Below are 57,671 nucleotides of genomic sequence, written 5' to 3' on the forward strand. Positions count from 1 at the left end.
GCTTGACTGTTAATCAAGATGTCGTCAGTTCGAGTCTGACAGCCGGAGCAAGTAAGAAAGAGGACTAATGATAGTCCTCTTTTTTTGTGCGGTTTTTGATTTACTTATGATTAAAAGATTAGTCTTATTATATTAGAAAATTGTTAGGTGGCGTGACTTGAACGCACTTTCAATGTACAATAATGAAGGATACGTTTTATCTAAAGGAGGAAATCTCATGGTAGGAATTGTATTAGCCAGCCATGGTGGTTTTGCCGATGGCATTGCGCAGTCAGCGCAAATGTTATTTGGTGAACAAAGCAATTTTGCTCATGTAATTTTGACACCCGAAGAGGGGCCAGATGATATTAAGGGCAAAATGGACCAGGCGATTGCTTCATTTGATGATCAAGCTGAAGTATTGCTACTAGTTGATCTATGGGGCGGTACACCGTTTAATCAGGCAAATGGCTTGCTTGAAAATCATCCCAACTGGGCTGTTGTAGCTGGTATGAATTTACCGATGGTTGTTGAAGCTTTAACGCAAAGAATGACTAATCCTGATGCTACAGCTCATGAAATTGCGACAGCAATTGTTGAACCAGCAAAAGATGGTATTAAAACAAAGCCAGCTGAATTAATGCCGAAGTCAGAGAGTAAGGTAGTTTCTGAAACTCAGGAAACTGTCAAAAAGAAGACTATTCCAGAAGGAACAGTTGTTGGTGATGGACACATTAAGTTTGTTTTAGCCCGAATTGATTCACGTCTATTACATGGTCAGGTTGCGACTGGTTGGATTCCAACGATGCACCCTGATCGGGTAATAGTTGTGTCTGACAGTGTTGCTAAAGACGAGATGCGTAAGAGCATGATTCGTGAAGCCGCACCTGCTGGTGTTAAGGCTCACACTGTACCAATTAAAAAGATGATTGAGATTGCTAAGGATCCACGCTTTGGCAATACTCATGCACTTCTTTTATTTGAAAACCCTGAGGATGTTTTAACTGTTATTAAAGCAGGGGTTGATATTAAGACGGTTAATGTCGGTTCTATGTCTTATTCAGTTGGTGATGTTAATGCCAACAATGTTTTATCAATGAACCAAGAAGATGTAGACACTTTCCACGAACTTGCTAAATTAGGAGTTAAGTTTGACGTACGGAAAGTGCCAACTGACAAAGAGGGCAATATGGACGCTATTTTAAATAAGGCCCAGAGTTTGCTTGACGAGCAAAAGAAATAAGGAAGTAGGAGCAAAAAATGAATGCTATTCAAATGATTTTAGTTGTTCTAGTTGCCTTTCTTGCAGGTATGGAAGGTATCTTAGATCAATGGGAATTCCACCAACCCCTTGTTGCATGTACGTTGATTGGTTTAGTTACTGGTCACTTGGACTTGGGTGTTATTTTAGGTGGTCAATTACAAATGATTGCCTTAGGTTGGGCTAATATCGGTGCTGCTGTGGCTCCAGATGCTGCTTTAGCATCAGTTGCTTCAGCAATTATCCTGGTTGAGAGTGGACAAGGAACTAAAGGAATTGGTATGGCTACAGGTATCGCGATGCCGTTAGCTGTTGCCGGACTATTTTTAACCATGATCGTTCGGACCATTTCAACTGCTATTGTGCACATCATGGATGCCGAAGCTAAAAAGGGCAACTGGCGCAAGATTAATATGTGGCAATGGATCGATGTCTGCTTACAGGGGCTGCGAATTGCTATTCCGGCAGCACTCTTGTTAGCAATCCCAGCTTCAACGGTTAAGTATTGGCTGGGCCTAATGCCAGCATGGCTGAGTGAAGGTATGTCTCTTGGTGGTGCCATGGTTGTAGCCGTTGGTTATGCAATGGTTATTAACATGATGGCTAGTCGTGAAGTATGGCCATTCTTCGCAATCGGTTTTGCGTTGGCAGCAATCAAGGACTTAACTTTAATTGCCTTAGGTGCAATCGGTCTTGCTATGGCTCTGATGTACCTTGCTCTTGAATCAAAGGGTGGCAATGGCAAATCTAGTTCAGATGATGAAGGTACCGGCGATCCGCTCGGCGATATCATTGATGACTATTAAAGTGATATTTAAGAGGAGGATTTTATTATGGCTGATCAAAAAATCAAATTAACTAAAGCCGACCGCTTCAATGTTATGTGGCACTCACAATTCTTGCAGGCTTCATGGAACTACGAAAGAATGCAAAACGGTGGGTTCGCATACTCACTTATTCCGGCATTAAGAAAATTATATCCAAATAAAGATGATATGGCTGCTGCGCTTCAGCGTCACTTAGTATTCTTCAACGTCCACCCATACCTTGTTTCACCTATTTTAGGTGTTACTTTGGCTTTGGAAGAGGACAAGGCAAATGGTGCTAAAGTTGAAGATGAAGCTATTCAAGGTGTTAAGGTCGGAATGATGGGACCACTAGCTGGTGTTGGTGACCCTGTTTTCTGGTATACTGTGCGGCCAATTTTAGGTGCCCTCGGTGCATCGATGGCTATCCAAGGTAACATCTTAGGGCCAATTCTATTCTTTGTTTTATGGAATGTAATTAGAATTGCCTTTATGTGGTACACCCAAGAATTTGGCTATAAAGCCGGTTCAGCAATTACTAATGATATGTCTGGTGGTCTTTTACAAAAGGTAACTCGTGGTGCATCCATGATGGGAATGTTTGTTTTAGGATCATTAATTGAGCGTTGGGTAAACATCAAGTTTACACCGATTGTTTCGAAAACACCGGTCCAAAAGGGTGGTTATATTGATTGGAACTCACTTCCTGCTGGCGCCAAGGGAATTCAACAAGCTCTGCTAGGACAAGCAAATGGTTTATCCTTGACTAAGTTTAAGGTAACTACCTTGCAAAATAACTTGGATATGTTAATTCCAGGTTTAGCTGGTTTACTGCTAACATTCCTTTGCATGTGGCTTTTGAAGAAGAAAGTTTCACCAATTGTAATTATTATTGCTATCTTTATTGTTGGTGTATTATTACACGTTTTACATGTTATTTAGGATAAAATGGTTGAATCACAAAATACTAAAGTCGATTTAACAGCTGAAGCCACTTGGTTTCGTGCAGTTGCTGTATATGGCAAAGCGATGGTGGGCGATAAGGCGTTTGAGTTTTACAATGAACGTAATTTATCTGATTACGTTCAGATACCGTGGAATGAAGTGACTTATGTTGTAGCTGATGTTCACTTTAAAGGGCGCTATATACCACGTTTTGAAATCAGAACGCGGACTAGCGGAACATTTATTTTTACAACTAAGAACAATAAAAAAACGCTGCGAGCAATTCGCGAATATGTTCCTGCTGACCATATGCGACAAGCGCTGAGTCTGTGGCAAAATCTCAAAAGAAGATTTTTAAGTAAATAAACAAAAAGAAGTTTTAAGTATGAAATTACTTAAAACTTCTTTTTTACTATTTCGTAAATTCTTGAATAGTACCTTTAACACCTAACTTAGTGGCAATTTTGTCTTGAAGTGCATTAATGGCAGTATTAGTTCTATCCTTTTGCTCCTCATTTACTGCTTCCATGATTAAGATTGCGCTAGTTGTGTCTTCAGTCAACATGGTCCTTTCACCATCACGCCAATTTAGTGAACGACACACCGCACCAGTTTGATCATAATAAATGATTTCATCAGTCCGAGGCGGTTCATTTTTAGTAGCACCGATAGGATAAAATTCTTCATTACCGCTGGCAAGACCTAAATGCATGGTTCCAGCAATTTTAGCAAGATCTTCGCCACCGCAAGGAACGCCATATTCCAGTGAAACGCTGTTGTAGAGATCAACCAGTGGATTAATTGGGGTAAATGTTCTGCCCTGGGCTACGCGTTTGAGTAATGCTTCAATAGATGCACGAGCGCCCTTTTTCTTTTTAAATTGACTAAAAGCTTCCCGCCATTGGGCAATTACAGGATTATCTTTAAAGTCAGGTTCAGTTAAATATACTTGTGCTTTTTCTTCGGCTTGATTAAATATTTGTTGGTAGCTTGAAACATCGCTAGGGATGTGATTATCAATACCATTGACAACTAGCGTGAAAATTTTAGCTTCAGGAAAGATTTCCCAAAACTTTTGATCAACGACGAATGTTTCCATAATAGTTCCTCTAAAAAAAGAGCACCTAGCAAACTCTACTAAGACCTAAAGAGTTCACTAAGTGCTATCGCCCGGTGGTGATTAAATATTTTAATTAACCTAAATTTTATTATAAAAATAATGGTAATTCAAGTTTCCCCTGAGGTTATTTTGCCCAGTTAGGCTGCTTCTTTGCGCCAGAATTTGGCAAGACTAAACAAAATAATGAATGTTAATAGGGCGGCAATCATTGAGATACGGTTGCTTGGGAGAATTAATAACAGAATAATCATGATAATGAAAAATGCTAAGGTTGCATAATCCCAGAATGGAAAGCCCGGCATTTTAAAGTCTGTTAATTCAGCGGAATTAGTCTTTTTGCGGTAAGAGATATGGGTTAAAAGCATCAAGCACCAAATAATAAGAAACATACTTGTAGAGGTTGATGAAATAAAATTAAAGGCCTCTTTACCGATAATAATAATAACAAAGGGGGCCAGTTCCATTAATCCTGCTGATAAAAGCAGCGCATTTTGGGGTAGTTGCCGTCTTAAATGGCCAAATGTCTGATTCCATTTTCCCTTGCCATTAAAAGTGACGGAAAACAGTAAACGTCCTGCGCTATACAAAATACTATTAGTTGAAGAGACGGCTGCGGAAATAACAACGAAGTTAATAATTGAACCAGCGTTGCGAATACCCGTAGCTGCGAGTGTTTGCACAAAAGGACTTGAATTGGTCGACACTTTATTCCATGGAATAACGATTAAAATAGCAATAATGGCCAAAACATAGAATAAAATAATTCGCATTGGCACCTCATTGATTGCCTTTTTAATCGTTACCTTGGGATTTTGTGCCTCAGCTGCAGTTAAACCAACAAGTTCAACACCGACAAAGCTGAAGATAACCATCTGGAAACCAGCGAAAAAGCCGTTGCTTCCCTGGGCAAAAAAGCCGCCATTGGTCGTTAAATTAGCTAGGGTGACAGGGCCAAAACTGGTTTTGCCCCCAGTTAACAATAAATAACCGACTAAAATGACGAAAGCAATCACAGTTACGATTTTAATAATGGCAAAACTAAACTCGAGGTTGCCGAAAAGGCGCGCTGACAGCAAATTGATGCAAAGCAAAACCGCGATCGTAACAAGTCCCGGCACCCATGTAGGCAGATGGGGGAACCAGTATTGAAAATAAATTCCAAGTGCCGTCATTTCGGCCATTCCTAAAGTGACCCAGCTAATCCAATAAAGATAGCCTGAGATGAAGCCGATATTTTTGCCAAGATATTTTTTAATAAAGTCAATATAAGTATGTTTGGATAAGTCTGAAACGATTAATTCACCCAAAGCACGCATTAATAAAAATAAGAAAATACCAACAATAATGTAAATCAAAATAACGCTTGGACCAGCTCGGCGGATACTGTTGCCAACTCCTAGGAAAAGCCCGGTCCCAATGGTTCCACCCAGCGCAATCAGCTGAATGTGGGCATTGGTTAGAGTTCGTTCATAACCCGAGCCTTTTTTTTCGTCTTCATCGTTCATCAAATCACTCCAAATTCTATTTCTTTTTTTATATTACAATATTCGATTATAGCATTAGTATGAGAAGTTTGACTGCTAAAAGCTGAAAAAATTCTAAAATTTAATTTGTTTATTGCTAGTAAAAATGGCCGAATGTCTTGTTATTGTAGTATGATAAACTATATTAAATTATAATTAAGGAGGAATGCTGGATGTTTACTTGCTGTGAATTTGAGATTAATGGTTACGAAGTTAAATTGGCATTACCCGAAGTAAAATATGCGGACAAACTCTATGACATAATTGCTCATGATCGCGCTGAGCTAGCTCATTTTTTACCTTGGGCGGCAAAAATGTCGGCGGTTGAAGATGAGATCGATTTTATTAAGGGTATGCGTAATGATTTCGCGCAATACCGTAAGTTGCCACTAGTCATCTTGGTCAATGGACAGCCAGCTGGGATGGTCGATTTACATACTATTAAATGGAAGAATGAAAGTGCCGAAATCGGTTACTGGTTGTCTCAAGCTTATCAAAAAAAGGGTATCATGACTGAAGCAGTTAAGCGACTAGTTGCTTTTTCTTTTAACGAACTCGGATTACATCAAGTCAAGCTTCTAGCGGACCACAACAACCTTGCCAGTAGAGCAATTGCTGAAAGACTAAATTTTACGCATGTTGCGCTTTTAAAGGATGAAGTTAAGTATCATGGTAAGTTTTGCAATATGGATTTATACACTATGATTAAACAATAAGATGGTAAATAAAAAATTCACGACCAAACTAAATTTAGTTGATCAGTGAATTTTTTTATTTATCTTCATAACCGTTTGGATGCTTTTGGTGCCATTGCCATGCGCTTGCAATCGTATCTTCAGCTGTTTCATGCTTAGGCTGCCAGTGTAAAACGGTTCTTGCCTTAGTTGAGTCAGCGACTAGGCTATCAGGATCGCCGGAACGCCTTGGTCCCATTGTGTAAGGAATATCGATACCAGTAACTTGGCGTGCAGCTTGTAAAATCTCTAAATTGGAGTACCCGTGAGCGGTTCCGATATTAAATACATCAGATTGCTTGTTTTTAATTAAGTACTTTAAGGCCAAGATATGCGCATCGATTAGGTCATTAACCTCAACGTAATCACGGATATTAGTGCCATCTTTAGTATTATAGTCATTGCCAAAGATAGTGAACTTCCCGTCACCAGAAATGGCGCTGCGCAGAATATTAGGTACCAGATGGGTTTCAGGGTGATGATCCTCGCCAATTTCGCCGTTATTACCAGCACCAGCAACATTAAAGTAACGTAAAGCAATTGATTTGATGCCATTAGCCTGATCAGCCCAATGAATGATTTTTTCCATCATTACTTTAGTGTCGCCATATGGATTGATTGGGTTAAGGGGTGATTCTTCAGTGATCGGCAACTTTTCCGGAATACCATAAGTGGCTGCACTTGAAGAGAAAATTAGATACTTAACCTCGGCATCTTTCATTGCCTCAAGCAGGGCAATCATTCCCGCAACATTATTATCATAGTATTTGAGGGGCTTTTTCACTGATTCAGGGACTAAAGAGTAAGCGGCAAAGTGCATTACTGCGTCAATTTTTTCATTACGTAAAATTTGGCTAACTAAGAACTTATCTTCAATATCGCCTTGATAAAATTTGGCTTGAGGGTTAACTGCTTTTCTGTGTCCGGTATATAAAGCATCAAGAACGACTACTTCATAGCCTTGCTTAACCAATTCACTGACTGCCACAGAGCCAATATAGCCAGCACCACCAATAACTAATATGCGCATAATTACCTCCATTGAATATATGTAGTTAACTTGATTTTAGCATAGAATAGGAGCGAATTTCAGTTTTTATCTAAATGAGTTAATTGACAGCAAAAAAAATTTGCAATAGACTCACTTTTAGTAAGATGAATAGAAAGAAGCAGGCAAATGATTCATAATTTAACAATTAATAAGCAAATTAATCATCGCTCTATCCGAAAATTTAAGAATGAAAGTTTAGATTCTGAGCAATTAACAACTTTGTACACAGTTTTTCAACACACGGCAACAAGTATGTTTATGCAAAACGCTAGTTTACTGCATATTACTGATCAAGCTAAGCGGGAAAAGATTAGGGAACTTTGTGGTCAAAAATATGTTGGCGCTGAAGGTGATTTGTTTATTTTTATTGTTGACCTTTACCGAAACCAGCAAATTCGTCAACAGCTGAATAAGGACGATGGCCGTGTTCATACGACGGATATTTTTTTCCAGGCAATGGAAGATACGCTGCTGGCTTGGCAAAATGTTGCTAATGCGGTCGAAAGCATGGAATTGGGTTATGTTCCGCTGGGGACAATTAATGATCATCCCCTTGAAATGCTTGCTGAACTTGACTTACCGCCGTTAACTTTTCCAGTTTTGGGGATGCAGGTCGGTATCCCAGATCAAGAACCGCAGTTAAAACCGCGTTTGCCTCTAGAATTTACTACTTTTGAGAACGAATATCCTCGGGACTTTAAAGTGGACAAATTGCACGACTATGATCAAGTTGTCACCACTTATTATGATTTGCGTGATTCCAACAAACGAATTGATTCGTTTACCAAACAAATCACCGGTGCCAAATTAGATAATAAAACGACTGACCGGGACCAACTGCCGGAACTGCTTCATCAACAGGGCTTATGCTTAGATTGGAAGTAGGCAATTAAACCTATTGCTTGTTTACAGCAATAGGTTTTTTGTCTGGCAATATTAAAGAAAGTCCGACATTTAATTGCACGTTTTTTTTAGTTTTGGTATAATTTGAATGTTGCAAAAATTGCTGATTTAGCTCAGTTGGTAGAGCGTTTCCCTCGTAAAGAAAAGGTCGCCAGTTCGATTCTGGCAATCAGCATTAAGAAGAATTACAAAGATGGGTATTATTATAGGGGTCGTTGGTAAATTTTTGAATAGTATAATTCATATTGTGACTAGTATGTTGAAATTTTACTAAAAAAGAACAACATCCATAACGATTATAAGAACTAAATATTTGAGTGAAAATGAACAAGATACGGATTAAATGCCTACAAATATTGCTTATAATATTGTGTCTGAATATTGAATTTTTTATAAAAGGTGTTACAATATTAATTGTAAGCGGTTAACATAGTTTGCCGACCGTTGTTAAGGTTTACGGTCGTAAAAGGCGTTCTAATTACTTTTAGGAGTGTATCTACGCAAATTGTAGTTTTTAATATTTCTGCAAGCCTATACAAAGTATACAGGTGTGGGTAACCGACCTAATGGTCTAGGTATAATTATTTGCTTAATTATTGACCATAATATTAGCGATTAGATTAAAGTCTAATCGCTTTTTTGATAATTAAGCAAATGGGTAAATATTAAGAGTTTGAGCTGTTTATTTTAAAATGATAATTGTACAACCATTTATACCGCTTTGAGACTATTAAAGATAATTACATAAAAATGTTAAACAAAATTTAGTTTGGTGAATGTAGATACGTTAGAGAAAATCGGGAATAGATAGCCAAATCACAACTAATATAAATTAAAAAAATCTGAGTTTGAGAAAATTAAAATACCGAGTGCCTGATAGTCTTCGCTTTTAAAAGAAAGTAAAGAACACAAACGGAACACGCAAAATAGCGTGTTCCATGAAAAAACTTTTGGATAGAATAAAATCTGGTATATCAAGGTTATTAGTCACTTTTACGTGTGCAGGAATGTGCACTTAACTATACTTTATTGGCAAAGTTGAAGAGCGACAAAGAAGTTTAGAATATAATGTAAGTGTTTACACAAATCAGGGAAAGTGTTACTGTAACTGCATAAAAGTTATTTCGTTAGAGTTAACAAGCTAGATAGGGGGCTTGAATGATGAAATGGCAAATAAAACCAGTTACAGTAGAGCAAAAATTACCGGCACTGTTTAATAAGAGGGGGCATTTTGCTAATTCAACATACTTGATTTCGTTGAAAAACGGTTTAACACTGGATGTAAGTAAATATCCTGAATTAAAAAAGTTGGGATATTGGATCGTACCTGGAGATTGCACCAATTTGCGTGTCTGGTCACCAAAGGCCCAGCCCGAATTAGCGAATAAGTTTTGTGAAATAACGGGACTAAAACAGTCGGATTTTGATATCGGATCAATCGCTGGTTTGTGGTATTTGTATTAAATAATTTGTAGATAATAAACCCCATAATTAGGACTTCTAATTATGGGATTTTTGTTTTAAGAGCAAACTTAGTATAAAAACACACAGCTTTAATCGCTGTGTGTCAGATAACTTCTTAATAGTTTAGTCTTTTTACTTTTTTCTCAATAACATTGACTAAGTGATAAAAATTTAAGCGTAATAGTCAATGATTGCTTTTAAAGTTTTGGCGGCGCCTTTTTTACCAGTACCTTCTTCGTAATATCGCTTGAATCGCGCATCCCCTACATACATATTTGCCAGCTCCTTATGGGCTTTAGATGAGTATTGTCCGGTTGGCCACATGGCTAACAAATATTTTTGATGAAGATTAAAAAGATGTTGAGCAGCTGCTTTCGTAACATCCAGGTTCCCAACTAAAGGCTTTAACTCTATTAGTATTTGCTTCTTAATATCTTCTACATGATTGAAATCTTTTTCTGAAAATGAACAGAATTTTTCTTTACTAGCATCGATTGTTTCATCACCATAATTAGAGCGAATTTCTTTGCCGTACTTCTTTTCATTGTCAACAATTGCTTGGGCCTTAAGCGCTGTGAATTTTTCTACATCGTTCATTTGAGTTTTTCCTTTCATTACTGCAAGTGTTTTGTCTAAGGAAATAATCAGATCGTTCAACCGCTTTTGTTCATTAACAAGCTTTTGCCGCTGACTTTGCAGAGTCACGAGTTGCTGTTTTTGTGAGCTTACCATTACTTGTTTAATTTGTGCTAACGGTAAATCAAACAATTTTAAGAACATTATCTTTTGTAGTTGATCAACTTCGGTTTCTTCATAATAACGATAATTGTTTTCTGGATCTCTTCGCGCTTTTAAAAGACCACACTTATCATAGTAACGTAATGTTCTGGTAGAAATACCTGCTAACTTGGCTAAGTCGTTTATTGAATATGACATGATTAAATCCCTCACTTGCAAAACAAAGTATAATCTTTGACGTTACGTCAAGGTCAAGAAAAAATAAAAGTGCTTAAACAATTAAGTAAGTTAAACCATACAAATTTAATAGTACACATTATAAACATTTACTTAGTAAGAAGATTAGGTCGTAGCCTGATAAAAAAGAGAAATATTTTTTACTTAAAATTTATCGAATTTCACTAGGTAGAGCATTGAACTTGCTTTTAAACTTCTTATAGAAAAATGTTTTATTAGAAATCCCAACTTTTTGGATAATTTCAGAAATTGATAATTTGGTTGAATTTAGTAGGTTATACGCATCCAATAATCGCTGTTCAGTTAAGGCGTCCGAGAATGACTTTCCGACTGTTTTTTTAAATAAACTTCCTAAATATGAACGACTGTAATTAGTTTCTTTAGCGATAGACGATAACGAAATATTGGCACTATTTAGAGAAATTTCTTTCAAAACATAAAGAATAATATCGGGTGTATTTTCTTTTAAAACATTGTTAGAGTGAATATCCGTGTTTCGTGATAATAAAATTAATAAAGATCTTAAGTAACTGTCGATTAACTTGTCGGAAAATTCGTGATTGAAGTAGTATTCTTCAATTATTAAATTGGCAATATATCGAATGGCTGATTCCGTATGCTTCTTTCTGTAAATCATAAAATCTTCTGAATTATTAGCTAAAATAAAGCCTGAAAGGACATTCGTGGCTTTTCCAATAGACCTTAAATTTTCTAAAGAAAAGCTAATATTATTTCTAAAAATAATATTTATTAAAATATCATTCTCACCAAGAGCTGCAATAGAGTGGGTAGTACCAACTCCAAGTAATAAGATATCGCCATTTTTTAAATAAATTGTGTGACCATTGACATTTTCTTTGGCTGCACCAGAAAGCATATAATTCATTTCCAAAAAAGTATGTGTATGCTTAGGATAAGCGGCAAATCTATTATGTTTGCTAACATAGATACTTTTTCCTCTAAAAAATTCTTCTGTGAATATTGGTACATATTTCTCATCAGGTGTTCGTAATAAAGTTTTTTCGTGAAAATCATTTATAAAAAGTTGTTTATTGTATTGTATCTTTTCGACAGAATTTAGTTCTTTTAGCTGATTTAATAATTCTTTATTCATACTGATACTACCTTACTATTACTTATCTAGCAAATTGTTATTAGACGAAAGTTTCAAGCTATAGAAATTAATAATTTAAAGCTGAATTATATAAGGCATCTTAGGCACTTTTAATTAAATATCCTAAATATATTTACCTGTCAATATGATACAATATGTCTCCTTAAATGTCATTGTAAACGCTATCAAATTAAAGTATAAATATAACTGTAAGATTTGAAAGCGTGGTGAATATGATTGAAGAAGACTTACGTAGCGGTTGACATAGGTGCCTCAAGTGGTCGACTCATGCTGAGTCAACTCAAAGATGGCAAAATGTCACTCAAAGAGATGCATCGCTTTAAAAATGGGTTCACTTTGAAAAAGAAACATGAGCGATGGGATATTGACTATATTATTAAAGAAATTTTAGTAGGATTGCAAAAAATCAAAAAAGCTGGGTATGACAATATTTCTTTAGGAATTGATACTTGGGCAGTTGATTATGTCCTTGTCGGAAAAGACGGGCAAAAACTCGAAGATCCAATAAGTTACCGCGATTCAAGAACTACCAATGCGATTAGGGACCTCACTGCAAAAGTATCCAAAGAACAGATTTATGAAAAAACCGGAATTCAGTTTTTAAGTTTCAATACGCTTTATCAGCTGTTTGAGGAAAATAAAGAGCTTCTGGCTAAAACTGAAAAGATTATGATGATACCTGATTATATCGGTTATGTATTAACAGGTAAAGCAGTTTTAGAAATTACAAATGCTTCAACCACACAAATGCTTAGCTTAAGAGAAGGATTGTTCGACAAGCACTTACTCAAAGAAGTGAATGTTAAACAGGAACAATTTCCCAAGTTGGTTGATGCTGGAACTCCTTTAGAAAAACTTGATAAGAGTAAATTTCCGGATTATGATTTGCCCAATACAGATGTAATTACTGTTGCTACTCATGATACAGCTTCAGCTGTTGTTGGTGCTCCAGGAATGGGACACCATTGGGCATATCTTTCATCCGGAACTTGGTCATTATTGGGAACGGAACTTAATGTTCCTGAGAATGGTTCAGAAGCCTTCAAAGAAAATTACACCAATGAATGGGGGGCTTATGGTACTTATCGATTTTTGAAAAACATTATGGGGCTTTGGATGATCCAATGCGTAAAGCGAGAACTTAATGATACGTATTCATTCAATGAATTAGCTGAAATGGCCAGTGAGGTTAAACCCTTTGAACAGTTTATTAATATTAATGATGAACGGTTTGTAAATCCTAAGAATATGATCAAGGAAATTCAAGCGTATTGTTGCGAAACTGGTCAAAAGGTTCCTCAAGCACCAGGCGAAGTTGTCATGGCGATTTATGCTAATTTAGCATTGTTTTATGCTCGTGAAATTGAAAAGCTGAATCAGATTCTTGGCTACAAGATTGATACTTTAAACATAGTTGGTGGCGGATCAAATGTTGCTTTGCTTAATCAATTAACAAGCACAATTTCGGGAATTGCTGTATACGCCGGTCCAAGCGAAGCTACGGCGATTGGCAACCTAGTTGTGCAAATGATTACGAGAAATGATATTTTAAATGTTTACTTAGCTCGGAGAATTATTAGTGATTCATTTGATATTAAAAAATATGAACCAGAAAAGGGCAAATACGAGGGGATACTTGCCGACTATGTTAACTTTTTGCATACAGCTAAAAGAGGTGATGTGTTGTGACGGTAAGATTAGGCCAAGTGATACATGTGAATCCAAATTATTTTGATGAATATGAAAGGCATCATTGAAGTCTGCAAAATAAGCTATTGCAAAGAAAGTTTTGAAGATGGTAGGTATTCCTAATTTATTTCGGCAAAAAAAGCAATAATCTTACTTGCTTATTATAGAAGATGAAATTGAAAAATATAAAGCAATTTTAAAACTAAAGAATGAAAAGAGCAGTACTTCATATAACTTATTTTATGGATCTGAATCTTAGTAAAAGTCCTGTTACTTTTGATTTGCATGAAGTTTTCTATATGGATTAATTAAAGGAGAAAAATAATGGTTAGTCAAAAAGAAGTAGAGGCAGCATATCAAGTTGCTAAAGAACGTTACGCAGAAGTTGGCGTTGATACAGAAGCGGTTTTAAATAAGCTGCAAAATATTAGAGTTTCCCTTCCTTGTTGGCAGGGTGATGATATTCATGGCTTTTTAACACCTGATGCTGCATTATCAGGCGGAATTGGTGTCTCAGGCAATTACCCAGGTATTGCAAGAACCCCTGAAGAATTAATCAAAGATTTAAATGAAGCATTTAAGTTAATTCCCGCTAAACAAAGACTGCAATTGCATCAAATTTATGCAGTAACAAACGGTGAGAAGAAGGATGTTTCAGAAGTTGGTCCAGAAGACTTTAAGTTTTGGGTTGATTGGGCAAGAGAAAATGATATTTACCTTGACTTTAACCCAACCTTCTTCTCAAGTCCCAAAGTTAAAGAAAATATGACCTTGGCTAGTCCTGAAAAGAGTGTGCGTGACTACTGGATTCAAGTTGGCAAAAACTCGCGCGCCATATCAAATTATTTTGGTCAAGAACAGAATTCACAATCAATCAATAACTTCTGGATTATGGATGGGATGAAAGATGATCCTATCAGCAGATTAGCTCCGCGTGAGCGCTTAATTGACTCATTAGATCAAATTAATGAAGAAGAATATGACGAAAAGAACACAATAGAGTCATACGAGGGTAAGCTGTTCGGTACAGGTGTTGAGAGCTACACTGTTGGTTCACACTACTTCTACAACAACTATGCTTTAACTAGAAACAAGGATTGGTGTATGGACATTGGTCATTTCCATGAATCTGAAGACCCTTCAGATTACTTATCAGCATTCTTAGCATTCGGCAAAGGCATGTTCTTACACATTACTCGTCCGGTTCACTGGGATAGTGATCACGTACCTACGCTAGCTGACAGGACGATTAGGATGATGAGTGCTCTGATAAGAGATAACTTGTTATCAAAGACTATAATTGGCCTGGACTTCTTCGATGCATCAATAAATCGCGTTGCTGCGTGGGTAATTGGTACCCGCGCAACTCAAAAAGCTTTGTTGCTTGGCTTGCTTGCTCCAATTGACGAATTAAAAGATGCTGAAGATCATTACGACTTTACTCTTCGTTTGGCTGAAACAGAGGAATTAAAGTCATTCCCATTTGGCGCAATATGGGATGAATTTTGTTTAAGAAATGATGTTCCGATTGGAATGGACTGGTACAAAGATCTTAAGGATTATGAAAAGAACGTTCAATTTAAGAGAAATTAATTAAGAAAGTATTCTACTGGAGACTAAATAATGGCTAAATTTATTGATTCAACTTTTGTTAGAGATATGTGTAATATTACTCGCCAAAGCTATGATAATGGCTGGGATGAGCGTAACGGAGGTAATATGAGTATTCGTATTACGCCTGAGGAAATGGAGGATTACGCTGATCTTAAAGAAGTTAAAAGAGTATTTGATCTTGGCTTTGATGCCAGCGCACTAGCTGGGCAATACTTTTTGGTTACTGGCGCAGGACGTTATTTTAGAAACGTATTTCAAAATACTGAACAAGATTTAGGATTAGTTCGCATTAGTAATGATGGCAAAAAAGGTGAAATTGTTTGGGGTTATACAGATGGAGCTTTGCCAACAAGTGAATTCCCTACGCATTTAATGAACCATATTGCACGGTTAAAGCTTGATTCAAAGCAAAGAGTTGTAATGCACTGTCACGTTACTAACTTAATTGCCATGTCATTCACACAGCCACTTAATGAAAAATACTTCAGTAAGACTATTTGGAAAATGCAGGCTGAATCAATGCCTGTTTTGCCGGAAGGTATCGGCATTATCCCTTATGAAACTCCGGGTACAAATGTGATTGGCAAGCACACTGCTGAAAAAGTTGCTAATGGTTTTAGAGTTGTTATGTGGCCCCATCATGGGATGTTTGCCGTAGGTGATACCCCAGATGAGTGTTTCGGCTTAATTGAAACGGTTGAAAAAGCAGCTACCATTTTTACAGCTATTCAAGCACAAGGAGGAAATAGACTAGATGAGATTACTGATAAACAATTAGTAGAAATTGCCGAATATTTCCATGTATCCCCGAGAAAAGGATTTTTAGATTAATTAATTTTGCATAATATCTACCTAATTAAGTAATACGAAAATTTAATTCTAGAAAAGGAGGCCGAGGCAAACGCTTCGGTCTCCTTTGATTAAGGGAAAAAATGAGTATGCCCGTATTGATTATCTTTTTGATTTTAGTGGGAATTATATCTGGCGTTGTTTCGACTGTAGCCAGTATGACGAATATTACGAATACAGCGTCATTGATTTTTACTGAGACCAGTGTGCTTTTAGCTTCAGTAAAAAAGATGAAGGGACATTGGAAGAAATTTAGCTTTTACTGTTTATTTTTGCTTACGAGTGCCGGTGCCGGAGGATGATTATTAATAGCCTTTCCGGGTAAGTATTTGAAAAAGTTGTACCCTCCTCAGTGCTGTTTTCTTCAATCGGATTAATGGTCGCCAATTGTAGAAAAAATAGTGATAACCAATCAAAGAAAAAAGAAAAGATAATTCTTGCCTATATTGGTTTGTTTTTAGAGGGGCGTATTCGGGTTATTTTGGCGCAGCAGCTGGTGTTCTTCATTTACTTTGCATCAATTATTTATCAGATGATGATTTTTATACAATTAATGCAATGAAGGATATTATAGGTAATTTAGTTGCACTAATTGTCTTTATACATGGGGCACAAGTTAATTGGCCGATGGTCATTTTGATGGCTATTGGGTTATTTATCGGTGGCTACATCGGGCAATACAGTATTAGATTTTTATCGTTGAAAATTGTATCTTGGATTACCTTGGGGTTTTCTATTATTTTAGCCAGCTGGCTATTTTATACGGCATATTAAGTGTTTAAAAATGCCTATGCCTTGTTTTCAGTAAAATATTAAGAAATACTGCTTATCTTTAATTGATATGATCCTACTTAAGTAGACAACACAAATATCTAAAAGTGCTACCTATGAAAGTAGGATCATTTTTTATGTCCAGAAAAACTATCAATCAATGAGTAGATTCCTTCAAGGTAAAGGGACCAGATGCCTTAGAGATACATAGACATAATTAGAGTTACACTAAAGAATTTAAGCTTAAATGCATTAAAGTGTACTTAAATGGTCAAGGCTGGCAAGGACTAATAAAAAAGATGCTTGATGTATTGTATCCAGAAGCCAAGATTTATAATGAAATGAAAGAAGCATTCGCCAAAATCATAGATTAATACATCAATCATGATCCTCAGGAAAGATTTAATGGTAAGACAACTGGACAAGTAAGAGCGGAAGCAAAAACAGATCTCAAACGTATAATTGCTTATAAAATTGTGCCGAATAAACGTTATGCAAAATGGTTTGACAAAATCCAAGTAAGGAAAAAACTAACTTGAATAAACAAGTTGGTTAATCAATTCATTTTATAGATTTCGACTGTCTACTTGACACGGTACGGACCAAATTAAGATAAGCAGTATTTTAGTTAAGAGTTTTTCGAAATTGGTCGGGAGTTACGTTATTTTGCAATTTAAAGGTTTTATAAAAGTAACTAATACTTTTATAACCAACCAATCTAGAGATTTCCTCAATGGAGTAGTTAGTTTCAGCTAAATACTTTTTAGCTTGTTTCATTTTCTCTTGCATGATTATTTCCTTAATGGTCAGTGAAGTATGTTGCTTAATGTAACGTGACAGATAAGCCGGACTGTAATTAAAGTGCTTGGCTAATTTCTGTACGGTGATAATTTGTACATTTTTTTTGATGGCCGACATTACTTTTAAGCACAGATTATCAATTCCAATGTAGGAATAATAATTTTCATGACTTAACTGATCAAAGAAGATTAATAACAAACCAAGCATTGCATAATTATAGTGATAATTATTGTTTACGTATTCAGATAACATTCCGTTAATAATTGGCAAATACCTAGACAAGTGAGTAGGAGAAAAGTAAAGATAGCTGTTATTTCCTTTGTTATTAATGAAGTCGCATAAATAATTGCTCTGCCCTAGAAAATCAGCAAAAACACCCGATGCAAAAATTTCAGGTTTAATGCAGATGTTAATGACCATCGCTTTAGGATCTTTTACTTTGAGTGAATGGGAACTATGTAAATTCATAAGTAACAATGAGTTAGGAAGCAAATAAACATCTTGATCATTGATATTGCTGATAGCAATGCCATTAGAAATAAAAACAAATTCATAAAAGTCATGTCTATGAAATGGTACCGGAATATTTAAATCATGGCTTACGACAAAAATTTTTTCTGAATTAGGAATGTTGTTCGAACAGACTAAATTAGGAATTTGAAAAAACTTATTTTCTGTAATCTTAGGTAGTTTTTTTGAGTCAATTAATTTCATTTATGATACACCTCAAATGTCATAAAAACACACATTCTTATCATATCACCATATTGTTAACGCTTACAGTAAACTGATAATATGATTTTGCAAAATAAATAGGCCTATTAGTGAATGCGTTTATATGATAAGAGGTATTTGTTATGAATAAACCAAAACTAAAAATAAGCATTTTAAGTATGAGCTTACTAACAATGAGCTTTTTAGTAATTACCAATGCATTTGGAGCGATGACAAAATCTTTTCCGAATGTTCCCGTAGCAAAAATTCAAATGATAGGAACAGTGCCATCTTTAGGAACCTTAATTGCCACAATAGTAGTTGGTATTCTAGGTGTTAAGTATTCCAAAAAATCTTTATCGTTAATTGGATTATTAATTACTACAGTTGGTGGGCTGCTGCCCTTAGTAATTCATGGTAGTGTCGACGTTTTAATAGGCTGTGCTTTTATCCTGGGCTTCGGCTTGGGCTTTGTTAACACCTTAATTCCTATGCTCATTTCGATCTTCTTTGAAGGAGAAGAAAGAAATGAAATGATGGGTAAAAATACTGCTATGAATAGTTTAGGATCTATTTTAATGATGTTTGGTGGCGGACTTTTGGGAGCTAAAAGTTGGGTCAACTCTTATTGGGTCTTTCTGCTAGGCATCTTCGTTTTTCTTTTAGTATTGTTCGTTTTGCCTACTGATAAAGTAGACTATAATGAAAAAAGCGTCAATAGCAATGTCTTTGGAATTTTAGGCAATTTAAATGGGTATATTTGGCTAATAGGTTTAATAACCCTTTTAATGGGTATTCTTTATACAATTTATCCAACTAACCTGTCAATCGTTATTGATCAAAAACAGTTAGGAAGTACAAGTATAACTGGTATTGTTAATGCCGTTGGTACAGCTGGCGGCTTTATTGCCGGCTTTAGTTTAAAATATTTAAACAGGATATTTAAGGATAAAATAATTGCTAGCGGCTTTATTACTTTAGGAATTACTTTCCTATTGGGTAGAACTGCAAATAGCCTAGTTTTAATTTGTATTGGCGGCATCTTATCCGGTTTTGCGATGTCAATGATCATGTCGACAATACCGTTTTATATGTCAGTTGTTTCACACAAATATGAACTTGCTGTCTCAATGATGGTCTTTCAGTTTATGAATTCAATCGGTGGCTTTATCAGTCCAGTTTTATTAAATTTACTACATATTAAAGCAGGTGAAGGTTCCTTTACATTTGGTTGCATTTGCTGCTTTGTAATTGGCTTAATTTGTATTTTGGCAAATCTAGGCAAAAGGATTATGTCAAATTCCGTAAAAGAAGGATAGGAGAAAAATGAACAAGAATAGTGAAAGTGAATGGATAGGGAAATGGATAAGCTCAGGTTTTGCTAAGGTCAGTGAAGAGCCAAAATTTTCACTGGCAGATATGTTTAGCGGTAAAAAAGCACCTATTCCTAAACCCGTTGAAGAAAGACTGCATGCTCCGATAGTTTTTAAAAAGACTTTTGATTTAAATAAGCCAGTCAAATCTGCAAAATTAGAAATTACAGCACAGGGTTTGTATCAGGCATATTTAAACGGTAAAAAAATTGGCGATGCCATTTTTACTCCTGATTATACACAGTACCAGGAGTACTTACAATATCAAACATATAGTGTAAAAGAGTTGTTAGTTAAAGGTCACAACGTATTCACTGCAGTCGTTGCTGATGGCTGGTATGCCGGTCGAGTTGCAGTTTCAGGAGCAAGTTGTCAGTATGGAAATCAGTTAGCATTACTTGCTGATTTAACTATTGAATATACTGATAATAGTAAGGTGAAAATTGGTACGGATGAAACCTTCTCGGTGGGCACGGGTAAATGGAAATATTCAGACATTGTCATTGGTGAAAAGCAAGATCTTCGCATTAAGAATAAGCTAACTGATGTGGATCCTTTTCCTGAAAAAGCCAGAGTAATCGATGCAGATTATCATCGCTTGTCTTCACAATATGGTCCCCAAGTGAAAAAAATGCAAACATTAACGGTTAAAAAAATTTGGCAGGAAGGCAATAAGCTGATTGCTGATTTTGGCCAGGTTATTGCTGGGAGAATTCGACTGACAGCTAATTTTAAAAAAGGTGCTGATATTAAAATAGAGCACTCTGAAGCTTTGGACCAAAACGGACATTTCTTTAAGAATATAATTGGTCGTAATAAAGATCAAGAAGACCATATAATTGGTAGTGGCGACTTGGCAACTTTTGAGCCTGACTTTACTTTTCACGGTTTTAGATATATAAGAATTACTAATCTTAACCAAGTAGATATTAAGGAACTGACAGCAATTATTATTTTTAGTGATATGAAAAGAACGGGTGAAGTCAGCACATCAAATAAACGAATTAATCGTTTACTCCAAAATATTAAATGGAGTGAACGGGGTAACATGTTGTCAATTCCAACTGACTGCCCACAACGTGAACGGGTCGGTTGGACTGGTGACATGCAAATCTTTGCTCCTGCCTCTACTTTTTATTACGATACAGAAAGTTTGATTCGTCGCTGGTTAAAGAATGTGCGGATTGATCAGCAAAAGGATGGAGAAATTATTGATTATTCTCCTGCCCCTGAAGATTTTTACCAAAGTACGCTAGATTTTAAGGGTACCTTGAGTTCAGCGGGTTGGGGCGATGCAATCGTAATGATACCGTGGACTTTGTATCAAAGATATGGACATAAGGAAGTTCTGAAAGAAAACTATCAGGCGATGAAAAGGTGGCACAATTATAGCGTAAGAAGTGCTGCTGCAGATAAAAAGGGCAATGACCGTTTTATTTGGGATACGACCTTTCATTATGGTGATTGGATGTTTCCCAGTATGATGATAAGGAATCCAAATCCAATGAAGTCAGCCGAAGTAACCAAAGATTTGGTTGCTACTGCATTTCTAGCACACACTTCTGAACTTCTTGCTAAAATAAGCAGTGTTTTGGGTGAAGAAGGTAACGACTACATTGAGTATGCTAATAAAGTTAAGAAAGCTTTTACAGAAAAATTTGTCAAAGAAGGCAAATTAACCTCTGATTATCAGGGATGTTATGTTCTTGCATTAGCATTTGAGATGGTTGCTGACAACAAAGTGAAAAAACAATTGTTAAAAAGGTTAGTACAACTAATTCATAATAACAACGATTGCCTTGATACTGGATTTTTATCTGTACCCTATTTGTTAGATGTATTAGTTGATAATGAACAAGTCGATTTAGCTAAGAAACTGTTTTTGCAGGATAAGTGTCCTTCGTGGCTATACGAAGTTGATCATGGAGCAACAACTATTTGGGAATCCTGGGCCGGAATTCAGCCTGATAATAAAGTGGGTACATTTTCATTTAACCATTATGCAATGGGCTGTATACTTGATTGGTTTATCAGACAGGTTGTCGGCTTAAATGTGGTCAAGCCAGGTTTTAAAGAAGTTAAGATTGCACCAAAATTTAAAAATCTGGTTAATGATTTTAAAATGAAGTTTTTAAGTGAGAATGGATTATTTTTGATCAAGCTTAAGGATGGCAAATACGAATTTACTATTCCTGAAGGATGTACCGCAACAGTCTATCCACCTAATTCTTCTCAGTTCTTAAAAGACTATCCTGAAGCCCAAGCCAAAAATTCAGGAATTTTCATAAATTCGGGTACATATCACTGGCATTATTAAGTTTATAAAGTTTGTTTATTGTAAACTGACAATGTCATGTAACAACGTAAAATGCATAAGGCGGTATATTAACAGTCTGGAAAAAACTGTTTTCTTAGTTCAATAAAAAGTGTGAGCTTATACGTTGATGTTATCATTAGGACAGTTTAAGGAGTTTAATTAAGGACTAACTTCCGATATTTAATCGGTGCTAGTCCTCTTTTTATATAAGATCAAGTAATATCACTGATTAATCTTACAATTTTGCTCAAATCAGTGTTGATTATCCATTGTTTTACTTTCCTTTTTCTTAACTAGCTCCTTTAGTGCAACACAAGTAGAGTCTAATTTTATTGCTATGCTGTTATTTAAAGAACTTGAGCAAATTAGTAAGGTAAAGTACAATTGTTAACTAATCGTATTGTAATTATAAGCTTGGTCAAACCTGTTTAGGTGGTAAGCAATCTTAAGCATTCATGGGTAGCTGAGATTGTGATCTTCTTAAAACATTGTGCTCGAGAAGATTGTTTTCTTCTGTCGTAATAATCGGCATACGGTAGAGTTGTTGTATGTGGCTGACTGCTTCAAGCTGGCTGATACCGTGATACAGTGGCTTGTGAAAAAAATGCCTCCCCCTTTTATACCGATATGATAGACAAAACCGGTTTAGCGGATTTATAGTAACGCGAGTTAACGCTGACAAAGGCATTATGGGCGTTTGAATTGCCAAAACTTCTATTTTAGTGAGGTAAATGGCTTGCTGAAGCAGACATTTTGATGCTTACTGACTTTCTTTGTGCATCAAGTTTTTTAGGAGATTAGCATAGTAAACTGCTTCTTCATTTTCAAAAGCTGTGTCTGTAACAGCCGGAGTTGCTGTCGTTGTTAATTTAGGCAAACGTTTAGCCTAGAATAGAATTTAGGATTAGGATGCTGGTACTGCCAGCTCTGATATGTACGAAAAGATAAGGCTATTTAAAGTCAGATACTTGCGTTAGGCTTGTAGTTAACTAAGACAAAGATTGTAAGGTATTAAGCTTCAATTTGTGCTCGTCTAAATACAATTGCACTCAGAATAATCCGGTGATAGCCATAACGAAGTTCTTTGAGATTCAGCCTTATGTTTTTTAATGTAAGCGCTTATTATGATCTTATGATGTTCATTGTTTTCTTTTGGCCAAGTAGTTGTTTGTTTTTCCTAGTAGATAAAGGAATATAATATTCATTTTTGCTGGTAACTGTGAATCCAAATCATTCATACGTAACTATTTTTAAATCTAGATTAAGAACTACCTAATAAACAGATTCATGCTGAACTAATATTAAAATAAAGGCTTATTTTTAAAAATACAGGCGAATATTCAGTATGAGAAAGATTCAAAAAACTAAGCTGCTGCGTTATTGAGATTAAGCAGATTATTAATACCATAACTTAAGGCCAATCTATAGTCAGAGCCAGGTCATTCGCCAAAGATTAAAGATATTGATTTTAGATAATTTAGTCATAATAAAAGCATTTAATTTGTCCTAGTTTAGGTATTTACATCATTTTTGATAATAGGTTATAAAAGTGAAAATGTATTATAAAGATATTTTTTATTTAACTATTTTTGTTGTTTCAATTAAAATTGTATAGAAAATATGCTATAATGAAACCGATTACAAAAATACAGAAAGCTATTAGTAAAGATTTTTAGGGTCACTTTGTTTTATAACAACCAGTTTATTTCTAAAATGGCTGTTTGTTTTATTAAATGTTACGGTTAAAAGCCAGAAAGGCCGAAAAATGTTATGGATCAGTTTAATTTTGCTTTCGTTGTTAGCCTTAATTGAGTGTCAAGAAAAAGATTATTTGAAACTAGTTAATAAATATTTATTGCCCACTGCTTTAGTGATTATTGCTGGTCCGTTAATTGTACTCTACTTTATTAAGGTACCAGCTCTTAGCTTGATATTTTATATTGTTGGTATTATTCAGGCCGGATTGTTGGTCGGACTTTATTTCTTAATTGATAAATTTGTTGTGTCGCGCAAAAAGGATAATAATACTATTTAAATTCGATAATTCATTTGGCTAATATGTATTAAAAGAGCTTACCAAACAAAACAAGCAGTTCACTGATTTTGCTAGTTATAAAATCGGCGTCTACGTGTTACTGAAAACTAACAAAGATAAAAATATGGCTGCTAACGCAGTGAAAACAAATTATGGTAAAACGCTGGTTTATTTGATTCCACCAAAGGCAGAACTGCCGAAATTACCAGAAAAAGTTTATTATAGTGAACAGGCTACTGCAGTTAACGGAAACTAAGAAGCATTATGATGACTTTAAGGGTTATCAAATTGGGGCAAATATTGATGTCAATCCAAGTAGCCCTACATATGGTGCATATAATATTTTGATTAAACCAGCTAACATGAAGATGGATATGAAACAAATTAGCTCGTTTAGTTTAACTGTTAAAAATCAAGATAAAAGACATAGTCCAAAATAGGACTATGCCTTTTTCATGTAGTAGTAATTAAGTACTTTACCAGTTTAATTAACTACATTAAGCTCTTTGCCTGCTAAAAAGGCCTTCAGGTTATCAATGGCGATTCCTAATAGCCGATCACGTGTTTCGCGCGGTGCCCAAGCAATATGGGGTGTGATGTAGCAGTTCTTTGCCGTTAATAACGGACTGTTAGTAGGAATTGGCTCCTTGGTGGCAACATCAACACCAGCTGCCCCAATTTTGCCATTATTCAAAGCGTCGGCAACATCTTGCTCGTTAATTAAGCCCCCGCGTGCTGTATTAAGTAATAGAACGCCATCCTTCATCTTGGTAATTGCTTCTCGGTCAATCATTTCGGTTGTTTCAGGTGCTTGTGGCACGTGAAGACTAATAATGTCGGCTTGTTGATATAATTTATCCAGACTAACTTGTTTTACGTAGTTTGGAAGATTTGTTTTTGGCCGATGATTATAAAAAATGACCTTCATTGAAAAGGCATGAGCAATTTCGGCGACTTTTTGTGCGATGCTACCAAAGCCAATTAGTCCCATTGTTTTACCTTGCAGTTCGATTAATGGTTTTGCCCAGAAAGTAAAATCAGGATTGCTGCTCCAGCGGCCCTCGTGAACCAGTTTATTGTGCAAACCAACTTGGCTAGTAATTTCAAGTAAAAGGGCGAAAGTGAACTGTGCTACTGCGTCCGTGCCGTAAGTTGGGATGTTAGTGACGGGGATGTTAGCTGCCCGTGCAGCTGCAGTATCAATCACATTGTACCCGGTAGCGGTTACACCAATGTATTTAAGATTAGGTGCTTTGGTGATAACACTTCGATTTAATGGCGTTTTATTAGTTAACACTATTTCAGCATCACCGATTCTGTGCAAAATCTCGGCATCATCATCGACTGGTGTTCGATCATAAATGGTACATTCACCCAACTGCTTAAGGGGTGTCCAATCAAGGTCACCGGGGTTTAAGGCATAACTATCCAAATTCACAATTTTCATTTTTAAACCTCATTTGTTCATTTTTAATCTCTAGTTTACTACAGTTTGAAAAAGTACCAACTATGAAACAGTTCATTATAGTCTAAAACTACAATTTGACAGTAAAAATAGATAATTTTACAATGAATTAGTGTTCTGCTTTTTTAGCTTTTTTTATATATAGTTTAGTTATTTGGGTAAAAGATAAAGTGGGAAGAATGTGTTTTACTATCCAGTACTGCTATTCCAGATTTTGGGAGCTGATGAAAGTAGTTAATAGACATATAATGTTGTTATAAATGTAAGGAGCAAGTAATGAAAAAGTGCCCTAATTGTGGTGCCCTAATGGAAAATGGGGTTAATTTTTGTACTAAATGCGGTAGTGATTTACGTTCAATTACGTTAGAAAAAGAGCCAGAGCAGGCTAATACTGCAACTGAAAAAACTGCACCAGTTGTGGCTGAAGTTAATCAACAGCATGTTAATTCTGGTAGTTATTTGCAAAATTATTGGGAATGGCTGGTTGAATCATGGAAACATCCCGCAGACAGTAATTTAACTGTTCAAAGCTGGTACGGCTGGTTAACAATTTTAATTGAAGATGTTTTATTTGTTACTGGATTATATTTCTTTGCCAAGTCAGTTATTACCGGTGCAATTGGCTTAGTCAATCATTTCGGGGTCGATACCAGAGGTTGGGGCAATTTTGATATTTCTTTCAGCATTGTCTTTCGGGTATTTTTAATCGTCCTGATTTTCCAAGTGATTGTGATTGCTAGTCACTTTGCGGCCTATAAATTTATTTATGATGAGCAAGTTCATCTACTAGATTTTGTCAACCGCGGGATTCATGCTAGTAACCTAAATTTGATTTTGACGGTCATTTTCTTTTTATTAATGGTTTTAGGACTTAACAGTATCAGATTTACTTTATTTTTAGTTTTACTATTATTTGTTTTATTCTTTATTGGTCAAGAAGTTGCCTTACTAGCAAATGATGGTGCTCGACGGGACAAAGCATATGGCGCTTTGCTTGCTTTTGGCATTATTTTTGTTTGTAGTTTGATAATGAACTCGCTTATTTATAATTCCGTTTTACGGTCAGTTTTTAATCAAATTATTTCAGGTTTTAATGGTTCAATGTAGATGGTGTAAAGATGAATAAAAATGAATTTTGTCCAAATTGTGGACGACGAGTTAACGAAAACGAGGAGTTTTGTTCCAACTGTGGTGCAAAGCTATCTAATAATAAGCAAAGCCGGCAAGAATACCGAACGGATCAGACTCACCGGCAAGCCGCTAACAATAATTCGCAAAATCAAGTACAGACTGTGAATAAACCGCGCCAGCCGATGAAAAAGAAAACTAAGGTAATCTTGAGCATTGTGGGCGTTTTAGTCGTTGCTTTCATTGCTTTTTATGCTTGGGGATCAAATCATTATCAACGGAAAAATCAAGTTGATCAGATTACTGCGTATTTAAAAAATCCGCGGGAAAACTTAGCAGATTATGTTACTTCGGATAATCCTAGTGTGCATGTCACTAATGCGGCTTTGAAGCCAACGCAAAATTATTATTTTGATCATAGTAGCGATGCCGATAAGATGGCAGAAGCTTTTAAATATGGTGATACTTATGAAGACGTTTCGTTAGTACAGTCAGGACGGTATTTACTGCTTTTCCCTAAATATACGTTAAAATTTAAGACTTTTACGCCGCATATTAAGACCAATCATGCCAATTCGACGATTTATGTTAATGATGAAAAAATTGGCGGGGTTAATGGTAGTGGTGAAAGTTATTATAAACAGGTACAGCCGCTTTTTCCTGGAAAATACCATATTGTAGTTAAGTCAACTGCTGCTGGTCATAAGTTAACTGCTGATAAAAGCGCCAATATTTTTTCAAATAGTGCAATTAATATGAATATCAAGACCGTCAATTTTACGGTTAAAAGCTCTCCTGGTGCGGATGTTTATATTAACGAGAAAAAGGTTGGTACGCTAGATAAGAGCGGTGAAAAAGTATTTAAAGAATATCCTGCTACGGATGACATGAAGATTTATGTCATGATGAAAGTTGATGGCAAGGCGATCAGATCAAAGGTAATTGATTATGATGATTTAGGCTTTGATGATGACGATGATAGTAGTAGCAATGTCGTTAAGCCTGAATGGCCTGGCTTAATCAGCGAGGATGATGCCGAAAGTATCTTGGAAGACAACTTTGAAGATCCAGATGAAGATGCATTTGTTGGTGGCGCGGAGAATAAGGGTTACCAAGAACTGCATGAGCAGATCGGTAACTTTAATGATAATGACGAGATAATTTCTTATGATATGGATTGTAGCATTGTTTCCATTTCGCCTGCGCCAGATAATAGTAGTAATGTTGTCTATAAGATAACTTATACTTTTGAGCATGATGATTATGAGCATAAACAAGTAATGCTTTATTCTGGTTGCGTCTTCCACCAAAATGGTGATGACGATGATTCTTCACAAAAAATCAGATCAATCGGTAATGGAAAAATCATTAGCGATAAGAAGTATAATAACTAAGCTAATAGGGCGCATCATGTGTGATGCGCCTTATTTAGTTTCAGATTACATTGATGATTAAATTAAGTAAAAAATGATATTTATTATTACTTAAACCTAGGACTAGCGTATATTTATTCAATAACAATCTGCCAAAATAGCTAGAGCTATCTAATTGACTCAAATGGTGCTATGATAGCAACATAAAGTAAACTGACCAAGATAAAAATATCATCAATCTGTTAAACTTCAAAAAGCTAGGAGGACTTAAAATGAATAAATTGCTTAAGAATTATCATGAAGAAAAGCAATCATCGTTCCATTCTTTTTTTAACGGAAATTTTCTTTTTTGGAATACTGCATATATATTTTCATTAAAAAATGGGCGAAAACTCGATCTTCAAGACTATCCTGAACTTAATAAATTGGGGTAGTGGATTAAGGTGAATGACCAAACCAATTTACGGGTATGGTCTCGTTTAAGTCTTCCGCGTTTAACTGAAAAATTTTGTCAAATAACCGGGCTTCAACCAGATGATTTTTACGTAAATTCAGTTTCCGGGTTAAATAACATTTGGCCAACCCAACAATAACCGCACTTTCATAGTCAGTAATAAATATTTATCACATAGTAGTAGATAACTTTGAACCAAAAGTTATCTACTTTTTTTATCCTTGTAATTCCTATTATGCTTAGATTTTGTCACTTTAATCTAAAATGATAATTTATTTCTTTTAAGAAACCGCTTGCAAAACATCTTTTAAATGGTATAGTTAAATTAACAAGTGGTATATATAAGAAACCAATTGGAGGTGCTTAGATGAAAATGCAAGACTATGTCCGATATTCAGCGACAAAGCTAAAGGAAAACTTTGACAATAGAAATGAATTAGTTGGTCCAATTACCCGGATTTTTAAAAATGAAAATTATCAAAGTTTTACTTTAATTGCTTCTGGCTCATCGTACAATTCTTTGTTGATGGTTAAAGATGCTTTACAAGAGTTATCCCGTCTTCCGGTTTATTTATACACTCCGGAGCATGTTGAAGAGTGTAATTGTGCTTTATGGTCAAATACATTTGTGATAATAGTTTCACAAAGTGGCTCGTCGACCAATATTATTAGTTGTCAGAAATATTTACTGCAAAGAAAAATTTCATTTGTTTCTCTCACAGGAAATATTCATAGCCCAATGGCTGATTATTCAACAAATATTTTTGATTACGGTGTAGGTAATGAGTATGTCGATTATGTCACTATGGGTGTCCAGACCTTGGTTGAATACTTTTTACTTTTTGCCAATAACATTAGTACTTTATCGGAGAGTCGAAAATCTGCTTTTGGTGAACAACTGCTAAAAGTAATTGAGGATCAGCCTGGATTATTGAAAACTACTGAAGAATTTTTGAAACAGAATCATTTTGCGTTAGCGATGAATAATCCAACTTTTTTCTGTGGTAACGGACCGAACTTAGGTGTAGCCAAAGAAGGAGCCTTGAAATTTCAAGAAACATTAAAGCGACCGGCTATGTACTATGAACTTGAAGAATTTCTTCATGGACCAGATATACAGCTGACGCCTAATTACACTGTTTTTTTAATTGATGATATGGTTCAAAAAAAGCACGTACGCTTTCATGAAGTATTCACTGCTTTAAAAGAGGTCACACCAAACGTATTTTTAATAACCAGTTCAAGTCAAATTGAACAAGATAGGCGTGTTGTCAAAACGGGCGCCGTTAATAATTGGATTCTAAGTTTGTATTATTCCTTACCAGTTATTCAGTTAGTTGCAGCTAAAATGGCTGATGAGTTAAATACTTGGCCGCCTCATTCATATTTCGACCGATTTGATAAGAAAATCGCTATCAAAACTGCCAATTATGACCAAGAATTGATTGAAATTAAGCAAAAATGGCAGCTTGAGAATCATAATAAAACAAATTAGGAGGTATCAAAATGATTAAGATGGTTCGTGTTGATTATCGGTTGTTACATGGACAAGTTGCATTTTCTTGGACACAAGCAATAGGAGCAGATGCATTATTGCTAGTAAGTGACACTGTCAAGAATGATCCTTTAAGAATGAAGGCATTGCGCCTGGCCAAACCACAGGGAACAAAAGTTGTTATTAAATCTACTGACGAAGCTATTGAGCAAATACAAAGTGGGATAACAGACAAATATCATTTGTTTATTATTTGTGAAACTTTACCAATTGCGGCAAAGCTTGTTAAGGCAATTGGCGTTAAAGCGTTAAATCTAGGTAATATGCCGTTCGCAGAAGATAAAAAGCAGGTCTCAAAAAGCATATTTTTAGATCAAAAGGATGTAGCAATCTTGCAAGATTTATCTAATCTTGGAATTGATTTGTTTGTCCAAATGGTACCTAATGAAACTAAGATTGATGCCAAAAAGTTTTTAAAGGAGGCATAATACCTTGCTCTTAAAAACAATATTAATCTTTTTGATTAATTTCTTAGGTTATTCAGAATGGCTTCTTGGAACTAGCTATCTTCAAAGACCTATTATTTTAGGTCCGCTTGTGGGATTAGTGCTAGGAGATTTGCAAGACGGAATTATTATGGGCGCAACACTGGAGTTAGCGATGATCGGTGCAGTTTCTGTTGGTGCCTATAATCCTCCTGATTTAATTGCGGGAACCGTTTTAGGAATTTCCCTTGCAATTGAGTCCCATGCAAATGCAGCAGCTGCTCTAACATTAGGAATTCCTATTGCAACAGTAATGCTAGCCTTAAATACTGCGGTTGGGCAACCGGTAATGCTAATGTTGATTCATCGAATTGATCATAACGCTGATGAAGGCAATACTCATGCAATCACTAGAAATATGCTTTTGGCTGGTTGGGCCCAGAATTGGCCTGGCATAATTTTTAACCCTTTAGCATTTTATTTTGGGGCAGCTACGGTAGCTAAATTATTAAATATTATTCCACCTTTTGTGCAAGAGGGAATGAATGTCGCTGCAGGATTATTACCATTGCTTGGCTTTGCGATGTTGGCACAAATGATGATGAATAAGAAGGTAGCAGCGTTTTTCTTTCTCGGATTTTTCTTAGTGGCATACAGTGGCATTTCTACTACTGGAGTAGCAATATTTGCAGTAGTTATGGCTGCCATTATGTATGTTTTCTTTGAACATGACACCCAAAATAAAGATGAAGAAAAAAAGACAACAGAACAGGAAGGTGACGGATTCGATGAATTTTAATTTAAAACCAACTTACAACAAAAAGATTAATAAGTCAGATTTAGTCAAGTTATTTTGGCGAAGCATACCGTATGAGCATTCATGGAATTACGAAAGAATGGGTAACGTTGGCTTTACTTGGGCATTAATGCCAATTTTACAAAAGCTTTATCCCGAGAAGAAAAGATTTACGCATGCTTTAAAACGTAATTTGGAATTGTATAACATGACGCCCTACATTGTTACATTGCCGTTAGGCATATCCGCTGCAATGGAAGAAGCTAATGCGACAAATGAAGATTTTGATGAAAGTTCAATTTCAGCGGTTAAGTTAGCATTGATGGGGCCACTGTCAGGGATAGGTGACTCATTTTTCTGGGGAACTCTTAGAGTGTTAGCAACTGGAATTGGTACTACTTTGGCACTAAAAGGCAGTATTTTAGGACCAATATTGTTTTTCCTAGTATTCAATATTCCCCATTATCTTATTCGGTACTACGGTACATTTTTAGGATATAGTTTGGGCTCTAACGTTATTAATAACGTGGAAAACTCGGGCGTAATGGACAAAATTACTAAATACGCGTCCATGATCGGCATGATGGTGGTGGGCGCAATGACTAAAGAAATGGTCAGTGTAAAGTTCATCACAAAAATCGGTATTGGTAAAAGTGCTTCAACCGTTCAATCGCTTCTTGATGGAATTTTCCCTGGCATAGCAACACTGGCATTATTTGGCATAACTTATTGGATGCTAAAAAAGAAGCTCAATCCGTTGCTGATTATGTTAATTATTCTAATTGTAAGCATTGCAGCAACATACTTTAAAGTTTTAGGAGCTTAAGTCAAAAATTAAGAGAGGTAAAAAATGACAATATTAAAGAATTTCGATGTTGAAAAGTATTTACAAAATGGTCGTGATGTATATTCTCAAAGAAAGAATATTGAAAATCTGGCAGATAAATTAGCTAAAAATGATTATCAAAACATTGTGTTAATAGGTATCGGCGGTACTTGGATGGAATGGTATCCAGTAGCTGAATATTTACGCCATTTATCGAATTTTCCCGTTTATTTAGAAAATGCGGGAGAACTACTGGTTAAGAAGGATCTTGATTATTTGACCGATAAGTCTCTAGTGCTAACTTCTTCAGATTCTGGGGATACAAAGGAAATCTTAGATGCTGTTAAATATTGCAATCAACGTGGTATTTCAGTCTATGGCTTCACTAAAAATCCTGAGTCTTCATTGGGACTACTTCTTGAAGAATCAATTAATGGCTCTCTTAGCGAATGCGAAAATGCTTACTTAATGTACTTTATGTTGACACTGAGACTCTACCAGGATTGGGGCTATTATCAGGATTATAACCGTTGGGCAGATCAAATGCAAAATTTGTATCCAAACTTACTAAGATTTAGAGAGGAATTTGAAGAAAGAGCAAAATCCATAGCACGTAAATATTATAATGCACCGTTAACAATGACGGTTGGCTCAGGGATGTTGTGGGGAGAAACCTGTATGTTCTCAATGTGTATCTTAGAAGAAATGCAGTGGGTCAGAACTAGGCCAGTAACTTCAGCCGACTTTTTCCATGGTGCCTTGGAACTAGTTGATGATACTTTGCCAGTTTACTTAATTAAAGGAGAAGACGAATACAGAGCTCTAGATGAGAGAGTTGAACGCTTTTTACCAAAGCATACCAATAGCTTTGAAGTATTTGATACAAAAGATTATGTTTTTGAAGGAATTGATGATGATTTTCGGCAAATTTGTTCACCAATGATTATTACTTCACTCTTAACGGACAGATTAGCTTCGTGGTATCAGCAATACACTGGTCATGACCTTAATTTCCGTCGTTATTACCGTCAATTTGAGTATTAAAGTGTCCTCAAGAAATCGACAAGAATCAATACTACTCCTTCGCCTAAACTAATAAGTTTCTTTTTCGCCTAAAATACCATTGAGAGTGAATTGAAGATTGAGCTCGTCAGAGTCCAGATAGCTTTCGGTATACTCAACGGCTTTACTTTCTGCGTCAAAACCAAGATAAATAATGCTGTACAGCAAATTACCCTTTTTTACTTTTAATAAGCGAGCTTCTTTACTCAAAGCAGGTAAAACCTGAATAAATTGAGAAAAATAAATAGGTCGATGTCCAACAGAGTCCATGTAGTCATATAAACTTACGTTTTTAAAATTGATTTTTTCGGCATTAGGAAATAAGTTGGCCGGAAGATAATTATATTCAACGGTAAAAGGCTTGTCTTTAATCTTTCTAATTCGATGAAGAGCAAAAACAGAATCATTATCGTCAAGTTGTAATTTCTGATTAAAAAATGAATTTCCAGCTAAAATTCCTGTGCCAACAACTTCATTAGTAAAGTTAATTCCATTTTTAGTTAAAAGTTCAGTAATACCGGAGTTTGAGTTTTTATCAGTAAACGACAGATTAAAGTATAAGTTGCTATTATCAATGTTTTTAGCAGTAACAAATGTACCGCTACCTTGTTTGCGAAACAAAAGACCTTTTTTCCTGAGAGCATCGATTGCTTTTTTTACAGTCATTCGATTGACGCCATATTGTTGGGCAAGATCACGTTCACTTGGTATTTTTGCTCCGGGGAGGAATTCCTTACTTAAAATTTTCTTTTCAAGCAAATCTTCAATTTGAATGTATAAAGGTGCATGAAAAAGATTACTCATTATTTTTATCCTTATCTACTTGCATTAACAAAACGTTTTCTGGAACTTTCTTTGAAACAAAATAAATAAAATTGTTATTAAGATTAACAATCGAAGTGCGTTGCAAAATTTTTGCTCTGACAGGAATAGCCAAAAGACTCGCTTCTTCAAAATTAACTGATTCAATTGACAGATTTTGATATTCCTTTATAGGTGTACCACGATAAGATTTAACCAATAAGTCCCAAAATGAATGCTCTAATAATTTATTTAACGGTAAATGTTCTACTAATTTCTCTGGCGCATAAATATAATCTAGTGAAAGAGTCTTAGCAGATTCTTGTTCATTAATAGTACGCTTATAAATTAGGTAATGAATTGGAGTTGCTAAAGGAACTTTTAACTTTTGAGCAATTTTCTTGTTTGCCTCTGTGACAGTATTCTTAATTAAATAGTTTTTAACGCGATGATTAGATTTTTTACCAAAAAATTCAAGCCAATCATAGTCTTCTTTAGGACTGTTTATATGATAACTATTTGATGCTAAAGAAATGATACCTTTATTTTGTAATATTTCTAAAGCTTCTCTAATCGTATTACGTGATACATTGTATTTAACAGCTAATTTTCTTTCGGAGGGGATAGATTTAACGTATTCTTGTTGTGAAATCAAAAACTCAAGATCTTTTGCAATTAGTTCACTTTTATTAATGATATTGAACATTTTAATAGCTCTTCCTTGTCAATATTAATTAACTTAATCTTAGCTTAAGACTAGCGTGATAGCAATTGGAAGTGAGCTAATAATTCTAAAGACAAGTTACAAGGTAATAATTGAAATAGAGCTGAAATTTGTTTATGGAGGATAAAATGACAAAAATTGTAATAGCAACTCATGGATATCTAGCAAAAGGCTTAAAAATGTCGACTGAATTTATTTTAGGAAAGCAGAAGAATTTCTTTGCCATTTGTGCCTATACTTCGGAATGCCAGGATTTTCATAAAGTTGTTAAAGATTTGATTGCTAAATATGATCAAGAAGATATTATTTTTGGTACCGATATCGTTGGGGGCAGTGTTAATAACGATTTGCAAGAATTTGTGGCCGGAAATAATCGGTTGCACTTAGTTGCAGGCATCAATTTACCATTTTTAATTCAGTTTTTAACTTTAAATAATGATAATGTAACTGACAATCTTGCTAAAAGTACTCAGGCTGCTAAAAGTGGGATTGTTAATTATGATACCTTGGATGATACTATTCAAACCGATGAATTAGATGGCTTTGATAGTTTTTGATAAGTGTGAGGATAATGATTTTAAAAACATTTTTAATATTTTTAGTTGGACTTCTAGGCTATTCTGAATGGTTACTCGGCACCAGCTATCTACAACGCCCAATTATTCTGGGACCACTTGTTGGTTTAGTCTTGGGCGATATCCAAGACGGAATTATTATGGGAGCAACCTTGGAATTAGCAATGATTGGTGCTGTCTCAGTCGGAGCTTATGATCCTCCAGATTTAGTTTCTGGTTCAATCATTGGCATATCTTTGGCAATTCAAACTCATGCAGCACCTGGAGCAGCATTAACATTAGGTATACCAATCGCGGCTATTATGCAGGCATTAGGTTTGGCAACGGGTCAACCGTTAATGTTAGCTTTTATCCATAAATGTGATAGTGCTGCTGAAAAAGGAAATACGCATGCGTTAACGAGAAACATGTTAATAGCAGGTTATATCCAAGATTGGCCAGGTATTGTTTTTATTCCCTTGGCATTTTACTTTGGTTCATCAACTGTAGCCAGAGTGCTTAATATTATTCCTTCTTTTGTACAGGATGGAATGAATGTCGCGGCAGGATTACTACCATTATTAGGTTTTGCAATGTTAGCACAAATGATGATGAATAAAAAAGTTGCGGCTTTCTTTTTCTTAGGCTTTTTCCTAGTAGCCTACAGTGGAATTACCACAACAGGTGTAGCGATTTTTGCTGTAGTAATGGCAGCAATTATGTATGTCTTTTTTGAGCAATCGCAAGTTCATAAGAAGGTAAGCCATGTAGCAGAGCAAGAAGAAGACGGCTTTGATGAATTTTAAATAGCTCATACAAAAATAATGTTAAGAAGCATCCTATTTTATGAAGATTAAAATAGGATGCTTTGGCTTTGTCTTTTTATTCACATATTCTATTAGCTTGAATTTTCCGACAAATGCAAGTCACTTTACTGGTAAAATCTCTCATTTATATTCACTTGATTTCGCTTACATAAGTTACAAAAGGTTACATTAATTTACTATTATTATCAAAAATTTAGGTTAAAACTAAAATATATTGTGAAATATGTAATTAAGTAGGAGGAGAAAGATGAATATTGCGAAAGCAATTCAAGTGACATTTTCCAATGCTGCGATAGTTAGCTCAATAACGTCAACAATTTTTATTATTTTATTGGGCTTTTATTTACGTAAGCGTAATATCTTTACAGAAAAGTATGGTAAGCTTTTATCTAAGATTGTTTTAACAGTTGCGCTTCCGGCTTTGGCATTCAATTCATTTATGCAACCGATTAATGGCGAAACTTTTTCGCAAGGGATGAATGTGTTAATTTGGGGAATTGCAATTTATATTATTTTGATTTTGGTAACCCCAATTTCTTACGCCAAGTATCCTAAAGATAAACGAGATGTTCTAGCAATTTTAACCACTTTTGGTTCGACAACCTTTTTTGGGATTCCAATTGTTGGTGCGGTTTTTGGCACCAAGGGCATAATGTATAGCTCGATTTTTAATATTGGCTACCGGATCTTTTTATATTCTTATGCCTATATTAAGATGTCTGGCTTAAAAATGAAGGCAAGCAATATCAAAAAAATGTTTGTCAATCCGGTCGTAATTGCTACTTTTTTGGGACTGATTATGTGGCTTGTACAAAATTACATGCCACAGGTAGCTGTAAGACAAGCTGTTAATGGCGTAATTAATCCTGGTGCACCAATAATTAAGGTTGCCTTTTACCGAATTGATCAGACTGCAATTTGGCTGTACAAACCACTGCAATATCTGGCTAACCTAGCATCACCACTTGCTTGGCTATCAATCGGTGCTACCTTAGGTTCGACTTCATTTAAAAAAGCTGCGGAAAACAAGACTTCTTGGTACTACAGTTTTAATAAGGTTGTCTTGGTACCACTGCTTAACTTGGTAATATTGGTCATCTTAAATGTGACTAACATCTTACCGATTAGCTATGTTGCCTTAGGTACAATCATTATTATGATGGCTACGCCAACCGCTGCCGTTGCTTCGTCTTATGCGATTAGCTTTGATCGTGAAGCGGTCTTATCATCCAATGCATCCTTTGTATCGACAATTTTAGCGGTAGTGGCAATGCCATTTTGGATCGCCTTTCTCGGTGTTCTTAGTCAAAGCGGATTATTTCATTAATTAGGAGGTTTTTATGTTTAAAATTGTTGCTTATGGCGTACGTGAAAATGAAGTAGATTACTTCAAGAAATTAAATAAATATCATTATGATGTGCAATTGGAATCTGAATTGTTAACTCACGATAATATTGAAACTGCTAAAGGCGCAGATGCTGTTTTGTTACGTTCAAATTGTAAGGCAGACGCACAAAACTTAGCCAAATTAAATGAGTGGGGCATTAAATACGTCTTTACTAGAACAGTTGGTTTTAACCATATTGATCTTAAGACCGCAGCCAAATATGAAATGAAAGTTGCTCGCGTTCCAGCATATTCACCATACGCCGTAGCCGAATTGGCAATGACCCTAGGAATGATGCTCTTTAGACATACCGCTTTGGCAACCGATATGACAAGGCAAGGAAACTTTAGTGTTTCGACCGCCACTTTTTCTGGGGAAGTTCATTCAAGTACTGTGGGAATTATCGGAACAGGTCGAATTGGTGCGACTGAAGCGCAGATGTATAGCGGAATGGGAACCAAGGTTTTGGGCTATGATCCTTATCCAAGCGACTTTGCTAAACAATATGTTGAATTTGTTGAGCAGGATGAATTGCTGGCAAAATCAGATATTGTTTCAATCCACGTGCCGTATTTCCCAGGTCAAAATGATCGTTTAATCAATGCGGACTTTTTAAAGAAAATGAAACCAACTGCTGTTTTGGTTAATACGGCGAGAACACAACTTGCTGATTATCCTGCTATTATTAAGGCAATCACGCAAAATCAAATCGCTGGTTTTGCTAGTGATGTTTTACCAGGCGAAGTTGAAGTGCTGGGACATGATTTTAAAGGCAATATCACTAATGAACTGACTAAGCAGTTAGTTGATTTATATCCTAAGGTTCTACTAACTCCACATATTGGTTCTTACACCAGTCCAGCTTTAACCGATATGATTGCAGTCAGCTATGAAAACTTCCACCAAGTTTTGGAGACCGGCAAGACCGATAATGATGTTAAGTTAGATTAAGTTAATACACAAAAAAGCGAGCTATCAGCTGATAGTTCGCTTTTATTTATTAGCTTTATAAAGTTTAATTGGTCGACCTACTTTTAGGTAATGTGTTTTGATTGTTAATTCATTAGTTTTTACTAAATAGTCTAAATACTTTTTCGTAGTAATCCGCGAGAGTTTAGACTTTCGGGCAATCTCCTGATTAGAAAAATAATCGGGTGTTTCTGCAATGACCGCTTTTATTTTGTTAAGAGAAAAATTTGATAGTCCTTTGGGTAAGGAAGTCATTTCTTTTTCTCCAGCAAAATCTTGCGTAATGAAAACCTGATCGAGTTCATTTTGCGATAATTGTCGATCCTGGTTTAATACCTTATTATATTTTAGAAAATGCTCAATTGCCTTATGGAATCGCTCAAAAGAAAATGGTTTTACCAAGTAATCGAGTACACCATAGTTTAACGCCTGGTTAACGCTTTGACTATCTTTAGCAGCTGATAACATGATTACATTCGGATGAAGATTGTGCTCAATAAATAAATGAAGAAGTTCAGTACCTGAAATTTTGGGTAAATAAATATCGAGTAAGACCAAATCAAGCTGTAAATTTTGCGCAAGTGCTAATGCCTTGTCAGCCCTATCTACTTGAAAAAGCTTCATTTTTGCAGGCGGAATTATTTTCATTAGGTACTGTTTATTAATTGAACTGACCATTGGGTCATCTTCCACAATGAGAATCTGTAACATTTTTACTCCTCGCTGTTAATCGGTAATTCAAGATAGAAATTGCTACCATGTGGGTCACAAGGTGTAATGTCAATATAGCCGTGATGATTATCGACAATCTGCTTAACCAGCATTAAGCCGTAGCCATGATCTTTACCTTTAGTCGAATATTTTTGCTTAAAAAGTTGTTCACGGACAGCAGGCGCAATACCACTACCGTTATCGGTCACTTCGATAATCAGGGTTGTACTCTCGGAATCATAATTAAGTTCGAGTTTAATGGTACCACTGGTATCAATGGCAACTAAGGCATTGTCGATTAAATTGCCCAATATCTTGATCAGATCAAGATTTAATTGGTCTGAAACAATTGCTTGTGGCAGATAGGAATCAGGAGTAAGTGTCAAAGTCACTTTTTGCTCTTTAGCTTGATTAATTTTACCGGTTAAAAACCCGACTAAAGCTGGTGATTCAATCTGCTGGTTTAGCTGGCCAAACTCTTGCTGGTAATTGGCGTTAACTTTGCCAATAAAATTAGTAACATTATCATATTGCTTTAATTCAATCATACCGTAAATTGCCTGTAATTTATTGCGAAATTCATGCGATTGCGCTCTGAGTGCTTGAATGTATTGCTCACTTCCAGCTAATTGTTCAGACAGTTTTTGGTATTTGGATTGATCTTGCAGTAGAGCAATTTGGCCGTAAGTTTTGTCATGATAAACAAGCCTACTAGTGGATACAATGTATTCTTTAGCGTTAATTAAGAGCGGAACATTGGTCTTATTTTGTGAATGATTATGATTAAAAATCAGTTTAGCTAAATTGGAATCTAGTACAGTACCCACTTTAACTGCTGGAAATGTTTTTTTAGCTAAATAATTGGTTGTAATTACGATATTTTGTTCATTAACGGCAATTAAGATTTCATCAATACTATCAATAATAGCGTGTAGTTCCGTCAGCTTGGTAGCAATTTCATCTGGTTCCATATTAAAAAGAGATTTTTTAATCCTTTGCGCTAAAAAAAGTGCCAAAACTATGCCAGCACATAAAGCAAATAATGATCCAAGAATAACCGCTTTTTGAGCAGATAAAATTGCCCGGTTAATTGAGCTATCGGTTAGGCCAACGCAGACAATGCCAACTTGCTGTTTGTTCTTGAAAACAGGAACAAAGATGCGGTAACCCGTTCCTAAAATACCTTTGCGATGTGAATAATGGCTTTTACCAGTGCTTGACTTTTTAGCATCTTGCGGAGAACTAAATCTTTTGCCGATCCGACTAGTATCAGGGTGGGAGTAGCGCATTAAATTCCGGTCTAGAATTACAACGAAATCAACCCGAGATGCTTGTGTAATTTGATTGGCATATTTTTGCAATGAATTATTTTTGGTGGGCTGGGGATGCTTTTTTAGGGTTTCCTTAACGGTTGTATCCTGGGCAGCAATTCTAGCAACCCCAGCGATTTCCTCTTTGATTATTTGCTTTTGATTCTGTTTGACGTGGTATGAAGCGATGCTGCCAGCAGTAATAACAAAAATAACTGTTGTTAAAAAAACTAGTAAAACAGATTTAGTTCGTAAGCTAAAGCGTGATTTTCGTGGCATGTTTTTCCTTTTTATATCGTTACAACTTATTACTACTAGTATAAACTACTAAATCAGAAAAAAAGCTTAATAACCTAAAGAAAGATTTTATCAATATCTATTGTTAAAACTAATATCGGAATGAAGTTTATGGTCTGCTGTAGACTTTATTTTGGTTAAAAAAGAAATAGTTGATTAAACCTTAATTTTGCTGTTTATTTGTAAAGAAGAAACTGATTTAATAAATTTTTGAACAACATGATCTAGAATAGATTTAGGAAGAAGAAATAACTTGCAGCTAATTACTCTTAATTCACTTATCAAACATATTCAAACATTGACAAACAAAAAAGAACATTTATACTAAAGGTGAACTAAGTTAGTTGCATAATCTAGTTTAAAAAGTAGGTAATCAATGCTAAAAAGTGAAAGACTAAAAAATATCTTACAAATAGTTAACACACAAAAATTTGTTACAGTTGACGAACTAGCACAAGCGCTAAGAGTTTCTGACATGACAATTAGACGTGACCTCAATGAATTGCATAAGGCAAATAAGATTTTGCGAGTTCATGGCGGAGCTCAGCAGTTAACAGACCAAAGTAGAATTGAGAAGAGCTACCAGCAAAAGCGCGAAATCCATATTAAGGAAAAAATTGAAGTTGCAAAGCGTGCCTGTAATTTAATTCATGAAAATGATTCTATTTATGTAGGACCAGGGACAACTTTGGAATTGATGGTTGCTAATTTAAAGATCAAGCATTTGCGAATTGTTACCAATTCACTACCTGTTTTTGAAGCAGCCAAAAATAATCTAAATGACTATGACTTAATTATGGTTGGCGGTTCTTATCGCCGAATTAGTGGTGCCTTTCTGGGGGCTTTGGCTAATAGTGAACTGGAGACGATGTCATTTTCTGTTGGCTTTGTAGGAGTTAATGGCATTAAGGATGCTTCTTTGACAACAGCTAACTTAGAAGAGGGCCAAACCGAAGAAGTCGGGCTGGATCGTTCACAAATAAAATTTGTGGTAGCTGATTATACTAAGCTTGACCACAGTGATTTTCATGAATTTTATGATTTGCGCAAGGTCGACGGTCTGATTACTAACCATGGAATTGAGCCTGAGTTGGAAAAACATTACAGTCAATTTACAACTATTTATAAGTAGTTGTTAGGGAAAGGAGACTTAGCGATGAAGGTGGTCATTGGCAGCGATAAAGGCGGCTTTGTTTTAAAAGAAAAGGTTAAAAAGTATCTTGAAAGTCATGACTATGAAGTTTTGGATGTGACGGGAAAGCCTACAGAGGACTTTGTTGATTCGAGCTTAAAAGTTACGCATGAAGTACTTGATAATGGTATTAAAAAGGCAATTATGTTTGACGAGTATGGGGTCGGTTCTGCCATGGCTTCTAATAAAGTTAAGGGCATGGTTACCGCAAATGTTAACGAGGAGCGTACCGCTCATATGACGGCAATGCACAATGGAGCAAAGGCAATTGCACTTGGTAGCGGGATAGTTGGTGAGCAATTAGCTTACTCAATTGTTCAACATTACCTTGATACAGACTATGCTGGTGGTCGTCACCAAGTTCGGCTCGATATGCTAGAAAAAATGATTTAGGAGGGATAGGCAAATGTTAGATAATGATCGACCTCAACCAGAATATGTTGATCCTAAAATTGATAAGCAAAAAGTAATCGCTCTAGGGAACGACCATATTGTTACTACAGTTAAAATGGCAATCTCTGATCACTTAAAGGCGGAAGGCTACCAGGTAATTGATGAAGGAACCCATGATAATACAAGGACGCATTATCCAATTTACGGCAAAAGGGTGGCCGAGGATGTTTCTTCTGGCCGGGCTGATTTTGGTATTGTTCTTTGCGGAACAGGAATTGGTATTTCAACAGCTGCTGATAAAAATGAAGGCATCAGGGCTGCGATGGTTGGTGATGTTACACAAGCGCAGTACGCTCGGCGCGAATTAAATGCTAATATTCTTGGCTTTGGCGGAATAGTGTTAGGACGCGACTTTATTTTTGATATTGTCGATTCATTTCTTACTACTGCTTATGAGCCAAGCAAAGAAAATAAGCAATTGATTAGTAAAATCGCGGCTATTGCTAAACCAAATCCAGACCAAAAAGATAATGTTCACTTTTTTGATGAAGAAAATAAAAAGTGGGCTGAGGGTGTTTACCACGATTAAGTGGAAATAATTGTTAATAATAAAAGAAAATATTAATCGCACACTAAAAGTCATGACGGCAATTGTCATGACTTTTTTAATACTCCCAGCATAATTATTTTTTCTAAAAAAGCGTTTGCATTTCCAATTATATTTACCTATAATAGCAATAGGCAAGTGAACAAATTCAAACATAAATAAACAAAAAGGAAAGCTTGCCATGAATGCAAAAGGAGTTAATGCTGTGAGTGAGAATAGCTTGTTTTTACCGAATGCTGTTTTTGTCAGTAATTCAACTAGTGTGACCGATATTTTTCATGAAGTTGCCAACCAGCTTAGTGCAGAAAAACTGGTTAAAAAGCAATTTTTACCTGAAATCATTAAGCGAGAAGAAAAGTATCCAACTGGAATTGATCTTTCGCCTGTTAATAAAAATTTACCTAATATTGCAGTTCCACATACTGAAGGTGAATTTGTCAATACTCGTTTGATTGTTCCAGTTTCCCTAATGACTGCAGTACCATTCAAAAATATGATTGATCCTGATCAGGAATTGCTCGTGAAATTTTTATTTTTAATTTTAAATAATGATCCAGCTGGACAAGCAAACATTTTGGCGAAAATTATGGACTTTCTGCGATTAACACCTGTTGCCAATTTACAAGAGTTATTTAAGCTGACTGAACCCGATAAGATTTACCGGTTTCTAAGTGAGCATTTTAAATAATAGGAGGGTTTTTCTGATGAGTAGAGAAGTTAAATTTATTGCTGCATGTGGTGCAGGAGTTAATTCGTCCCATCAAATCAAGGATGCGGTCGAAGAAGAAATGAAAAAAAGAGGCTACAACGTTAAAGTTGATGCTTATATGGTGAAAGATGTCAACGAAGACTTGCTTTCCAATTATGATGGCTATTTGACAATTGCCAAAACCGATCTTTCATTTAAGCCAAAAGTACCGCTTATTGAAGCTGGTGCAATCTTGTACCGAATCCCTGCGATGGCTAAGCCAGTCTATGATGAAGTCGAAAAAGTTGTAAAGGACGTTAACGCTAAGTAACTCTTTTTTTGAAAGGAGAAAAAAATGAATGGGATAATTAATTTCGCTAATTCTCTTTTTAAACCCCTAATTGACATGGGGGCGGCAACAATCATGCTAATCGTTTTAACACTGATTGCAGTGCTATTTCGGGTAAAGTTTACTAAAGCGCTCGAAGGTGGTCTAAAATTAGCGATTGCGATTACAGCAATTGGCAATATTATGAATATGCTGACGACGGCTTTTCAAAAGCCAATGTTGCAATTCGTCAAGCATACGGGAATTCATATGGATATGCAGGATATGGGCTGGGCACCGTTAGCTACAATTACTTGGGGCTCACCTTATACACTGTTTTATCTATTAGTTTTAATTATTTTAAATGTTGTTTTATTACTCTTGAATAAAACTAACACTTTAGATGTTGATATTTTTGATGTCTGGCACCTAGCCTTTGTTGGTTTGTTTTGTGTCTATGTCGGTGCGCCGCTTTGGCTATCAACTATTTTGGTTTTATTTATTGGTACGATGAAAATCATCAATTCAGATTTAATGAAGCCAACGTTTAACGACCTCTTGGATGCGCCTGAAGGCAACCCAATGACGACTACGCACATGAACTACATGATGAACCCGATCATTATGCTCTTTGATAAGTTTTTTGATAAATGCCTACCTTGGCTTGATAAATTTGACTTTGACTCAACTAAGTTAAATGAAAAAATCGGCTTTTGGGGTAGTCGATTTGCAATCGGTGTCTACTTAGGTATCTTTGTTTCTTTGCTTGCCGGCAACAATTTTGCTACCGAACAGGGTTGGAAAGATATGTTCACACTATCATTTATTGGCGGCTCTTGTATTGAACTGTTCTCAGTTATTGGTTCTTGGTTTATTGCGTCAGTTGAGCCCTTATCACAAGGAATTGCCGATTTTGCTACCAAGAAGTTTTCTGGTCGGACCTTTAATATTGGTCTCGACTGGCCATTTTTAGCAGGACGTTCAGAGATTTGGGCAGCAGCTAACGTCTTAGCTCCAATTATGATGCTTGAAGCAATGGTCTTACCTGGTAATCGGTTAATGCCACTTGGCGGTATCATTGCAATGGGTGTTACCCCAGCTTTGCTAGTAGTTACTAGAGGAAAAATTATTCGGATGATTATTATCGGAACAATTGAATTACCAATTTTCCTTTGGGCAGGAACAATGGTTGGTCCATTTGTCACTAATATGGCGCACTCTGTTGGTGCAGCTATTCCGGCTCATACTCTAGTTTCAGATACCACGATGGAAGGCCCAGTAGAAAAATTCTTAGCTTATCTTGTCGGTAATGCTTGGAAACAACAGGGAATGTTCATCGTTTATGCCTTAATTGCTTTAGCCGTTTATCTGCTCTTATTCATCTGGTACGCTAAGCAAATGAAGAAGAGAAATGCAGAATATGCTGCAGCAGCTAAAAAAGCTTAGGTTAAAAATAGTTATTTTTGCTCAAGGTGATTAAATTGAAAAAAGTAAAGGTGTCAGCAAAAGAACAGGCACGAAGAAACGGCATTTTATTATGGGCAATATTCGTTATTGCAATAAATTTTTTACAGCTGATCTGCAAAAACTGGTTAACTACAATAGTGGCCATGGTTGGCACAATTTATGCATTATACCGAATCGTTGTTTATGATAATCCCCGAAATCGCCTTAGCCAAAAATATTATAATTGGCAAGGTAAAAAATTGAAGAAATAAAAGAGTATTAAATTATGCCATTAGATTCAAAAAATCTAATGGCATAATTAGTTTAATTTAAGATAACTAGTTATTTTAAATAGGAGAAAATAAATAATGAAAAAGCATTATAAGATTTCAAACTTTTTAGCAATACTGTTTATTCTCTGCCTTTTTAACTTAATACCAACACGAAATTTGTTGGCTGCAGAATCTGAATTGCCTCCAATAGGTCAAAAAGCTAAAGTCACCTTTGATCGTTATTCTTTAATGATAGATGGTGTCAGAACCCCAATCTATTCTGGCGAATTTGAATATTGGCGTTTACCTAGTCCTTCATTATGGCGTGATGTTATGCAAAAGATGAAGGCTGAAGGCTTCAACGCTGTCACAATTTATTTTAATTGGGGTTACCATTCACCTAAAGAAGGGGTCTATGACTTTTCTGGAGTTAGAGATGTAGACAAACTTTTAACAATTGCCGAGGAAGTTGGCATATATGTAATTGCTAGACCAGGACCTTATATTAATGCGGAAACAGATGCTGGTGGTTTTCCAGATTGGCTTTTAACTCAAAAAGGCCGCGCACGTTCATCAGATGCGGATTATACTAAAAGTTATAAAGAATGGTTAGATCATATTGATCCAATTATTGCCAAACATCAAATTACCAATGGTGGTAGTGTAATTCTGTATCAGATTGAAAATGAATATACTGGATGGCACCGTGATTCTCAGTACATGGAAGATCTAAAAAGTAAAGTAAAAGCAGACGGAATCGATGTTCCGACTTTCCATAATGATAAAAGTGGTCCGCAAGGGACCTGGGCAAATGGCAAGGGTGCACCAGATATGTATGCTTTTGACAGATATCCCGGTATTGGTAACATCGGAGCATTACCAAATACGTTTGAAGATCCTCATACAAAAGGTTGGGGAGCGAAGTCACCAATATTTTTAGCAGAACTCGGTAATGGCTGGTTCGATCCTTGGGCTGGCAGGGGTTATGATTACTGGCGAAATCAACGCGGTACTTCTTCTGAAAACATTATTAATAAGCACATTATAGGAGAAGGAGGTACAATAATAAGTTCATACATGACATATGGCGGTACTTCTTGGGGATATTTGCCTTTCCCCGGAGGTTATACTTCTTATGATTATGGTGCTGCAATCAATGAACAAAGACAGCTTGACGATAAAACAGCCCAACAAAAAAAGATTGGTTTAATGTTGCAAAGTGTCAAGCCGATAGCAAAAACAGATAGAATATCAGAGCAAGTTTCAACTAATAATGTTTTTTACATTATTGAAAGGGAAAATCCAGATAATAAAACCAAGTTCTATTTCGTTCGACATAATAAAACTAATTCAACAGGTGATGATACGTATAGCTTACCAATCAAAACCGATGAGGTTAATACTAAAGTTTCTGTTCGGATAAATGGTCAAACTTCAAAAGTAATTACTGCGAATTATAATTTTGGCAAGCAGCATCTTGTATATTCTACCAATGAGATTTTTACGCAGTTTTCAAATGATAATGAAGATACCTTGGTTGTTTATTCAGATAAGAATGATCCTAATCAAACGGTTTTGAAATATGACACAGAGCCAGAAGTAAGTGTTGAAACTGGTAAAGTAAATAAAAAGTGGGATGAAGCCAAAAAAACTTTAACTTTAACTAATCAGTATGATGGTTTAGCTAATGTTCAAATAAAGTCAAAAGGTGGTTCCTTAAGATTAATCATGGGCTCATATGAGCAAATGAACAATTTATGGCAGCAAAAGACTTCTGTTGGAACAATTCTAGTGAATGGTCCGTATTTACTTCGCAAAGCCGAAGTTCAAGGGAAAACGTTAAGTTTAAGTGGTGATACGAATTCAAACACGAATCTCGCAGTATATTGTCCAGCAGACATTAATGAAATTCGATGGAATAGTCAAAAGCTAACGATGAAAGAAGATGCCGGCTGGTTTAATACAAATATTCCAGGCGTAGATAAAGCAAAAATCAAATTACCAGAATTAAAAGATTGGCAGTATCATGATGCAAATCCAGAATCCAACCTCAATTTTGATGATTCTACCTGGCAAGTTGCTGATAAGGAATCTTCCAACAGTATAACTAAGTTTACTGGTAAAAAAGTTTTATTTGCTGATGATTACGGGTTCCATCATGGTAATGTCTGGTATCGCGGTCATTTTACATCTAATGGTCATGAAAGTAATTTAAAACTAAACGGTATTACTGGTAACTATGGTGCGTATTCAGCATGGTTGAATGGACATTTCTTGGGAAGTTGTGACTTGGAAAAGGAAGAAAGCAAAGAACAGGATTTTGGCATAGATCCTGCCTGGTTAAGAAAAAACCAAGATAATGTTGTTTCTGTCTTAGTTGCTAATATGGGGCATGATGAAGATGGGAATAATAAAGACTCACATAAAACTGCCCGGGGTCTTATAAGTGCAAATTTGCAAAGAAAAGATGGTACAGATACTGAAATTACTTGGAAATTGCAGGGCAATATAGGTGGAGAACAAGTTCTTGATTCATCACGAGGTTCATACAACCTTGGTGGGCTATACGGAGAAAGACATGGTTGGTATTTACCTGGTTTTGATGATTCAAAATGGGAAAAAGTTACTTTGCCTGATAGCAGAAAATCTGCTGGTGTAGGTTGGTATAATACGTCTTTTGACTTAAACATGCCAGAAAATTACGATGTACCAATTTCACTTGAAATTTCTGATGATACTTTTGGTACAAATGGGGCTAAATATCGGGCATATATTTATATTAATGGTTGGCTATATGGCCAATATATAAATAATGCAGGACCGCAAAAAGACTTTTATCTACCAGCTGGCTTGCTAAATGAACAGGGACATAATTTAATTTCGATAGCTGTTTGGAGTTTAGATAATCAGAGTACAAAACTAGGGAAAGTAAGTTTAATTAGCAACGGAATTTATAATTCATCTAATCAAGTTGAAAAAGTTAAAGCCGCAACGTACCAGGATATTTTTGGTAAAATCCAAGAAAATAACTCAGCTGTTAACGAAATAACTAAAGATACTTCGAATGTAAAATATTCAGAGAACAGAGAAAATAATACTAATAGCAAGTCTAAGAAGTGGCAAAGTAAGCTAAAAAGAGTTATGCATAATGCATATTTATATGATAAAAAAGGACAAAAAATCTTATCAAGTTATGTAAAAGCTGGAACTAAAGTTCTAACTTACGGAAAGGTTTTAGTGCATCGACGCAAATTTTATAGGTTAAGTCCAAACAAGTATATTGTTGCTAGCAATATTGATGGCACATTTAAGAAATTAAAACATAATGCGTATATTTATAATAGGCAGGGAAATAAAATAAGTAAAAAAATATTAAGTAAGAAAGAGAAAATTTTAATTTATGGTGGAAAAGTCTTAATTAGAAATAAAGTTTATTTTGTAATTGGTCTAAATAAGTTTGTAAAAGCAAAAAATTTTACTTAAATAAAGATTGATAGAGAAAAGAGCAAGAAATTTAATCGCACCCATAATTGATTGTGTGTTTATTTAGTTGGCTAATCTGTCCAAACTTAGTAAGAGTAATAAATTAGAACTTTTAAGGAAAATAGTTTTATTTTTAAAAACAAATTGTATTTAACCGCTTTCTTTGCTACACTCGAAGTGGTATCAACCAGTTAAAAAGGAGGAGATGTTAATGCAAAAGCCACTTTATCAGCGGGTTATTCTCGACTTAGAAAAGTTAATCAAAAAGATGAGACCCAATGAGAAGCTACCAAGTGAACGGCAATTATTGGTTAAATATCGTGTCAGTCGCAATACTATTCGATTAGCACTGCAAAACTTAGAAGAGCGAGGACTAATTTACCGACTTCATGGTAAAGGAACATTTGTCTCGAGCATTTATTTAGATCGACCGAATATTGGTGGAATTTACTCTTTTTCTGAAGAAGTTACACGAGAAGGTCAAAAAGCAACTACGCAGAATCGAAGCTTAGAATTAGTGACTCCGTCAAAAAAAATAGCTGAGCAGCTTAATCTGGCTGAAAAAGAACAGGCATATAAGCTAATTCGCTTGCGTCTTGCCAATGGCCATCCACGAATGCTTAGTACGACTTATTTACCAGAAAAACTATTTCCTAAATTGAAAATAGTAGATTTGAAAAATAAAATGCTTTATGGAGTGCTAAAAGAAAAATATAATCAGTTGTCCGTGATAGCATTTGAAGATGTCCAAGCCGTCAGTTTAAATGAGTTAGAGAGTAAATACCTAGCTGAAAAAGTTGGATCGCCTAGTTTAAAAATTTACCGAAAAACAATTAATGATAAAAATATTCCGATTGAGTTCACTATTTCTTTAGCGCGTGGAGATAAGTTTATATATCGGTCAAGACAATATAACGATTTAGCAAAATAAGGAGAAAAAATGTTTACAAAGACAGATGCAGAACTTGAAAAGATGGGTGCCAAGATTACTACCCGTGAAATTCAGCAACAGCCTGAATTATGGCAACAAACTTGGTCAATTTACCAATGTAATAAAGCCAAAATTAAGGATTTTCTTGCCAAAGTTAACGCTGAATGTGGTAAGGTACGGGTAATTTTTACAGGTGCAGGAACCAGTGCGTACGTTGGTAACACAATTATGCCTTATTTACAAAAACATGGTGATCGCAGCAAATATGATTTTACGGCAATTGATACTACTAAAATCGTGTCTACTCCAGAAGATTACCTTGAGCCGGAAACGCCTACCATTTTAGTTTCCTTTGCCCGTAGTGGTAATTCGCCAGAGTCGGTTGCGACAGTTGAATTAGCCAAAAAGCTGGTAAAAAATTTATACCAAATTGCCATTACTTGTGCTCCTGAAGGTCATTTAGCTCAAGACTTACAAGGCGATCAAACGGGGCTAGTTTTATTAATGCCGGAAAGATCACTTGACCAAGGCTTTGCCATGACGGGATCATTTTCATGTATGACTTTAGCAGCATTATTAGTCTTTGATACCCTTGGTGATAAAGAAAAAGAACAGATTATTAAGCAAATTGCTGTAATGGGCAAGAGCGTGATTGCTAGAGAAGACGAGATTGCAAAGCTTGTCAAGACAGATTTTAACAGAATTACCTATATCGGTAGTGGCTGTTTAGGTGGACTTGCTGAAGAAACCCGGTTAAAGATTTTAGAATTAACTGCTGGCGAAGTTGCTGCATTATTTGACACATCGATGGGTTTACGTCACGGTCCTAAGTCGTTTTTGGATAAAAAGACGATTGTTTTCGATTTTGTTTCCAATAATTCGTACACCAGACAATATGATTTAGATATTCTCAATGAAATTAGGGATGATCAAATCGTGCCACTGGTAATGGCAGTTGGCCAAGAAAAAGATGGTCAAGACTTTGCTGGTCAAACATTTACTTTTGCGGAAAAGAAACTCTTGCCAGATGCATATTTAGCTTTACCAGATGTCATGTTTGGTCAGACCATTGCATTATTAACTTCAATTAAAGTAAATAACAAACCAGATACACCATCGCCTACCGGAACCGTTAACCGGGTCGTTAAAGGCGTCACTATTCATAAGTTTTAGCGCCATTACTTTGTTTATATAATAAAAGCTTGTATAACATAACAATAAAGTTATTATTATTAATTTAAAAGTACAGGTTGACAAAAATTGGTTGGTACCTTACCATGTAATTGTGAAAGCGTTTTAAAAATGTTTTGATTTCCTTGAAGATATGGAGGAAGATATATGAATATTGTGGGTGCAAGAGTTGATGAACGCTTGGTTCATGGTCAAGTTGCTAATCTTTGGACACCGAAGCTGCAAGTGGAACGAATTATTGTTTTAGATGAAAAAGCGGCTAAGGATGATATCCAGAAAAGTGGTCTTAGAATGGCAACGCCAATGACGACGAGACTAAGTGTTCTACCAACAAAAATTGCTGCTGATCATTTATTAAAAAATCGTTATGGCAAGCAGAGACTATTTTTAGTTTCAAAAGAGCCAGAAAACTTTTTACAACTGCTTAATGCTGGTGTTAAATTTAACTCGCTCAATCTAGGGAATATGTCACGCAAAGAAAATACGACAGAACTGACTAAGCAGGTAAATGTCACGCCAGATGATGTTAAGATTTTTAACCAAATTGCCAATCAGGGTGTTGAGATAATCGCACAGGTGAATCCAAGTGTTGATGCAACCAATGTTATGAAACTGATTGACGAGAAGATAAAGTAGGAGGAAAAAAATGATAGCTTGGTGGCAAATATTACTGCTTACTTTGTATGCAGGCTTAGAAATTCTTGACGAATTGCAAATCTATTCATCTTTAAATACTCCTGTTGGTGCCGGCTTAATTGCTGGTCTGATTATGGGTGATTTACCTACTGGATTATTTATCGGTGCTTCAATGCAGTTAATGGTTTTAGGTGTTGGTACCTTTGGTGGTGCTTCAAGAATTGATGCAACTACTGGTACGGTCCTAGCAACTGCCTTTTCAACAACTGTTAAGGGCATGACTCCCCAAACAGCTATTTCTTCAATTGCTGTTCCTGTAGCAGCAATCATGGTAGAGCTGGACGTATTAGCAAGATTTGCTAATACTTACTTCTCTCACAGAATCGATCACTTAATTGATCAAGATAAGATTAACTATAAAGCCGTTGAAAGAAATGTCCTTTATGGTGCAATTCCGTGGTCATTATCTCGTGCGATTCCCGTTTTTATTGCCTTAGCCTTTGGTCAAGGATTAGTTCAAAGCATTGCCAATGCTTTAAATGGCGAGTTCTTATGGCTAGGTCAAGGTTTAACTGTTGCAGGTGCTACGCTTCCAGCAGTCGGTTTTGCGATTTTGCTTCGCTACTTACCAGTTAAGAAACATGTGGCTTACTTAATTCTTGGTTTTACTATTACTACCTTATTCTCAGTCCTATTTACTGGTCTGCAGACTTTAGGTACTGGTCTTGCTGCTGTTAATAAAGGCTTTACTTCCATCTTCAATGGGTTACCAATGTTAGCAATTGCAATGTTGGGCTTAGCTTTTGCAATCTTACATTACAAGAACATCTCGATTAGCAGACCTGCACCAGCAAAGAGCGCTGAAAGTGCAGGCAATGAAGAAGTAAGTTCAAGTGTTAATAATGATGAAGGAGAGATCACTGATGACGAACTCTAAACCTAAATATAAATTAACTGATGCGGACTTTAATCAGATTAACCGGAGATCATTATTCGGTTACCAGTTAGGCTGGAACTATGAACGAATGCAGAACAGTGGTTATCTGTACACGATTTTGCCGCAATTAAGAAAAATCTATGGTGACGATACCCCAGAATTAAGAGAAATGATGAAGACTCATATGCAATTCTTCAACACTTCAAACTTCTTCAATACTATTATTACTGGTATCGACCTTGCGGTTGAGGAAAATGAGGGAATTGCCGGTAAAGATACTGTTGAGAGTATGAAAGTTGGGTTGATGGGTTCATTTGCCGCTATTGGTGACTCAATCTTTGCTTCACTAATTCCAACTATTTTTGGTGCTTTGGCCGCTTCGATGGCTCATGAAGGAAACCCAATTGGTGTTATTATATGGGTTGCAGCCTGCTTGTTAATCTGTGTTTTCCGTTGGAAACAATTACATTTTGCCTATGATAAAGGTGTTTCATTGGTAACTGATATGCGGGATCGGTTAAACGCATTAACTGATTCAGCTACGGTTATGGGTGTCTTCATGGTTGGTGCATTAGTAGCAACTATGGTTAACATTAAATTTGCTTGGACACCACAAATCGGTAAGGTTTCAATGAATATTCAAAATAATCTTGATATGATTATTCCAAAACTGCTCCCAGCTGCAGTGGTTGGCTTTGTCTACTGGTTATTAGGTAAGAAAGGTATGACTTCGACTAAGGCAATTTTAATTGTTTTAGTTCTGTGCATTATCTTAGGCGGTGCTGGAATTATTGCTAAAGTCTAGCAAGCCGCTTTAACGCAGTAATGTCATGAAACGATAGTAAGAGAAAGAACTTATATGGCTGAAAAAGAATTAATACTAATTAGTCACGGAAAAATGGCAGAAGGCGTAAAAGCCAGTGCCGAATTAATAATGGGCGAACAAGAACATGTACATACAGTTTGTTTACTCCCATCCGAAGGACCAGAGGATTTCAAGCAGAAATTTGAGAATGAAATAGCAGGAATGGATATTGCTGATATTACTGTTTTCGCTGATTTGATGGGTGGAACTCCTGCAAATGTTGTTAGTAGAATGATTATGGGTGGACAAAAAATTCATTTGATTTCAGGAATGAATCTTCCACTTGTAATTGAATGGCTAAATAGTCAAATGAACGGGGTAGAATCTGACTATATCACTGCCGGGAAAGCAGGGATGGTCGATGTTACCGAAATGTTGGCTAAAATGAATAAATAAAATTACCAAAGTAAAAAAGCCTAATTCGATGAATTATCAGAGTTAGGCTTTTTATTATGTATGATTAACCAAATAAAATAGGATTAGCCTAGGGGCTAATCCTATTTTTTATTTTGAAAAGATAAGTTGAATTAACTCAAACGGTTTAAGTTCTTCGTTAATAGTTACGGAACTTCCCGTTTGCCGAAGATTGATTTGCTTGCGCGTTACTGTCGAACCATTTTTTCTAATTAAAGTGGCCTGATTATGAAGTAGCTTTTTACCAGTGTGCCAGTTAATTTCCCGGTATGAATCAGACGAAAAATTAGCTAGCCAGGCAATTTTACCATCAGCTTGCAGCAATAATTTTACATTAGGCATCTGTTCTAGGTAATCAATGGATGTGATGCTAGTAAGCATTTGTTGCAGTAACCCTTGCTTATAAGTAGAAAATTGTGCTTCCCAGCCGTGACGTGGATCTTGGTCAACTGGCAAAACAAGTAAATGATTATCGATTACGGCCATAAAATTGCCTAAGCGCTCATCAACTGAATTATAGGCAGAGGACCAAATATTAACGTTACTTTCTGGATCGTAGGTAAGTTGTAGGTAATTACCGGTATGTTGCAGCATCGTAATGCGGGGATTAATGACACCATCAACTTTCTTTCCATCTGCTTGCTCAAAGGACTGGTAGCCAGTACGGCACTTATGCCAAACTGCTTTTTGAATATGAAGTAAGTTTTCTAAGCCGCGGTCCAGCAATACTTGAATGCTTTCACCATCCAACAAGACAACATTGTCCTGCAGAAGTTGCGTAATTTGCTGATTATTAAAATTTCTAAGTAGCTGGCCGGCAATAGCGATAATTTGCTTTTGTAGTTTAGTGTCAGCACTGACTGGCAAAATTGTTGTAGCAAATCCCATGGCACCTAGTAAACTGGCCCAATTTTTTTCATGCGGTAATAATTCCGTTACATCCAAGCCACGCTTAGTTTGTAAGTTATAGCAAGAATCCTGGTCGACCAGGACCTTAATACCACGCAAGTGTTCAATTGGTAGTCTGTTTTGCAATAATTGGTTAACAAAAGGCTTGGTTTCAGCCAGCATTTCTGCGTAATGCCAGCTTTGGTTAATCCCATTACCCATCATATCAAATAGGTTTAGTAAAATTCCCTGGCTACCGATTAAAGCAGCCGTAATTATTTGAAACTGACTAAAAGTCGTTGATTTTACCATGGGTGAATACATGTAATTTTCAAGTTCAGGATAAAGTTCAGCTTTTTCTCCTAAAAAAGCAGCTGTAATTCTCGTGTACTCTTCGAAAAAACGCCCATACTGATTTGGCGCAATTTCATTATAGGCTGGTAAGTGGGGACGGGCAATTTGGGGATGGTCCTTTCCGGCTTGTGCCAAAAACAGGTTATTCCAATCACGTCCTTCTAATGCATGCCAATCAGGATAAGATGTCATCTGCGCTAAGTCTGTTTCTGGGCTTACTTGGTGAACAGCTTGTTCGAGTAAGTGTTCTGTTTCGATCATTTCAGTTCGTGCTTGATCAAGATAGATTTTCCGTTCCAAGGTCGGTGGACCTGGCTGCAGCATTTTTTTAACGAATTCACTTCTAGTTTCTTTTCGGCCAAGCTTTTTCTCATAAAGGTGCATGTGGTAGTCACAAAAGCACATTAACCCAAGTGGTGTGTGATTATAATGACGAAAATCATCTTCTAACCATAATCGTTTAGGATGAATACTTGCATATTGCGCGTATATCTCTGTTAGGTATTTTCGCCATGTTGGATCAGCCGGACAGGCCATATCGTTAGCCTTTTGGCCATTAAGATCAACAAACGTGTTAAAGCCAATTTGCGGATTAACATGATAGCCGCGATCTGAATGCATGATTGTTGTCCAAGGATTTAAGCTGGTAGTAACACCAATTGCAGCTAATTTTGCCTGCAGCGGCTTAATTGCATTAAGCCAAACCTGAGTTTCTCTTTTAGTCAAATGGCTATGATTGAGCTCTTCACCATTAATGAAAAAAGCAACATCATCAATCTGTCCCTTTTTTACAAAGTCTAATAATTGCTGGTCTTTTTCTGCTGTATTGGTACGAGGATCAAGCATATAGCGCAAAGTATAAATAAATTTCATGATTTCATTCCATCCACATAGTAAATATGTAATATATTATTTTTTATAATCAATAAATAAAAGTTAATATTTTTCGTTAAAGTATGTCATAAAATCTATACCTATTATATAATTATATAATAAAACGCTTTCCAAAAATCTAGTAATTTTAATTTTTATCAAGGAGATAGCATATGCTAGGTAAAAATAATCGATTAGGTAAACAAAAGAAAGTTAGTAAATGTATTAATCGTTGGTCTATTAGGCGGTTTAATGCGGGCGCAGCGTCTGTCATAATCACTACGGGTTTTATTGGTGCTAGTGCCTTATATTGCGGTGTAAAGACGGAAAATGTATCGGCTGCTGCTATAGAAAACATTAGTGAAAGTAGTAATTCACAATCCCCAGCTGATAAGCAGGCAATAGAAGAAAATGGCTCTGAGCAAAATTCCGTACCAGATACTGAGCAGCCGCGAGAAACAAGTAAAGGAAATGAAGTAATGCAGCAATCAATTATCAATATAGTTAAAAAAGAAAATTATTTTGAGGTTACTTATGCAAATGGCCGAGTTGCCAGACTATATGTTTTAAGCCCCAAGATGTTCCGCTATTATCTTGACCCAACTAAAAAATATGATGAGCCCGAGCAATCAGAAGCGGATTTGAACGCTAAAATGCTGGCCAAGGGTCAGGATGCTTACGGTAAAAAGGGTTTGAAAAAAACAACTGCAACTAAAAGTAGTAAGGGCTGGAAGCTTTCGACCGGTGCAATCGAGATTAATTTTGATCAAGCAGCTGGCACTATGAGTGTGACTAAGGGGAAGCGCACAATTTTACAAGAGGCTAAGCCAATCGAAATTACGGATAAGTCAAGTACACAGACTTTAAAGGATCCTGCCGGCAGTCATTATTTTGGTGGTGGTACGCAAAATGGCCGTTTTAATCTAACTGGTGACAATATTAAAATCGAAAATACAAACAATTGGGTTGATCAAGGTGTAGCATCACCTAACCCATTTTACTGGTCCTCGAATGGTTACGGCGTTTTACGTTATACCTTTAAGCCGGGACGATATGACTTTGATAGTGCAGCTGACGGTTTAGTAACGACAACGCACGATGAAAACCGTTTTGACGCAATCTACTTTTTCGATGATTCACCGTATGATTTAATCCATGACTATCAAGAATTAACCGGCTTGCCTGCCTTGACGCCAATCTATGGTTTTTATGAGGCCCATTTAAATGCTTATAATCGTGATTATTGGGTTGAAGTTACTCCTGATACCAACGGTGCAATCAAATATCCTGATGGAAAATACTATAAAGAGTATCAACCAAAGGAGTTGCCAGCAGAATACAAGGATAAAGCAATTCGTGAAACGCTAAATGGTGAGCATGGCGGCACGAGTTATCAGTTCAGTGCGCGTGCAATGCTTGACCAATATTTAGATCACGACATGCCAATTG

At 36.0% G+C, this 57,671-nt stretch carries 56 protein-coding genes and 1 tRNA gene (1 of these 57 running past the window's edge); 45 read left to right on the top strand and 12 right to left on the bottom strand.

Annotated elements, in window-relative coordinates; all coding sequences use genetic code 11:
• The first annotated feature begins 217 nt into the window (after positions 1 to 217).
• Genes J3U71_RS09115 through J3U71_RS09130 form a run of 4 tightly spaced genes read left to right on the top strand, consistent with a single transcriptional unit; the run spans position 218 to position 3,357 of the window.
• Positions 218 to 1,222, top strand: a complete 1,005-nt coding sequence (locus tag J3U71_RS09115) for a mannose/fructose/sorbose PTS transporter subunit IIA (RefSeq protein ID WP_267393954.1) — start codon at positions 218 to 220, stop codon at positions 1,220 to 1,222.
• 17 nt (positions 1,223 to 1,239) lie between these two features.
• Entirely contained in the window at positions 1,240 to 2,046 is an 807-nt protein-coding gene (locus J3U71_RS09120) for a PTS mannose/fructose/sorbose transporter subunit IIC (RefSeq protein ID WP_220235136.1), read from the top strand.
• A gap of 27 nt (positions 2,047 to 2,073) precedes the next feature.
• The gene (locus tag J3U71_RS09125) at positions 2,074 to 2,988 is read left to right on the top strand and encodes a PTS system mannose/fructose/sorbose family transporter subunit IID (RefSeq protein ID WP_220220725.1); all 915 of its coding nucleotides are present in this window, start codon (positions 2,074 to 2,076) and stop codon (positions 2,986 to 2,988) included.
• 6 nt (positions 2,989 to 2,994) lie between these two features.
• Complete coding sequence (locus J3U71_RS09130) at positions 2,995 to 3,357, top strand: DUF956 family protein (protein WP_267393953.1); 363 nt, start codon at positions 2,995 to 2,997, stop codon at positions 3,355 to 3,357.
• Positions 3,358 to 3,403: 46 nt separating this feature from the next.
• On the opposite strand, the gene J3U71_RS09135 is transcribed toward J3U71_RS09130, so the two are convergent.
• Together J3U71_RS09135 and J3U71_RS09140 are read right to left on the bottom strand one after the other, a co-directional pair.
• Positions 3,404 to 4,090 carry a B3/4 domain-containing protein gene (locus tag J3U71_RS09135; protein WP_267393952.1) on the bottom strand — a complete coding sequence of 229 codons (687 nt, stop codon included), beginning with the start codon at positions 4,088 to 4,090 and terminating at the stop codon, positions 3,404 to 3,406.
• A 158-nt stretch (positions 4,091 to 4,248) separates the two neighbouring features.
• Positions 4,249 to 5,616: an amino acid permease gene (locus tag J3U71_RS09140; RefSeq protein ID WP_267393951.1), complete on the bottom strand. Its 1,368-nt coding sequence runs from the start codon at positions 5,614 to 5,616 to the stop codon at positions 4,249 to 4,251.
• A 191-nt stretch (positions 5,617 to 5,807) separates the two neighbouring features.
• Between J3U71_RS09140 and J3U71_RS09145 the strand changes: the two genes are divergently transcribed.
• Entirely contained in the window at positions 5,808 to 6,350 is a 543-nt protein-coding gene (locus J3U71_RS09145) for a GNAT family N-acetyltransferase (protein ID WP_267393950.1), read from the top strand.
• 55 nt (positions 6,351 to 6,405) lie between these two features.
• Here J3U71_RS09145 and galE read toward each other — a convergent pair whose 3' ends face one another.
• Positions 6,406 to 7,398, bottom strand: a complete 993-nt coding sequence (gene galE / locus J3U71_RS09150; RefSeq protein ID WP_267393948.1) for a UDP-glucose 4-epimerase GalE — start codon at positions 7,396 to 7,398, stop codon at positions 6,406 to 6,408.
• Positions 7,399 to 7,545: 147 nt separating this feature from the next.
• On the opposite strand from galE, the gene J3U71_RS09155 reads away from it, so the two are divergent.
• The 3 genes from J3U71_RS09155 (at position 7,546) to J3U71_RS09165 (ending at position 9,786) form a co-directional block, all read left to right on the top strand.
• A complete protein-coding gene (locus J3U71_RS09155; RefSeq protein WP_267393947.1) occupies positions 7,546 to 8,304 on the top strand; it encodes an NADPH-dependent oxidoreductase in 759 nt (252 codons plus the stop codon).
• A gap of 120 nt (positions 8,305 to 8,424) precedes the next feature.
• Positions 8,425 to 8,497, top strand: a tRNA-Thr gene (locus J3U71_RS09160).
• A 983-nt stretch (positions 8,498 to 9,480) separates the two neighbouring features.
• Entirely contained in the window at positions 9,481 to 9,786 is a 306-nt protein-coding gene (locus J3U71_RS09165; protein WP_267385743.1) for a hypothetical protein, read from the top strand.
• 171 nt (positions 9,787 to 9,957) lie between these two features.
• Here the strand turns inward: J3U71_RS09165 and J3U71_RS09170 are convergent, their stop codons facing one another.
• Complete coding sequence (locus tag J3U71_RS09170; protein WP_267393945.1) at positions 9,958 to 10,722, bottom strand: MerR family transcriptional regulator; 765 nt, start codon at positions 10,720 to 10,722, stop codon at positions 9,958 to 9,960.
• 190 nt (positions 10,723 to 10,912) lie between these two features.
• On the bottom strand, positions 10,913 to 11,875 hold the full coding sequence (locus J3U71_RS09175) for an AraC family transcriptional regulator (RefSeq protein ID WP_220269171.1): 963 nt from the start codon (positions 11,873 to 11,875) through the stop codon (positions 10,913 to 10,915).
• A gap of 237 nt (positions 11,876 to 12,112) precedes the next feature.
• Between J3U71_RS09175 and rhaB the strand changes: the two genes are divergently transcribed.
• The 5 genes from rhaB (at position 12,113) to J3U71_RS09200 (ending at position 16,822) form a co-directional block, all read left to right on the top strand.
• On the top strand, positions 12,113 to 13,585 hold the full coding sequence (rhaB, locus tag J3U71_RS09180) for a rhamnulokinase (protein ID WP_220269172.1): 1,473 nt from the start codon (positions 12,113 to 12,115) through the stop codon (positions 13,583 to 13,585).
• A 324-nt stretch (positions 13,586 to 13,909) separates the two neighbouring features.
• Positions 13,910 to 15,178, top strand: coding sequence for an L-rhamnose isomerase (locus tag J3U71_RS09185; protein WP_220269173.1), 1,269 nt, complete (start codon positions 13,910 to 13,912; stop codon positions 15,176 to 15,178).
• A gap of 30 nt (positions 15,179 to 15,208) precedes the next feature.
• Positions 15,209 to 16,030 (top strand): rhamnulose-1-phosphate aldolase, encoded by an 822-nt coding sequence (rhaD, locus tag J3U71_RS09190; RefSeq protein ID WP_267393942.1) that lies wholly within the window; start codon positions 15,209 to 15,211, stop codon positions 16,028 to 16,030.
• A gap of 101 nt (positions 16,031 to 16,131) precedes the next feature.
• A complete protein-coding gene (locus tag J3U71_RS09195) occupies positions 16,132 to 16,350 on the top strand; it encodes a hypothetical protein (protein WP_267393940.1) in 219 nt (72 codons plus the stop codon).
• Between the two features lie 109 nt (positions 16,351 to 16,459).
• Positions 16,460 to 16,822, top strand: a complete 363-nt coding sequence (locus J3U71_RS09200; protein WP_267393958.1) for a sulfite exporter TauE/SafE family protein — start codon at positions 16,460 to 16,462, stop codon at positions 16,820 to 16,822.
• A gap of 621 nt (positions 16,823 to 17,443) precedes the next feature.
• Here the strand turns inward: J3U71_RS09200 and J3U71_RS09205 are convergent.
• Positions 17,444 to 18,334, bottom strand: coding sequence for an AraC family transcriptional regulator (locus J3U71_RS09205; protein ID WP_267393938.1), 891 nt, complete (start codon positions 18,332 to 18,334; stop codon positions 17,444 to 17,446).
• A gap of 143 nt (positions 18,335 to 18,477) precedes the next feature.
• Here J3U71_RS09205 and J3U71_RS09210 point away from each other — a divergent pair, with 143 nt between their 5' ends.
• From J3U71_RS09210 to J3U71_RS09230, 5 genes are all read left to right on the top strand, one after another.
• Positions 18,478 to 19,653: an MFS transporter gene (locus J3U71_RS09210; protein WP_267393936.1), complete on the top strand. Its 1,176-nt coding sequence runs from the start codon at positions 18,478 to 18,480 to the stop codon at positions 19,651 to 19,653.
• A gap of 7 nt (positions 19,654 to 19,660) precedes the next feature.
• Positions 19,661 to 22,024: a family 78 glycoside hydrolase catalytic domain gene (locus tag J3U71_RS09215; RefSeq protein ID WP_267393934.1), complete on the top strand. Its 2,364-nt coding sequence runs from the start codon at positions 19,661 to 19,663 to the stop codon at positions 22,022 to 22,024.
• Positions 22,025 to 23,789: 1,765 nt separating this feature from the next.
• Entirely contained in the window at positions 23,790 to 24,059 is a 270-nt protein-coding gene (locus tag J3U71_RS09220; RefSeq protein ID WP_267393932.1) for a hypothetical protein, read from the top strand.
• Positions 24,060 to 24,183: 124 nt separating this feature from the next.
• Positions 24,184 to 24,315, top strand: a complete 132-nt coding sequence (locus J3U71_RS09225) for a hypothetical protein (protein ID WP_258562420.1) — start codon at positions 24,184 to 24,186, stop codon at positions 24,313 to 24,315.
• On the top strand, positions 24,284 to 24,499 hold the full coding sequence (locus J3U71_RS09230; RefSeq protein WP_220269179.1) for a hypothetical protein: 216 nt from the start codon (positions 24,284 to 24,286) through the stop codon (positions 24,497 to 24,499). The genes J3U71_RS09225 and J3U71_RS09230 overlap by 32 nt, the downstream gene beginning before the upstream one ends.
• 44 nt (positions 24,500 to 24,543) lie before the next feature.
• On the opposite strand, the gene J3U71_RS09235 is transcribed toward J3U71_RS09230, so the two are convergent.
• On the bottom strand, positions 24,544 to 25,506 hold the full coding sequence (locus tag J3U71_RS09235) for a D-2-hydroxyacid dehydrogenase (protein WP_267393930.1): 963 nt from the start codon (positions 25,504 to 25,506) through the stop codon (positions 24,544 to 24,546).
• 294 nt (positions 25,507 to 25,800) lie between these two features.
• On the opposite strand from J3U71_RS09235, the gene J3U71_RS09240 reads away from it, so the two are divergent.
• The 8 genes from J3U71_RS09240 to J3U71_RS09275 all read left to right on the top strand — a co-directional run bounded on the left by J3U71_RS09240 (position 25,801) and on the right by J3U71_RS09275 (position 33,125).
• Positions 25,801 to 26,631, top strand: a complete 831-nt coding sequence (locus J3U71_RS09240; protein WP_267393928.1) for a DUF6574 domain-containing protein — start codon at positions 25,801 to 25,803, stop codon at positions 26,629 to 26,631.
• A gap of 11 nt (positions 26,632 to 26,642) precedes the next feature.
• A complete protein-coding gene (locus tag J3U71_RS09245; RefSeq protein ID WP_267393926.1) occupies positions 26,643 to 28,046 on the top strand; it encodes a zinc ribbon domain-containing protein in 1,404 nt (467 codons plus the stop codon).
• Positions 28,047 to 28,297: 251 nt separating this feature from the next.
• On the top strand, positions 28,298 to 28,459 hold the full coding sequence (locus J3U71_RS09250) for a hypothetical protein (protein ID WP_220269183.1): 162 nt from the start codon (positions 28,298 to 28,300) through the stop codon (positions 28,457 to 28,459).
• Between the two features lie 387 nt (positions 28,460 to 28,846).
• Positions 28,847 to 29,974, top strand: coding sequence for an SIS domain-containing protein (locus J3U71_RS09255; protein ID WP_220269184.1), 1,128 nt, complete (start codon positions 28,847 to 28,849; stop codon positions 29,972 to 29,974).
• Between the two features lie 11 nt (positions 29,975 to 29,985).
• Positions 29,986 to 30,462, top strand: coding sequence for a PTS sugar transporter subunit IIB (locus tag J3U71_RS09260; protein WP_220269185.1), 477 nt, complete (start codon positions 29,986 to 29,988; stop codon positions 30,460 to 30,462).
• Positions 30,463 to 30,466: 4 nt separating this feature from the next.
• Positions 30,467 to 31,258: a PTS mannose/fructose/sorbose/N-acetylgalactosamine transporter subunit IIC gene (locus J3U71_RS09265; protein ID WP_267393922.1), complete on the top strand. Its 792-nt coding sequence runs from the start codon at positions 30,467 to 30,469 to the stop codon at positions 31,256 to 31,258.
• On the top strand, positions 31,248 to 32,081 hold the full coding sequence (locus J3U71_RS09270) for a PTS system mannose/fructose/sorbose family transporter subunit IID (RefSeq protein ID WP_220269187.1): 834 nt from the start codon (positions 31,248 to 31,250) through the stop codon (positions 32,079 to 32,081). Before J3U71_RS09265 ends, J3U71_RS09270 begins: the two co-directional genes overlap by 11 nt.
• A gap of 24 nt (positions 32,082 to 32,105) precedes the next feature.
• Positions 32,106 to 33,125, top strand: a complete 1,020-nt coding sequence (locus tag J3U71_RS09275; RefSeq protein WP_220269188.1) for an SIS domain-containing protein — start codon at positions 32,106 to 32,108, stop codon at positions 33,123 to 33,125.
• Between the two features lie 48 nt (positions 33,126 to 33,173).
• Here the strand turns inward: J3U71_RS09275 and J3U71_RS09280 are convergent, their stop codons facing one another.
• Positions 33,174 to 33,947 carry a GntR family transcriptional regulator gene (locus J3U71_RS09280; RefSeq protein ID WP_220269189.1) on the bottom strand — a complete coding sequence of 258 codons (774 nt, stop codon included), beginning with the start codon at positions 33,945 to 33,947 and terminating at the stop codon, positions 33,174 to 33,176.
• A complete protein-coding gene (locus tag J3U71_RS09285; RefSeq protein WP_267393920.1) occupies positions 33,940 to 34,650 on the bottom strand; it encodes a GntR family transcriptional regulator in 711 nt (236 codons plus the stop codon). Before J3U71_RS09285 ends, J3U71_RS09280 begins: the two co-directional genes overlap by 8 nt.
• A 146-nt stretch (positions 34,651 to 34,796) precedes the next feature.
• On the opposite strand from J3U71_RS09285, the gene J3U71_RS09290 reads away from it, so the two are divergent.
• The 4 genes from J3U71_RS09290 (at position 34,797) to J3U71_RS09305 (ending at position 38,388) form a co-directional block, all read left to right on the top strand.
• Positions 34,797 to 35,225, top strand: coding sequence for a PTS sugar transporter subunit IIA (locus J3U71_RS09290; protein WP_267393919.1), 429 nt, complete (start codon positions 34,797 to 34,799; stop codon positions 35,223 to 35,225).
• 14 nt (positions 35,226 to 35,239) lie between these two features.
• The gene (locus tag J3U71_RS09295) at positions 35,240 to 36,028 is read left to right on the top strand and encodes a PTS mannose/fructose/sorbose/N-acetylgalactosamine transporter subunit IIC (protein ID WP_267393918.1); all 789 of its coding nucleotides are present in this window, start codon (positions 35,240 to 35,242) and stop codon (positions 36,026 to 36,028) included.
• A gap of 268 nt (positions 36,029 to 36,296) precedes the next feature.
• Positions 36,297 to 37,376, top strand: coding sequence for an AEC family transporter (locus J3U71_RS09300; protein WP_220220750.1), 1,080 nt, complete (start codon positions 36,297 to 36,299; stop codon positions 37,374 to 37,376).
• Positions 37,377 to 37,389: 13 nt separating this feature from the next.
• Positions 37,390 to 38,388 (top strand): NAD(P)-dependent oxidoreductase, encoded by a 999-nt coding sequence (locus J3U71_RS09305; protein WP_267393917.1) that lies wholly within the window; start codon positions 37,390 to 37,392, stop codon positions 38,386 to 38,388.
• A gap of 42 nt (positions 38,389 to 38,430) precedes the next feature.
• Here the strand turns inward: J3U71_RS09305 and J3U71_RS09310 are convergent, their stop codons facing one another.
• A complete protein-coding gene (locus J3U71_RS09310) occupies positions 38,431 to 39,117 on the bottom strand; it encodes a response regulator (RefSeq protein ID WP_267393916.1) in 687 nt (228 codons plus the stop codon).
• A 2-nt stretch (positions 39,118 to 39,119) separates the two neighbouring features.
• A complete protein-coding gene (locus tag J3U71_RS09315) occupies positions 39,120 to 40,706 on the bottom strand; it encodes an ATP-binding protein (RefSeq protein WP_267393915.1) in 1,587 nt (528 codons plus the stop codon).
• A gap of 394 nt (positions 40,707 to 41,100) precedes the next feature.
• On the opposite strand from J3U71_RS09315, the gene J3U71_RS09320 reads away from it, so the two are divergent.
• From J3U71_RS09320 to J3U71_RS09385, 14 genes are all read left to right on the top strand, one after another.
• Positions 41,101 to 41,856: a DeoR/GlpR family DNA-binding transcription regulator gene (locus tag J3U71_RS09320; RefSeq protein ID WP_220269196.1), complete on the top strand. Its 756-nt coding sequence runs from the start codon at positions 41,101 to 41,103 to the stop codon at positions 41,854 to 41,856.
• A 24-nt stretch (positions 41,857 to 41,880) separates the two neighbouring features.
• On the top strand, positions 41,881 to 42,309 hold the full coding sequence (lacA, locus tag J3U71_RS09325) for a galactose-6-phosphate isomerase subunit LacA (protein ID WP_267393914.1): 429 nt from the start codon (positions 41,881 to 41,883) through the stop codon (positions 42,307 to 42,309).
• A gap of 13 nt (positions 42,310 to 42,322) precedes the next feature.
• The gene (lacB, locus tag J3U71_RS09330) at positions 42,323 to 42,898 is read left to right on the top strand and encodes a galactose-6-phosphate isomerase subunit LacB (protein ID WP_220269198.1); all 576 of its coding nucleotides are present in this window, start codon (positions 42,323 to 42,325) and stop codon (positions 42,896 to 42,898) included.
• Positions 42,899 to 43,097: 199 nt separating this feature from the next.
• The gene (locus tag J3U71_RS09335; protein ID WP_267393913.1) at positions 43,098 to 43,604 is read left to right on the top strand and encodes a PTS sugar transporter subunit IIA; all 507 of its coding nucleotides are present in this window, start codon (positions 43,098 to 43,100) and stop codon (positions 43,602 to 43,604) included.
• Positions 43,605 to 43,620: 16 nt separating this feature from the next.
• Positions 43,621 to 43,935, top strand: coding sequence for a PTS fructose transporter subunit IIB (locus tag J3U71_RS09340; protein WP_220220761.1), 315 nt, complete (start codon positions 43,621 to 43,623; stop codon positions 43,933 to 43,935).
• A 24-nt stretch (positions 43,936 to 43,959) separates the two neighbouring features.
• The gene (locus tag J3U71_RS09345) at positions 43,960 to 45,378 is read left to right on the top strand and encodes a PTS transporter subunit IIC (protein WP_220269200.1); all 1,419 of its coding nucleotides are present in this window, start codon (positions 43,960 to 43,962) and stop codon (positions 45,376 to 45,378) included.
• Between the two features lie 26 nt (positions 45,379 to 45,404).
• A complete protein-coding gene (locus tag J3U71_RS09350; RefSeq protein WP_220232788.1) occupies positions 45,405 to 45,650 on the top strand; it encodes a hypothetical protein in 246 nt (81 codons plus the stop codon).
• Between the two features lie 96 nt (positions 45,651 to 45,746).
• Positions 45,747 to 49,133, top strand: a complete 3,387-nt coding sequence (locus J3U71_RS09355) for a beta-galactosidase (RefSeq protein ID WP_267393912.1) — start codon at positions 45,747 to 45,749, stop codon at positions 49,131 to 49,133.
• Between the two features lie 211 nt (positions 49,134 to 49,344).
• Positions 49,345 to 50,064 (top strand): GntR family transcriptional regulator, encoded by a 720-nt coding sequence (locus tag J3U71_RS09360; RefSeq protein WP_220235163.1) that lies wholly within the window; start codon positions 49,345 to 49,347, stop codon positions 50,062 to 50,064.
• A gap of 9 nt (positions 50,065 to 50,073) precedes the next feature.
• The gene (locus tag J3U71_RS09365; protein WP_267393911.1) at positions 50,074 to 51,237 is read left to right on the top strand and encodes an SIS domain-containing protein; all 1,164 of its coding nucleotides are present in this window, start codon (positions 50,074 to 50,076) and stop codon (positions 51,235 to 51,237) included.
• A gap of 165 nt (positions 51,238 to 51,402) precedes the next feature.
• Positions 51,403 to 51,891: a PTS system mannose/fructose/N-acetylgalactosamine-transporter subunit IIB gene (locus J3U71_RS09370; protein ID WP_220235165.1), complete on the top strand. Its 489-nt coding sequence runs from the start codon at positions 51,403 to 51,405 to the stop codon at positions 51,889 to 51,891.
• A gap of 10 nt (positions 51,892 to 51,901) precedes the next feature.
• Positions 51,902 to 52,828, top strand: a complete 927-nt coding sequence (locus J3U71_RS09375; protein ID WP_164715416.1) for a PTS mannose/fructose/sorbose/N-acetylgalactosamine transporter subunit IIC — start codon at positions 51,902 to 51,904, stop codon at positions 52,826 to 52,828.
• Positions 52,815 to 53,633 carry a PTS system mannose/fructose/sorbose family transporter subunit IID gene (locus tag J3U71_RS09380; RefSeq protein ID WP_103753097.1) on the top strand — a complete coding sequence of 273 codons (819 nt, stop codon included), beginning with the start codon at positions 52,815 to 52,817 and terminating at the stop codon, positions 53,631 to 53,633. Before J3U71_RS09375 ends, J3U71_RS09380 begins: the two co-directional genes overlap by 14 nt.
• A gap of 54 nt (positions 53,634 to 53,687) precedes the next feature.
• Positions 53,688 to 54,089: a PTS sugar transporter subunit IIA gene (locus J3U71_RS09385; protein WP_103753096.1), complete on the top strand. Its 402-nt coding sequence runs from the start codon at positions 53,688 to 53,690 to the stop codon at positions 54,087 to 54,089.
• 108 nt (positions 54,090 to 54,197) lie between these two features.
• Here J3U71_RS09385 and J3U71_RS09390 read toward each other — a convergent pair whose 3' ends face one another.
• Complete coding sequence (locus J3U71_RS09390) at positions 54,198 to 56,222, bottom strand: hypothetical protein (RefSeq protein ID WP_267393910.1); 2,025 nt, start codon at positions 56,220 to 56,222, stop codon at positions 54,198 to 54,200.
• 173 nt (positions 56,223 to 56,395) lie between these two features.
• Between J3U71_RS09390 and J3U71_RS09395 the strand changes: the two genes are divergently transcribed.
• Positions 56,396 to 57,671 carry the start of a TIM-barrel domain-containing protein gene (locus J3U71_RS09395; protein ID WP_267393909.1) on the top strand. Its footprint extends 2,270 nt past the window's final position, so only the first 1,276 of its 3,546 coding nucleotides appear in the window; the start codon lies at positions 56,396 to 56,398; the stop codon falls past the right edge of the window.

This window comes from Lactobacillus sp. B4015 (genome assembly GCF_026536055.1).
Classification (GTDB): domain Bacteria; phylum Bacillota; class Bacilli; order Lactobacillales; family Lactobacillaceae; genus Lactobacillus; species Lactobacillus panisapium.

Bases quoted from the DNA above. Each gene is read 5' to 3' on its own strand.
- J3U71_RS09215 (WP_267393934.1), top strand. From the start codon at position 19,661: ATGAACAAGAATAGTGAAAGTGAATGGATAGGGAAATGGATAAGCTCA.
- J3U71_RS09250 (WP_220269183.1), top strand. From the start codon at position 28,298: ATGAATAAATTGCTTAAGAATTATCATGAAGAAAAGCAATCATCGTTC.
- J3U71_RS09320 (WP_220269196.1), top strand. From the start codon at position 41,101: ATGCTAAAAAGTGAAAGACTAAAAAATATCTTACAAATAGTTAACACA.
- J3U71_RS09140 (WP_267393951.1), bottom strand. From the start codon at position 5,616: ATGAACGATGAAGACGAAAAAAAAGGCTCGGGTTATGAACGAACTCTA.
- J3U71_RS09240 (WP_267393928.1), top strand. From the start codon at position 25,801: ATGAAAAAGTGCCCTAATTGTGGTGCCCTAATGGAAAATGGGGTTAAT.
- J3U71_RS09345 (WP_220269200.1), top strand. From the start codon at position 43,960: ATGAATGGGATAATTAATTTCGCTAATTCTCTTTTTAAACCCCTAATT.
- lacB (WP_220269198.1), top strand. From the start codon at position 42,323: ATGTTAGATAATGATCGACCTCAACCAGAATATGTTGATCCTAAAATT.
- J3U71_RS09235 (WP_267393930.1), bottom strand. From the start codon at position 25,506: ATGAAAATTGTGAATTTGGATAGTTATGCCTTAAACCCCGGTGACCTT.
- J3U71_RS09280 (WP_220269189.1), bottom strand. From the start codon at position 33,947: ATGAGTAATCTTTTTCATGCACCTTTATACATTCAAATTGAAGATTTG.
- J3U71_RS09310 (WP_267393916.1), bottom strand. From the start codon at position 39,117: ATGTTACAGATTCTCATTGTGGAAGATGACCCAATGGTCAGTTCAATT.
- J3U71_RS09120 (WP_220235136.1), top strand. From the start codon at position 1,240: ATGAATGCTATTCAAATGATTTTAGTTGTTCTAGTTGCCTTTCTTGCA.
- J3U71_RS09305 (WP_267393917.1), top strand. From the start codon at position 37,390: ATGTTTAAAATTGTTGCTTATGGCGTACGTGAAAATGAAGTAGATTAC.
- J3U71_RS09125 (WP_220220725.1), top strand. From the start codon at position 2,074: ATGGCTGATCAAAAAATCAAATTAACTAAAGCCGACCGCTTCAATGTT.
- J3U71_RS09275 (WP_220269188.1), top strand. From the start codon at position 32,106: ATGACAATATTAAAGAATTTCGATGTTGAAAAGTATTTACAAAATGGT.
- J3U71_RS09375 (WP_164715416.1), top strand. From the start codon at position 51,902: ATGATAGCTTGGTGGCAAATATTACTGCTTACTTTGTATGCAGGCTTA.
- J3U71_RS09260 (WP_220269185.1), top strand. From the start codon at position 29,986: ATGATTAAGATGGTTCGTGTTGATTATCGGTTGTTACATGGACAAGTT.
- J3U71_RS09370 (WP_220235165.1), top strand. From the start codon at position 51,403: ATGAATATTGTGGGTGCAAGAGTTGATGAACGCTTGGTTCATGGTCAA.
- J3U71_RS09165 (WP_267385743.1), top strand. From the start codon at position 9,481: ATGATGAAATGGCAAATAAAACCAGTTACAGTAGAGCAAAAATTACCG.
- J3U71_RS09115 (WP_267393954.1), top strand. From the start codon at position 218: ATGGTAGGAATTGTATTAGCCAGCCATGGTGGTTTTGCCGATGGCATT.
- J3U71_RS09270 (WP_220269187.1), top strand. From the start codon at position 31,248: ATGAATTTTAATTTAAAACCAACTTACAACAAAAAGATTAATAAGTCA.
- J3U71_RS09300 (WP_220220750.1), top strand. From the start codon at position 36,297: ATGAATATTGCGAAAGCAATTCAAGTGACATTTTCCAATGCTGCGATA.
- J3U71_RS09255 (WP_220269184.1), top strand. From the start codon at position 28,847: ATGAAAATGCAAGACTATGTCCGATATTCAGCGACAAAGCTAAAGGAA.
- J3U71_RS09170 (WP_267393945.1), bottom strand. From the start codon at position 10,722: ATGTCATATTCAATAAACGACTTAGCCAAGTTAGCAGGTATTTCTACC.
- J3U71_RS09380 (WP_103753097.1), top strand. From the start codon at position 52,815: ATGACGAACTCTAAACCTAAATATAAATTAACTGATGCGGACTTTAAT.
- J3U71_RS09175 (WP_220269171.1), bottom strand. From the start codon at position 11,875: ATGAATAAAGAATTATTAAATCAGCTAAAAGAACTAAATTCTGTCGAA.
- J3U71_RS09195 (WP_267393940.1), top strand. From the start codon at position 16,132: ATGAGTATGCCCGTATTGATTATCTTTTTGATTTTAGTGGGAATTATA.
- J3U71_RS09365 (WP_267393911.1), top strand. From the start codon at position 50,074: ATGTTTACAAAGACAGATGCAGAACTTGAAAAGATGGGTGCCAAGATT.
- J3U71_RS09385 (WP_103753096.1), top strand. From the start codon at position 53,688: ATGGCTGAAAAAGAATTAATACTAATTAGTCACGGAAAAATGGCAGAA.
- J3U71_RS09295 (WP_267393918.1), top strand. From the start codon at position 35,240: ATGATTTTAAAAACATTTTTAATATTTTTAGTTGGACTTCTAGGCTAT.
- lacA (WP_267393914.1), top strand. From the start codon at position 41,881: ATGAAGGTGGTCATTGGCAGCGATAAAGGCGGCTTTGTTTTAAAAGAA.
- J3U71_RS09210 (WP_267393936.1), top strand. From the start codon at position 18,478: ATGAATAAACCAAAACTAAAAATAAGCATTTTAAGTATGAGCTTACTA.
- rhaD (WP_267393942.1), top strand. From the start codon at position 15,209: ATGGCTAAATTTATTGATTCAACTTTTGTTAGAGATATGTGTAATATT.
- J3U71_RS09355 (WP_267393912.1), top strand. From the start codon at position 45,747: ATGAAAAAGCATTATAAGATTTCAAACTTTTTAGCAATACTGTTTATT.
- J3U71_RS09340 (WP_220220761.1), top strand. From the start codon at position 43,621: ATGAGTAGAGAAGTTAAATTTATTGCTGCATGTGGTGCAGGAGTTAAT.
- J3U71_RS09135 (WP_267393952.1), bottom strand. From the start codon at position 4,090: ATGGAAACATTCGTCGTTGATCAAAAGTTTTGGGAAATCTTTCCTGAA.
- J3U71_RS09155 (WP_267393947.1), top strand. From the start codon at position 7,546: ATGATTCATAATTTAACAATTAATAAGCAAATTAATCATCGCTCTATC.
- J3U71_RS09315 (WP_267393915.1), bottom strand. From the start codon at position 40,706: ATGCCACGAAAATCACGCTTTAGCTTACGAACTAAATCTGTTTTACTA.
- J3U71_RS09245 (WP_267393926.1), top strand. From the start codon at position 26,643: ATGAATAAAAATGAATTTTGTCCAAATTGTGGACGACGAGTTAACGAA.
- J3U71_RS09335 (WP_267393913.1), top strand. From the start codon at position 43,098: ATGAATGCAAAAGGAGTTAATGCTGTGAGTGAGAATAGCTTGTTTTTA.
- J3U71_RS09205 (WP_267393938.1), bottom strand. From the start codon at position 18,334: ATGAAATTAATTGACTCAAAAAAACTACCTAAGATTACAGAAAATAAG.
- J3U71_RS09285 (WP_267393920.1), bottom strand. From the start codon at position 34,650: ATGTTCAATATCATTAATAAAAGTGAACTAATTGCAAAAGATCTTGAG.
- J3U71_RS09185 (WP_220269173.1), top strand. From the start codon at position 13,910: ATGGTTAGTCAAAAAGAAGTAGAGGCAGCATATCAAGTTGCTAAAGAA.
- galE (WP_267393948.1), bottom strand. From the start codon at position 7,398: ATGCGCATATTAGTTATTGGTGGTGCTGGCTATATTGGCTCTGTGGCA.
- J3U71_RS09290 (WP_267393919.1), top strand. From the start codon at position 34,797: ATGACAAAAATTGTAATAGCAACTCATGGATATCTAGCAAAAGGCTTA.
- J3U71_RS09225 (WP_258562420.1), top strand. From the start codon at position 24,184: ATGGCTGCTAACGCAGTGAAAACAAATTATGGTAAAACGCTGGTTTAT.
- J3U71_RS09130 (WP_267393953.1), top strand. From the start codon at position 2,995: ATGGTTGAATCACAAAATACTAAAGTCGATTTAACAGCTGAAGCCACT.
- J3U71_RS09390 (WP_267393910.1), bottom strand. From the start codon at position 56,222: ATGAAATTTATTTATACTTTGCGCTATATGCTTGATCCTCGTACCAAT.
- J3U71_RS09145 (WP_267393950.1), top strand. From the start codon at position 5,808: ATGTTTACTTGCTGTGAATTTGAGATTAATGGTTACGAAGTTAAATTG.
- J3U71_RS09360 (WP_220235163.1), top strand. From the start codon at position 49,345: ATGCAAAAGCCACTTTATCAGCGGGTTATTCTCGACTTAGAAAAGTTA.
- J3U71_RS09220 (WP_267393932.1), top strand. From the start codon at position 23,790: ATGTTATGGATCAGTTTAATTTTGCTTTCGTTGTTAGCCTTAATTGAG.